This is a genomic window from Parabacteroides sp. AF17-3 (genome assembly GCF_003635445.1).
Classification (GTDB): Bacteria; Bacteroidota; Bacteroidia; order Bacteroidales; family Tannerellaceae; genus Parabacteroides; species Parabacteroides goldsteinii.
The window spans coordinates 4,844-62,514 of record NZ_QTMM01000001.1 but is presented as its reverse complement, the minus strand read 5'-3'; the positions used below and the strand labels follow the sequence as shown (position 1 = coordinate 62,514).

Annotated in this window: 30 protein-coding genes (1 of these 30 cut by a window edge); 25 read left to right on the top strand and 5 right to left on the bottom strand. The window is 44.8% G+C overall.

All coding sequences use genetic code 11. The features are described from left to right. Positions 1 to 462, top strand: the 3' portion of a protein-coding gene (locus DWW91_RS00160; protein ID WP_046145894.1) for a sugar phosphate isomerase/epimerase. Its footprint begins 390 nt before the window's first position; the window shows 462 of its 852 coding nt (coding positions 391–852); its start codon lies off the left edge, out of view; the stop codon is at positions 460 to 462. A gap of 74 nt (positions 463 to 536) precedes the next feature. On the opposite strand, the gene DWW91_RS00155 is transcribed toward DWW91_RS00160, so the two are convergent. Next, entirely contained in the window at positions 537 to 761 is a 225-nt protein-coding gene (locus DWW91_RS00155; RefSeq protein WP_048314108.1) for a helix-turn-helix domain-containing protein, read from the bottom strand. A gap of 150 nt (positions 762 to 911) precedes the next feature. Here DWW91_RS00155 and DWW91_RS00150 point away from each other — a divergent pair, with 150 nt between their 5' ends. The 6 genes from DWW91_RS00150 to DWW91_RS00125 all read left to right on the top strand — a co-directional run bounded on the left by DWW91_RS00150 (position 912) and on the right by DWW91_RS00125 (position 10,353). Continuing rightward, on the top strand, positions 912 to 1,496 hold the full coding sequence (locus DWW91_RS00150; protein ID WP_048314106.1) for an RNA polymerase sigma-70 factor: 585 nt from the start codon (positions 912 to 914) through the stop codon (positions 1,494 to 1,496). A 74-nt stretch (positions 1,497 to 1,570) separates the two neighbouring features. Continuing rightward, a complete protein-coding gene (locus DWW91_RS00145; protein ID WP_048314104.1) occupies positions 1,571 to 2,557 on the top strand; it encodes a FecR family protein in 987 nt (328 codons plus the stop codon). 204 nt (positions 2,558 to 2,761) lie between these two features. Next, entirely contained in the window at positions 2,762 to 6,268 is a 3,507-nt protein-coding gene (locus DWW91_RS00140) for a TonB-dependent receptor (RefSeq protein ID WP_199722528.1), read from the top strand. 17 nt (positions 6,269 to 6,285) lie between these two features. Next, entirely contained in the window at positions 6,286 to 8,073 is a 1,788-nt protein-coding gene (locus DWW91_RS00135; protein ID WP_048314102.1) for a RagB/SusD family nutrient uptake outer membrane protein, read from the top strand. 83 nt (positions 8,074 to 8,156) lie between these two features. Further along, positions 8,157 to 9,203, top strand: coding sequence for a family 43 glycosylhydrolase (locus tag DWW91_RS00130; RefSeq protein WP_122326601.1), 1,047 nt, complete (start codon positions 8,157 to 8,159; stop codon positions 9,201 to 9,203). A 43-nt stretch (positions 9,204 to 9,246) separates the two neighbouring features. Further along, a complete protein-coding gene (locus DWW91_RS00125) occupies positions 9,247 to 10,353 on the top strand; it encodes a metallophosphoesterase (protein WP_048314097.1) in 1,107 nt (368 codons plus the stop codon). A gap of 123 nt (positions 10,354 to 10,476) precedes the next feature. On the opposite strand, the gene DWW91_RS00120 is transcribed toward DWW91_RS00125, so the two are convergent. Then, positions 10,477 to 10,926 (bottom strand): helix-turn-helix domain-containing protein, encoded by a 450-nt coding sequence (locus DWW91_RS00120; protein ID WP_122326600.1) that lies wholly within the window; start codon positions 10,924 to 10,926, stop codon positions 10,477 to 10,479. A 600-nt stretch (positions 10,927 to 11,526) separates the two neighbouring features. Here DWW91_RS00120 and DWW91_RS00115 point away from each other — a divergent pair. From DWW91_RS00115 to DWW91_RS00075, 9 genes are all read left to right on the top strand, one after another. Beyond that, positions 11,527 to 12,393 (top strand): hypothetical protein, encoded by an 867-nt coding sequence (locus tag DWW91_RS00115; RefSeq protein WP_046145903.1) that lies wholly within the window; start codon positions 11,527 to 11,529, stop codon positions 12,391 to 12,393. A gap of 176 nt (positions 12,394 to 12,569) precedes the next feature. Next, positions 12,570 to 13,130, top strand: a complete 561-nt coding sequence (locus DWW91_RS00110) for an RNA polymerase sigma factor (protein ID WP_122326599.1) — start codon at positions 12,570 to 12,572, stop codon at positions 13,128 to 13,130. Positions 13,131 to 13,270: 140 nt separating this feature from the next. Further along, the gene (locus DWW91_RS00105; RefSeq protein WP_009860382.1) at positions 13,271 to 14,257 is read left to right on the top strand and encodes a FecR family protein; all 987 of its coding nucleotides are present in this window, start codon (positions 13,271 to 13,273) and stop codon (positions 14,255 to 14,257) included. Between the two features lie 254 nt (positions 14,258 to 14,511). Further along, a complete protein-coding gene (locus DWW91_RS00100; protein ID WP_233584366.1) occupies positions 14,512 to 17,823 on the top strand; it encodes a TonB-dependent receptor in 3,312 nt (1,103 codons plus the stop codon). A gap of 11 nt (positions 17,824 to 17,834) precedes the next feature. Beyond that, on the top strand, positions 17,835 to 19,469 hold the full coding sequence (locus DWW91_RS00095; RefSeq protein ID WP_010801116.1) for a RagB/SusD family nutrient uptake outer membrane protein: 1,635 nt from the start codon (positions 17,835 to 17,837) through the stop codon (positions 19,467 to 19,469). Between the two features lie 11 nt (positions 19,470 to 19,480). Beyond that, positions 19,481 to 21,058, top strand: a complete 1,578-nt coding sequence (locus DWW91_RS00090; RefSeq protein WP_122326819.1) for a glycoside hydrolase — start codon at positions 19,481 to 19,483, stop codon at positions 21,056 to 21,058. 309 nt (positions 21,059 to 21,367) lie between these two features. Then, a complete protein-coding gene (locus tag DWW91_RS00085; protein WP_122326597.1) occupies positions 21,368 to 23,326 on the top strand; it encodes a glycoside hydrolase family 97 protein in 1,959 nt (652 codons plus the stop codon). Positions 23,327 to 23,763: 437 nt separating this feature from the next. Next, positions 23,764 to 26,523, top strand: a complete 2,760-nt coding sequence (locus DWW91_RS00080) for a GH92 family glycosyl hydrolase (protein WP_370449544.1) — start codon at positions 23,764 to 23,766, stop codon at positions 26,521 to 26,523. Positions 26,524 to 26,615: 92 nt separating this feature from the next. Continuing rightward, positions 26,616 to 29,447, top strand: coding sequence for an NPCBM/NEW2 domain-containing protein (locus DWW91_RS00075; RefSeq protein ID WP_122326595.1), 2,832 nt, complete (start codon positions 26,616 to 26,618; stop codon positions 29,445 to 29,447). Between the two features lie 137 nt (positions 29,448 to 29,584). On the opposite strand, the gene DWW91_RS00070 is transcribed toward DWW91_RS00075, so the two are convergent. The 3 genes from DWW91_RS00070 to DWW91_RS00060 form a co-directional block, all read right to left on the bottom strand. Beyond that, complete coding sequence (locus DWW91_RS00070) at positions 29,585 to 31,339, bottom strand: hypothetical protein (RefSeq protein WP_046145910.1); 1,755 nt, start codon at positions 31,337 to 31,339, stop codon at positions 29,585 to 29,587. A 37-nt stretch (positions 31,340 to 31,376) separates the two neighbouring features. Further along, positions 31,377 to 33,548, bottom strand: coding sequence for a right-handed parallel beta-helix repeat-containing protein (locus tag DWW91_RS00065; protein ID WP_122326594.1), 2,172 nt, complete (start codon positions 33,546 to 33,548; stop codon positions 31,377 to 31,379). 281 nt (positions 33,549 to 33,829) lie between these two features. Then, the gene (locus DWW91_RS00060; RefSeq protein WP_122326593.1) at positions 33,830 to 37,900 is read right to left on the bottom strand and encodes a two-component regulator propeller domain-containing protein; all 4,071 of its coding nucleotides are present in this window, start codon (positions 37,898 to 37,900) and stop codon (positions 33,830 to 33,832) included. A gap of 268 nt (positions 37,901 to 38,168) precedes the next feature. Between DWW91_RS00060 and DWW91_RS00055 the strand changes: the two genes are divergently transcribed. The 9 genes from DWW91_RS00055 to DWW91_RS00015 all read left to right on the top strand — a co-directional run bounded on the left by DWW91_RS00055 (position 38,169) and on the right by DWW91_RS00015 (position 57,080). Next, a complete protein-coding gene (locus tag DWW91_RS00055; RefSeq protein ID WP_122326592.1) occupies positions 38,169 to 39,887 on the top strand; it encodes a glycoside hydrolase family 3 protein in 1,719 nt (572 codons plus the stop codon). A 2-nt stretch (positions 39,888 to 39,889) separates the two neighbouring features. Further along, positions 39,890 to 41,164, top strand: a complete 1,275-nt coding sequence (locus tag DWW91_RS00050) for a GDSL-type esterase/lipase family protein (protein ID WP_122326591.1) — start codon at positions 39,890 to 39,892, stop codon at positions 41,162 to 41,164. Positions 41,165 to 41,383: 219 nt separating this feature from the next. Then, positions 41,384 to 44,521: a TonB-dependent receptor gene (locus DWW91_RS00045; RefSeq protein ID WP_010801105.1), complete on the top strand. Its 3,138-nt coding sequence runs from the start codon at positions 41,384 to 41,386 to the stop codon at positions 44,519 to 44,521. A gap of 15 nt (positions 44,522 to 44,536) precedes the next feature. After that, positions 44,537 to 46,033 carry a RagB/SusD family nutrient uptake outer membrane protein gene (locus tag DWW91_RS00040; protein ID WP_010801104.1) on the top strand — a complete coding sequence of 499 codons (1,497 nt, stop codon included), beginning with the start codon at positions 44,537 to 44,539 and terminating at the stop codon, positions 46,031 to 46,033. Positions 46,034 to 46,115: 82 nt separating this feature from the next. Then, entirely contained in the window at positions 46,116 to 47,897 is a 1,782-nt protein-coding gene (locus tag DWW91_RS00035; protein ID WP_046145914.1) for a hypothetical protein, read from the top strand. Positions 47,898 to 47,918: 21 nt separating this feature from the next. Further along, positions 47,919 to 49,088 (top strand): glycoside hydrolase family 105 protein, encoded by a 1,170-nt coding sequence (locus tag DWW91_RS00030; protein ID WP_010801102.1) that lies wholly within the window; start codon positions 47,919 to 47,921, stop codon positions 49,086 to 49,088. Between the two features lie 65 nt (positions 49,089 to 49,153). Next, positions 49,154 to 50,380 (top strand): DUF4861 domain-containing protein, encoded by a 1,227-nt coding sequence (locus tag DWW91_RS00025; RefSeq protein WP_122326818.1) that lies wholly within the window; start codon positions 49,154 to 49,156, stop codon positions 50,378 to 50,380. A 292-nt stretch (positions 50,381 to 50,672) separates the two neighbouring features. Continuing rightward, positions 50,673 to 53,663 carry a glycoside hydrolase domain-containing protein gene (locus DWW91_RS00020; RefSeq protein WP_122326590.1) on the top strand — a complete coding sequence of 997 codons (2,991 nt, stop codon included), beginning with the start codon at positions 50,673 to 50,675 and terminating at the stop codon, positions 53,661 to 53,663. 246 nt (positions 53,664 to 53,909) lie between these two features. Next, a complete protein-coding gene (locus tag DWW91_RS00015) occupies positions 53,910 to 57,080 on the top strand; it encodes a DUF5107 domain-containing protein (RefSeq protein WP_122326589.1) in 3,171 nt (1,056 codons plus the stop codon). Positions 57,081 to 57,671 lie beyond the last annotated feature (591 nt).

The following is a 57,671-nucleotide window of genomic DNA, read 5'->3' as shown; positions in this document are numbered from 1 at the left end:
TTTATCACCTGCGAGCCTGCCTTAAACGACTGGGACCTCGTAGAAAAACTGGCTGAGCAGTACGGCATAAAAATCTCTGTGCACAACCACCCGCAACCATCCGACTATTGGAATCCGGATAATCTGTTGCAAGCGATCGCCGGCCGTAGCAAGCTGATCGGTTCCTGTGCGGACGTCGGCCATTGGCGTCGTGAGGGTCTGAACCAGCTGGATTGCCTGAAAAAACTCGAAGGACGCCTCATTTCTCTCCATTTCAAAGACATTGCAGCAAAACAGGAAGGAGAAAAAGAGCAACACGACGTAATCTGGGGAACCGGTATCCTCGACGTGAAAGGAATGTTGCATGAGTTGAAACGGCAGCATTTTAAAGGTGTTTTCTCTATTGAATACGAATACAACTGGGAAAATTCCGTGCCGGATATAAAAGAGTGCATTCGGTATTTCAATGAACTGACCGAATGATTCGTTTGATCACGGACAATTAGCAGAAAGGGTGTTTCGATGAATCGATCACCCTTTTTCTATGATCCGGTTCATTAGAAAGGTTTATCCGGAAAAAAGTAACTGAAGCTACATTCGAATACTTTTGCAATTTCATTTAGGTGATTTATATTATATTTTGCTCTTTTGTGGGGACTTTCACAATCGCGGATAAAACCTTGGCTAAGATTTATATTATCAGCAAATACCCTTTGTGACATCCCTTTTTCAATTCGTAGCTGTTTTACTCTCTGTATTACGAAGTCTTCTATTTCCGTCATTTTCTTTTTTTAGATAAAGAAAGATTTCTTTTAGATAATAGCTAAGCGTATATGTATTCTTATTATATTTGTATCTATGAATAATAATGTTGGAATCATAAGTATAAATTAAATATAAATACTTATTTTGCGAACGAAGAATCACATGTTATGCAATTACCTGTAGATATACAAAAAGTAAAAGAGGGGGATCGTGCCGCTTTCAAGTCTTTTTTCGAGTGTTTCTATCCCAAGATGATGGCTTTGGCTTGTCGCTTTGTAAATGAGCAGGTCGCAAAAGATCTGGTGCAGGATGTCTTTACGTCTTATTGGGAGCAAAAGAAAATGATCGATGCCGATAATATACGGTCATTCTTATTTAAGTGGTTGCAGAACAGATGCCTGAATTACCTGAAACATCAGATGGTCGTGGAAGAGTATGAAGCCAGGATACGAATCGCTGAAGCCCGTATCGCTTTTCTCAATGATAAAACAGATACGAACGATGTCTTGAAACAAGTGATCGACCATGATCTTCGTGAGCTGATAGAAACATCGGTCATGAAATTACCACCCAAAACAGCGGAAGCATTCCGCCTTTGTTATTACCATGACCTGCCCCATAAAGAAATAGCCGAAGTAATGTGTATTTCGCACCGTACTGTAGAAACACATATCAGGAATGCCATTCTCTTTCTGCGGAAAGACCTGCGTGATCTTTTGATCTTATATATAGCCTTTTATCATTTGAATTAGTTTTTTTCTGCTTTTTACTACGTAGTTCCGTTTCTCCCGGTTGTCTTCTTTATACAAACAAATAATAAAGGAGAATGAGCGAAGAACTATTAATACGATTTCTGACCCGTCGCTGTACCTCGGATGAGATCCGGAAAGTGGATGAATGGGTGGCAGAGGATAAAGCGAATGCGGATTGGCTTTTCGAGATGGAACGTATCTGGAGTCTGAAAGATGAACTGCGTTTTTCGGATAAGAAGGAAATAGAAGATGCGTACAGTCGCTTTATATCCGGTCTTCAGGATACCGGGACAGGAAAAAAAGTCCGTCGTTCGGTTGTTCTCCCCTCATGGATCAAATATGCTGCAGCTATCGTATTGATCGGGCTATTGGGTACGAATCTGTTTTTCCTGCTTGATAAGGACACCGGTTTGACAAATATTGTAGAGGTTCCCAGAGGACAACGTGTTGCTTTAACTCTTTCCGACGGGACAAAAGTTTGGCTTAATTCTAATAGTAAGTTTGTTTATCCGGCGCAGTTTTCCTCGGAAGAGCGCGATGTCAGACTGGAAGGAGAGGGATTCTTCGAAGTTGCCCACAATCCCAAATCACCTTTTACTGTTCATGTTGACTTGCTTCGCATTAAGGTATTGGGTACCAAGTTCAACGTAAAGGCTTATAAAGAAGAGACCTCCTTTGTGACTTTAGCAGAAGGAAAAGTTGAAGTTATTACCGACGATGACGAGCAAAAGGTCACCATGAAGCCCAATCAGCAGGTTTCTTATTCGAAGGAATACGGGTTAGCGGTCGATAAAGATATCAATACGGATGTGGTCAAATCATGGATATTGGGTGAAGCTGCTTATCAGAATAAGCGCCTGGATGAAATAACGGATGATCTGGAGCGGAAGTTTGATGTACATATCGATATCCGGGACCGGGAACTTTCCTCGGAAATATTCACCTGTCGTTTTAAAGAAAGTGCGACTATCGACCAGGTGTTGACATTATTGAAAGAGACACGTAAACTGGATTATAAGATCCGGGGGACACAAATAGAGATTTACAAACCGTTAAAATGATCTGCCTATGAAGTAAACCTGAATGTAAAAAAATGAAGAACCGAAGATGCCGCAAACATCCCCGGTTCGGATTTAGCGAGTAACGCATTAGAGAAGACCTAAATTTATTACTAACTAATCATTTACAAATGTATGGATTTTAATGTGAAAAGCATGCCATGTCGTATGCATAAATCGTCATGGCTTCGAAAAAGTCTGAATATTATGAGATGTATTGTATTATTCATATTACTGGGAACCTTGCAGACATTCGCCAGCCTGAGCTACTCACAATCGGTGAAATTGTCGTTGAATATGGAAAACACCACCGTGCAGGATGTCCTTTCTATGATTGAGCAGAAATGTGATTTTTATTTTACTTATAACCTGAGGCAAATCAATGCCACCCGGAAAGTATCGGTCCATTTTAAGAATAAAACGGTGACTGAAGTACTGGATGAATTGTTTGCTAAAGAGAATATTTATTATGTTATCAATGATAAACATATTGCTTTATATAAAGTAAATGGTGTTCAGGTGGTACAGCAAACCCGGAAAATTACCGGTATGGTAACCGATAAGGACGGGGAACCGATTCCGGGTGCCAATATCGTGGAAAAAGGGAGTACGACCAATGGAACCATTACGGATATGAACGGTAGATATTCTCTATCTGTTCCTGCCAATTCCCTGTTGATCGTATCTTATATCGGGTACAATAAAGAAGAGATCGCGATAAAAAACCATTCTGTACTCGATATAATCCTGACAGAAGATACCCAATCGCTGGAAGAGGTGGTAGTTGTAGGATACGGTACACAAAAGAAGGTAAATCTGACAGGTTCCGTATCATCGGTGAATTATTCGAAATCAGCGGCGTCCCGCCCTTTAGTTGATGCAACCCAGGCTTTGGGAGGTGTGGCGCCGGGTTTGCAGGTAATGCAGGGGTCAGGTAATCCTTATGGCGAGAGCTATTCTATGAATATTCGTGGTGTAGGTACCCTGAATGATTCAAATCCGTTGATATTGGTCGATGGCATGGAGCAATCCCTTAGTAATGTAAATCCGATTGATATTGAATCGATATCTGTTTTGAAAGATGCAGCTTCCTGTGCTATTTATGGTAACCGCGGAGCTAATGGTGTAATTTTGATCACGACAAAAACTGCGGGAAAGAAAGATAAAGTGAGTATAGATGTTTCTTCCAAATTGTCTTTGAACTCTCCGATGAGGGTTCCGAAGCTCGTGAACAACTATGCTGATTACATGGAATTGATCAATGAGTCTTATACGAATTTGGGACGTTCGTCTGCTTTCACCGATGAAACGATCAATTTATGGCGCGAGAAGGCAAAAGATCCGAACGGTATTGCCGAGTCCGGGTATCCTAATTATGTGGCTTATCCGAATACCGATTGGTACGATGCTATCTATGACAGTAATTGGATGCAGGAATATACGGTACAAGTATCGGGTTCGAGCGACAAGTCCGGATATAATTTTTCTTTTGGATATACCGATAACCCGGGTATATTGAAGAATTCGGGTTTCAAACGTTTCTTTGTCCGTAGTAATATCTATGCAGACATAGCCAAATGGCTACGTGTCGGTAGCCGTATATGGGGGTATAATACCGATCGTGACCGTGTGTCTACTGGTTCTTTAACCGGCATTGATATGACAAAAGTTGTTCCGGGCACTTATCCGTATTATGATGGAAAGTATGGGGCTCCGGAATCGAATGAAGAAGATCCCCAATCACATAATCCGTTGTGGGATATGAATCATGAACATGGTGATATGAAATATACGCAGATATTTACCAACTTCTATACTTCAATAAAATTCCTGAAACATTTCAGCTATGATTTTGGATTCTGGTACAAACATTACATTTATGATGGCAAATATGCATCGAATGCTTTTCCTAAATGGAGTTTTAGCCTGAATGAAATTACAGCAAATGCCATTGACCTAAAAACGGCAACGACCGGACAAACATATAACCGCGATAATTATTGGAAGTTTAATCATATTTTTAATTATAATCAGAGTTTTGGCAAACATGATGTTTCTGTTCTGGCCGGGTTTGAGGAAGAACGTACCTGGACACGGACTTCGAATGTGACAATGCAAGGACTGATAGATCCTAACATTGATGATATTGATGTAGGGACTGAATTTAAATCCTCTTATGGGGCCAATAACGAATATACTTCCCGCTCCTGGTTCGGGAGAGCCACTTACGCTTATGATCAGCGCTATTTGTTTGAAGTAGATATTCGCAGGGATGGCTCTTCGAAATTTGCTCCTGAAAATCGTTGGGGTACTTTCCCGGCTGCATCAGCCGGTTGGAGGATTTCGGAAGAGGCGTTTATGGCAAATACCAGAGAGTGGCTCGACAATCTCAAATTACGTGCATCCTGGGGTAAACTGGGAAATAACAGCATTGGTAATTACGAATGGCAACAAACATACGGATTGGTAAATTATCCGTTTAACAGTAATACTAATTTAGGTCTTGCGCCTACTGCCCAAGCCAATGTCACCCTGCAATGGGAGAAATCTACAACAACGGACGTCGGCTTTGATTTTGGTATATTGAATAATAGATTGTCAGGAACAGTAGATTATTATAACAGAGAGACATCAGGTATTCTTTATAGGCCATCCATTATGATGATATACGGTAATATAACGGCGGCCCGTCAGAATATTGCCGAAGTGACGAATAAGGGACTGGAAGTTCAGTTGACCTGGAGTGACCAGATCCATGATTTCCATTATAGTATCAGTGGGAATTTCTCGTATAATAAGAATGAAGTCAGTAAATATAAAGGTAAACTTGTCCGTGGCTGGGAAACAGATGAAAATGGAAAGACGTATGTGACTAATCTGGGGGATGTTTCTACAGGTGGGACAAATCGTGTATTGGAAGGCCATATGATCAATGAATATTATATGCTGCAACCTTATCAAGGAAACCAGACTTATTTCAATCAGGATGGTTCTGTCAATCCGGTAGGCGGCCCTAAAACGGGTATGATTCGTACGGAAGATGATATGAAATGGTTGAATGCCATGATAGATGAAGGCTATAAATTTTATCCGAACCAGGCAGTAGGTAAATCGGGTATCTGGTATGGTGACTATATTTATGCTGATCTTAATAATGACGGTATTTATGGTAATACGTATGACAATGATTTTGTCGGTAGTTCTTCCATGCCTAAATGGAATTTCGGTGCACAATTAACCGCAAGTTGGAAGGGATTCGATTTGTCGATGAACTGGTATGGTGTTGCAGGAAATAAACTCTATTTCTACCGTACCGGTCATAATGCCAGTACGACTATTAAGGGGTATGCTATAGGTCGTGACGTTGCTGACGATCATTATTTTTATGATCCGGATAACCTGACTGATCCTCGTACGAACCTGCATTCGGAGAATCCTCGTTTGAGTAACAATTCCGGAAGTAGCCAGAGTGAATCGACGAATACGAAGTGGTTGTATAAAGGTGATTTTTTGAAACTCAAGAACCTGACTTTTGGATACACCATTCCTAAGCATCTTGTTCAAAAAGCTTATATACAGAATGCCCGTGTTTTTTTCTCGGGTGAGAATCTGCTGACTATTACCGGTTATCCGGGCATTGATCCGGAAATGCGTTCTTCGATTGGTTATTTGACTTACCGCCAGTTTGCATTTGGTCTGAATGTTACATTTTAATTGAAGGGAAAAGAATTATGAAAAAGATGAAACATATTTTATTAGGATTGATTTCTACATTTACATTGATGGGGTGTGGTGCTGATTTTCTGGATACGGCTCCCCGTAATGCAGTTAGCAGTTCGAATATCTGGACGAGCTCGATTCTGGCTGAACAAGCCGTGGCCGGTGTCTACAATACTTTTGTCGGCTGGTATTGTGCCGGTTATGCCAATAATGCCGAACGTATATGGGATGCCTATTCTTCCGTTATGGATATTGACTTGAACTGGATATCACAGAATGCTATTGTGAGAGGAACTGCTACACCTTCCAGTGGCCAATTCAGTAGTATTTATACTCGTTGCTATACAATGATCAATCGTGCAAACGATGTCATATCTAATATTAACGATGTACCTGATATGAGTGATTCCGACAAGGCACGTTATATTGCCGAGTGTAAATTCTTGCGTGCCTGGGCATATAATCGCTTGAATATCCTTTTCAAAGGCGTTCCCCTCATTACGGAACCGATTGTCAATGAAGAACAGGCAAAGACTCCTCGTGCCAGCGAAGCGGAGATCTGGGATCAGGTGGTGAAAGATCTGACAGATGTGATCTCGGAAACGGATTTACCGGATAAATATAAGGCTTCGGATGCAAACTACGGCCATGTGACTAAAGGAGCTGCTTATGCTTTCCGCGGACAGGTCTATTTGTGGTTGGAGAAATGGCAGGACGCAGCCCGCGACTTTGAGGCTGTCGGTAATTGCGGTTATTCGCTTTTTACAACGGGAGGTGCTATTGCTTTTAAAAACATGCTTAAAACAACAAATGAACAATGCGACGAGATGGTATTTTCTATTCAGTGTGAACAATACTCTGTTGCAAATCCATTGAACGTTAATTATGGTAATCGTTGTACGGGAGGTTCGATGTGGAATAATTATTTACCCAATCCTCATTTCGTCGAGTCTTATGAAGTAAAGGATGGCAGTACATTTAATTGGGATAATTATTGTCCCGGATATAATTCGATGACTCCGGTACAACGTTCCGTATTCTTTCTTCGTGACGGTATGACCGATTCTGAAATTGCTCAAATGACTACTTATGGTGCCGATATGGGTAAATATCTGCCTGATGGTAATGAAGCCCGTATTCGTAAAGCCTATGAAGATCGTGATCCACGGCTTATGATGACTGTCATTACCCCGTATGCGACCTATTTAGGTTCATCCGGAGGAACGGAACATACTTATACGTTACGCTGGCCGTATCGTGGATTCGATGGTCGTGAGCCTTTCGATATTCGTACGGATGCAAATAATTATTTCTATTATTTGTGGAGGAAATTTGTTCCCGAAGGAAATGAATGGCCGTATCGTGATACGTATGATCTGGATGTTCATCTGATCCGTTATGCGCAGGTATTGCTTGGGTATGCTGAGGCTTTAAATGAGATGGGTGAAACCGATAAGGCGGTAGAACAAATAAATAAGATCCGTTCACGTTGTGGAGCTCAATTACTGAATAGTAATACGCCTACAACGGTGAAAGGTAAAGATGATATGCGCGAACGAATCCGTAATGAGTATTATTGGGAACTCGGAGGTGAAAATGTGATGTATTGGAATGAACTTCGCTGGAAAACATGGAAAGACAAGAAGTTCCGTAATAATAAGAACGGTTTGTCACAAATATGGGGAACCACTACCTATACCTGGTATTGGTTGGGCGATCAATGCTGGACCTGGCCTATACCTGCTTCTGAACGCGAAAAGAATTCGAACTTGGTACAAAATGCCGGTTGGAATGATTAATTATTAAAATGATTATGGTTCAGGGGGAAATATAAGAGAGATACGTTTCCTGTATTTCCCCTCTTTTATAGATAGAGTTCGATATGAAAAGAATATTCTTATATTTTAATATTATCTTTTTAGTTCTGCTATCCTGCGGATGCGATAGTGGTAACGATAAAAAAGAGAGTGAAAAAGAGGATGAAGACCTTCCGGCTTCTGTTACCTATGAAAATCCCGTTATAAATGAGAATTGTCCCGATCCATCGATTATCAGGGCAAGCGATGATTATTTTTATGTGTATACTACACAGAATAATTTGCTGGGTAATATTCGTTATATTCCCATACATAAGTCGAAAGATTTAGTTCATTGGGATTATGTAGGTACTGTTTTTGATAATGATAATCATCCGACATGGGTCCCGAATGCAAAACTATGGGCGCCGGATATAAATTATATCGGCGGGAAATATGTTCTCTATTACTCTATGGGTGTTTGGGCGGGAACTTATGATTCAGCGATCGGAGTTGCAACAGCAGATCAACCCGAAGGGCCATTTACTGATCATGGTAAAGTGTTAGATTATACTTCGCAAGGCGTAAATAATTCGATAGATCAGTTCTACATCGAAGACAATGGACATAAATATTTAGTCTGGGGTAGTTTTTATGGCATCTATGCCGTTGAACTGACCGATGACGGGTTGGCTGTAAAGGATGGAAGCCGAAAAGTGCAACTGGCCGGTAATCAAATGGAAGGTTCCTATATTGCACAACATGGTGGATATTTTTATCTGATAGGTTCTGCCGGAACTTGTTGCGAAGGAAAATCCAGTACCTATCATTTGATCTTCGGTAGGTCGGAGAATGTGCTGGGTCCTTATGTAACACAGGACGGTGAGTCTATGCTTAACGGAGCTGGAGATTTATTGTTACAGGGTAATAATATATGGAGTGGAACAGGACATAATGCTGAATTTGTCCAGGACGACGAAGGCAATGACTGGATGATCTACCATGCTTATCAAAAGTTTGATGACACTGCTGGTCGATTGTTAATGCTCGACAGGGTTTATTGGAATGATTGGGGGCCGTATATGAAAGGCAATACCGCTTCTATTTCTGCGGAAGCTCCTGTCTTTGAATAGAAATATGTGAGAAATACTATTGTTTAAATTTTAAGAAAAGTGTATGAAAACTAAATTACTGATTGTAATAGGCTTGGTTATAGGAGAGATATTTTCTCTTTCTGCCCAGGATCGGGCAGACCAGCAACATCTGGAAAACCCCAATTCATTTTCAATGATCTTGCTGGGAGATCCACAGGGATATACAAAATATGATATCAATCAGCCTTTATTCGATTTGTGTACGGCATGGATAGCCGATAACATCGATAACTTGAAGATAAAAGCGGTGCTTTGCACCGGTGATGTGGTGGAACAGAATGAGAATATCGTACGTAACCGTAAGATGCTCAATCAGACAAGTCGGGAAATGTGGGAAGCCGGGTCCAATGCCTTCAAACGATTGGACAATAAAATTACATATATTATTTCTCCGGGTAACCATGAATACGGCTTTCAGCATTCAGAGAACGGTATGACCCGTTTCCCTGAATATTTCCCTTTTGAGAGAAATTCTGCCTGGAGGGATATTTGTGTCAGTGCTCTTCCCAACAGAAATAATATACCGTCGCTGGAAAATGCGGCATTCGAATTCAACGATCCTAATTGGGGGAAATTATTAGTCATCACAAGTGAATTTGCTCCCCGCGATGAAGTGTTGGAGTGGGCTAAGAAACTGGCTTCTAGTGATAGGTATAAAGACAGCCGGGTGATATTTATGACACACGGTTATATGGATCCTGGTACTGCTCCGGAAAGAGGGAAAGTACGTGATCATGAAAATTATGCTATCACACCTAAAAATGCAGGGAAGCAGATATGGGAAAAGCTGATCCGTCCTTCTTCGAATATATTACTCCTGATCTGTGGACATACGGGTAATGGAAACGGCAAATATGAAGATAATGTCGGTTACCGGGTAGATAAGAACGCTGCGGGTGAGGATGTGCATCAGATGATGTTTAATGTGCAGTACGTTGGGGGTGGCCCCGAAGGTAATGGAGGTGATGGCTGGTTGCGAATCCTGGAGTTTATGCCTGACGGCAAAACAATAAAAGTGAAAACTTATTCTCCTTTGTTCGGAATATCTGCTTTGACCAGGCATCTGGCCCATCGCACGGAATCTTATGACCAATTCAGCCTGGAAATACCGAAGCCGAGTGATAAGTAAAATATTCGAAAAGGAGGTTGGTACTGATTAATACAGATAAGATAAATCAGGTAGATGACTACAGATATATGTATTGATAATAAATTAATTATCTGCGGTCATCTGCCTGATCTGAGTTATATATTATTTCCCTTTTTCCTTCAACAATTGTTCCAGCAAGGCGGACTTTTCTTTTTCAACAGCCAGCATGCGTTCAAAAAGGTCGGTGGCCTGTTTGTTCAATTCCATGATTTTATCCAGAGGATGGATAGTATTTTGATTGTATTGATCATTTTCTATTATTCCTGTATTATAGCTTCCGCTTTCAAAATTATTATTTTCAATAACAACTGACAGCGGATTTTCATCCAGTTCTTCAATAATCTTGGGAGAAACATGGAGGATATTCGCGATTTGGATCAACATATTTTGTTCGATCACCCGTTGGCTTTCGATGCGTGAAACCTTTTGCTGCGTGGTACCGAGCATTTCCGCCAATGAGCTTTGTTTGACACCCATTATATTACGTAATCTGCGGACGTTCGCACCTTGGTGAACGTTCTTTCCGGTTTTTTCTTCTGTTTCTCTTTCCATATCGAACTTATTTTATTTGAGACAAATATAAGGACAAAACGATAAAGTCCTTACTTATCATATGGGAAATAACAATCTGTCCTGCTTTTTTCTTTTCCTCCATGTTATGTAAAATATTCAGATGTTTATGTATTTTACCTAGCCATGAATATTGGGGCATGGGATATTCTGGCTTTCTTTGTAAAAAGAAGATAACAGGTTTTGGATTCATATATGTAGAAGATGCGAAAGGAGATAGGATTAGTAAACATTAAAAGGGGGTTAGGGCTTTTTTATAAGCTCCCAACTATTCATATTTGAAATAATATACAATATATTCAAATATGTAAATAGCTGTCTGGTTCGCGAGGATAGGGCAGTTTTAATCTTTAGCATTGATTTTCTTACCGTAATCTGTTGTTTTTTTAATCATATCTGTTACCTTTGTTCCTGTGGGGAATGTTTTAGAAGCCATGGCGTTGACTTCCTTCCGTTATAATTATGGAAAAAAGGTATTTTAAAGTTTTATTTCAGTTTGCATAAATTATCCCCGGTTCTAATTTCGGCTGAGATAGTAATATCACATTCTTTATATTTTGACTTAACTAAACTATTTATGTTATGATGAGTATGTTAACTAGATTACGCGATTATGCAAAACTTCTTTTTACCCGAGAACAGAAGCTTTGTCTTGTAAATAACGCATTTACAGCTCCTGACGCAACGTTGCAGGAAGAAGTTCTTATTGTCTCTCCAACACCCGAAGAACAACCTTCCGTGCCTGAGCAACAACACGTAGAAGCACAGCCACAACCTGTACCCCCCAAAAAATATGTGACCGAAAAAGATGTTGTATATGAATCATTTAAAAAGCTCACTCCGGAATATCTGTTTATTATAACGGAAATGCGCAACTTGCTTAACTCTGAGAATAAAAAATTCGTATTCCATGCGTTGGCAACCCATATAAGTATTAAAAAGGTGGCAAAACATCTGAAAATTACACAACGCAAAGTAAAGATCATATTTCAGGAAGCCTTGGTGGATATCGGTAGTCAAACCGGATTTATTAGGAACTATCTGGATGAGAGAGAAAAGAAAGATAAGGAAATCAGGGAACTGAAATCGAAGGTAATATTATTAAATGCCAGAATAAAGGAATTACAAAATGAGCAAGTCTTACGCATGAAATTTGCTGGGGAAAAGATTTCACTAAAGGACCAGCAACTCTTACTGAAGAAGCCATTGAACGTCTCTCTTGATCTAGATACAAGGACCAACACAGCCTTAAATAGTAACCATATAGAAACGCTGGAGGACTTAATGAAGTATATTTTAAAAAACGAGGAGATGGAAAGATTGAAAACACTACATAACTTGGGAGAAGTCTCGTATAAGAGGTTGGAAAGGGAATTGTTCAAAAAAGGAATAATGGATGTCAACGGGCATTGCGAACTTTTACGATATGTGACGGTTTCCAAGAAATAACTGTGATCCGGTTGTTTATAACTTTGTGGTTCATGTATTGGCAAATACTATTTGTAATAATAATAATAGGTTTATATTTGTATCGGAATTAGGATATGTTGCTAGGTGAAAAATAATTATCTTTTGCCGAATTGTTAACCTGACAGCTATTTAATGAGGAGAATTACAGTATAAACATGGATAGTGAACTTTTATATCGTCTGAAGGAGGGAGACAGGGATGCTTTTAATACTGTCTATTGGCGATACAGTCCGAAGGCATACAACACCGTTCTGTATTTGCTGAATGACGCAGATTTGGCTGAAGATGTCGTTCAGGAACTCTTCCTGACTATTTGGGAAAAGCGTGGAAATATATTACCTGAGCTTAACTTTGAAGCCTATATCTCGACCATCGCCCGTAATTTAGCTTATAAATATGTGGAAGAAGCCCTTCATAGAAACCTTCCGGTGGAAGAAATCAGGGATGCGAAACTGATCTCCAACTCGGAAGAAGATGCGATTGAAGCCGACTCCTTACGAGAATATATTTTCAATGTCATCTCTTCCTTTCCGGAAATGCGGCGAAAAGTATTTATCATGAGCCGTTTTGAAAACTTGTCGCATGCAGAAATTGCGAAAAAACTATCCTTGTCCGAACGTACGGTAGAAGCACATATCTATCAGGCTCTGAAAGAACTTCGTAAAGTGCTTGGAAATAAAGCGGTCGCTTTTATTCTTATCTATCTTTCCTTATAAAACGGACTTCCCTCTTTTCTGAATATTCCTTGTCTTTAAGTAGAGCTTGTTTGTGAACTAAAGTTAAAAATGAGCTTGTTTTATCTTTTGACTAAGTAGTAGGTATATTTATCCCACTATAATATATAAACGGATTAATAATGAGAATAGAATTACTTCACCGTCTGATAGCAGGTACGACTACCGAAGAAGAAAACCGGCAGTTGATGGAATGGTTCCGGCAGTGCGCATCCAAAGAGGAGTTTTTCATGCTTTTTGAGACAGCATGGAAAGAGAGTCCGGATGAGATGCCCAGGGATGTACAGGAACGTATGTACCGCAGGCTGAGCCGGGAGTTGGATGAGAAGAAAACTAAAACTATTTTATTACGTTCACGTTTTTCATGGAAGGTTTGGCCACAGATTGCGGTAGCTTGTATTATCATTGTTTTAGGCCTGGTTAATTATCGTATGAACGATAAACAAAAGCAACTGTCGACACAGAATTTCACGGTATTGGCAGAAAAAGGGCAACGGGCATTCATTACTTTGCCTGATAGTACGAAAGTGTGGCTGAACTCCGATACAAAAATTAGTTATCCGGCAGATTATGGCTTGAAAGAACGTAACGTAACATTAGTAGGAGAGGCCTATTTTGAAGTGGCCAAAAATCCGGATAAACGCTTTATTGTAGAAGCAAAAGGTATGCAGGTCGAAGCTTTGGGGACTTCATTCAATGTTAATGCGTATCAGAATGATAATAAAATTATTGCATCGTTATTTTCCGGTTCTGTCAGGGTAAGCTATGATCGTCATGTGGCAATCCTCAAGCCGCATGAGTCGGTTAAGGTCGATTTATTGAACCGAAGTTTTTCCCGGTACAAAGATGAGAGTATGCAGAATATAGCTCTTTGGAGAAAAAATGAGATCACATTTGACGGTGAGTCTTTGGAGGAGATAACCCATATTATGAGTCGCCTGTATAATACAACAATATGTATAGAAGACGAATCTTTGAAAAAAGTATGTTACATAGGAACCATTCGAAATAACAACCTTGAAAACTTTATCGACATTATTAACCTGACAACTCCGGTTGTATATGAAAATAAAGGAGATACCGTATTTTTGAGAAAGAGGGTTCCTTAGCAGGAGTTAACCGTACGGAAAAATAAAACGAATATGTCTAATCTAATACAACGCCTATGAGAAAGGAATAAAAAATTAACAAAAAGAGGTAACTCTTTCGAGCTACCTCCTCATTACTGTTTTTGCAGATATCCCTTATGTTGATACAGCCGATGTAGGAGACCGGCCGTTGTTAACGGGACTCTTCTGCTTACAAAGTTACAAACATTTATTTTATCTACATCTTATTTCTAATTAAAAGAAAAATGAGTAACATGAAGCATTTATTTAAACAGATGGTTTTTCTGACAATCTTGTTAACCTTTCCGTTGCTGGAGATTCACGCTCAGATAACCATACATATCAAAGACAAACCCGCTTCGGAAGTGGTGAAGCAAATTGAAAAGGTGAGCAAATACCGCTTTTTCTATAAGAAAGGACTTCCTGGTATGACTACTCCGATTACCGTTGAAGTGAACGATCAGGGTATTGAAGCCGTGATGGGACAGATTGTGGGGCAGATTCCTGTTTCTTATACTATAAAAGGGGATACTCAGGTAGTTCTTGCCGAGTCTGAGCCTCAAAATACGAGTACAGGTAAAAATAAGTCAGTGAAAGGTTCCGTAACAGATGCGAATGGCGAACCTGTTATAGGAGCAAATATTGTTCAGATAGGAACCGTAAATGGAGTAATTTCTGATCTGGATGGTAATTTTGATATAGAAGTGCCGGAAGGTTCGACTCTTGAGATTTCTTATATAGGTTATCGTCCTAAAGAAGTAAAAGTGGGGAACAATACAGTATTGACTGTCATTTTGGAGGAAGATACTCAGGCGTTGGATGAGGTAGTCGTTGTCGGATACGGCAGCCAGAAAAAAGTAAACCTGACAGGATCGGTGGCTACCGTAAATTCAGAATCTTTGGCTAATCGTGCAATATCCAATGTCTCTCAGGGATTACAGGGCCTGGTTCCGGGTATGACTATTACAAATAGTGGAGGACAACCGGGTATGGATGCCGGCAAAATACTTATTCGTGGTGTCGGCTCTTTCAATGTATCGACACCGATGGTATTGATTGATGGTATCGAAGGAGATATGAATATAGTGGATACACAGGATATCGAAAGTATATCTGTCTTGAAGGATGCTGCTTCAGCTGCTATATATGGCTCTAAAGCTGCTAACGGGGTAATTCTTATTACCACGAAGCGGGGAAAACAGGGGGCTCCCAAGATCAATTACAACGCTCTTTTCGGGTGGTCTTCCCCTTCGGAATTGATGCCGCGTACCAGTTCGGCAGAATTAGCTCAGTTGACTAATGAAGCAGAATATTGGGGTGCTATATCCGAAGGTGCTACCCCGGAACAGGCTACAAAGCGTATGCCTTATTCTCAGACCGATATCGACTTGTATGCAAATGGAACCGATCCGTACGGACATCCAAATACAGATTGGAATAAACTTTTCTTTGTGGGTTCCGGATTTACCAACCGGCATAATGTAAGTGTCGGTGGAGGTACCGAATGGGTAAATTACCGTACTTCGCTGGGATATTCTAAACAGGAAGGTATAGTGAAAAATGCAGCAAGCAGGCAGTTCAACCTGCGTGTAAACTTGGATATGAAAATTACAGAGCGGTTAAAATCCAAAATAAATCTGGATTATGTCAATTCTTTGATTCAGGAGCCTACAAATCCGATATCCTGGGATTCGGGAACAAGCGAACAGACTTACCGCCAAGTAAATAGAATATCTCCGATGGTTCCCTATAAGAATGAAGATGGTACATATGGAACAATCAGTGATGGTAACCCGATTGCTTTCCAGGATTCGGGGGCAAAAGGTGAAAGACAGAATGACTATATTACAGCTTTTGCGGAATTTTCTTATGATATTCTGGATGGATTGGTAGCCAGAGTGAACGGTTCATATTATGTACAAAATCAGGATTATAATTTATATAGAAAAGAAATTCAATATAATGAAGCCAAATATGACGGACCTACCCAGTATACACAATCTTATTATACGAATAACCGTACACAAGCAGATGCTATGTTGACTTACGATAAGACATTTATAGAAAAGCATACGGTTAATCTATTGGCTGGTTTCCATTCGGAATTGTATAAATACAAGGAAACGAAAGCCTACAGGAAAGACTTTCCTTCTTCGGATGTAACCGACCTGAACGGAGGTTCGGTTGTCGGAATGACTAATAGCGGATATACCCGTGAACTTGCCATGAATTCATTCTTTGCAAGAGCTAAATATAATTTTGATAATAAATATTTGTTCGAAGGTAATATCAGAGGGGATGGTTCTTCCCGTTTTGCTAAAGGATATAGATGGGGATGGTTCCCTTCTTTCTCCGGAGCCTGGCGTTTATCTAATGAGGATTTTATGGCTGGTACACGTACTTTTGTTGATGATATGAAAGTCAGAGCTTCCTGGGGTGTATTAGGAAATCAGGAAATTCCGAATGATTATTATCCGTATATTAATACATATTCTACATCTCCTAAATATCCTTTTGGTAATGTAATCAATACTGGAGCAGCACAGACAAATAATAAAATAAATGACTTGTCATGGGAGACAACCTATACCTGGGGAGTTGGTTTGGATATGACTGTACTGAATTCGTTGTCGATGACTCTTGATTGGTATAATCGTAAAACGACGGGTATTTTGATGCAGGTTAATGTTCCTACTACCTTTGGTTACGGAGGATATTATGACAATATCGGTGAGATGAGCAATAAAGGTATTGAGGCCTCTCTGAATTATAATAAGCAGATTAGTCAGGTGGCTTTTAATGCCGGTGTGAATTTTGCCTATAATAAAAACAAAGTATTGTCACTGGGAGACCTCGACGACCAGAAAGGTAGCCGCACCATAACAATGGTTGGTCGCCCGTATCAGGCATTCTACGGTTACCAGTCTGACGGAATTTTCCAGAGTCAGGAAGAGATAGATAAGGCTCCTAAATATACGATGATTGACAATGCACGTCTGATACCAGGAGACATTAAGCTGGTTGATAGGAATAAGGATAATGTCATCGATGAAAAGGATAAGATTATTCTGAACTCAGAAAATCCTAAGTTTACATTTGGTATTAATCTGGGGGCTAAATGGAAGTTATTTGATGCCTCTTTATTCTTCCAAGGGGCGGCAGGCGTTGCCCGTTATTTTACGGATGAAATGTACGGTGAATTTAACGGTGATTCAGGTCATCCTTCTAAGTTGTGGTTGGATAGGTGGACTCCTGAAAATCCGACGAATAAAATGCCGCGTGCATCCAAATTCAGAACTTATAATATGCCGGAAGTGACAACTTCTGATTTCTGGCTGGTCAATACGAATTATCTGAGATTGAAGGATGTACAGGTAGGCTTTACATTCCCTAAGACATGGTGTACTAATATGAAGATAACTTCTGTCCGTATTTATTACAGCGGACAAAATCTGCTGACAATAAAAAAATGTCCGGAAGGAATCGATCCTGAGGCTCCGAGCGGTTGGGGAGCATATTATCCGCATATAACAACTAATTCGGTTGGAATTTCTATCACTTTATAAAGATTAATCGTATGAAAAAGATATTATTTTTATTCATTATAGGTATTCTGGTTACTTCTTGTTCTCTGGATCGTGCACCTAAAGATTCTTTATCGACTGCTACTTTCCCGAAAACAGAAAAAGATATTGAAATGTTAGTGGTCGGTTGTTATGATGGCTATGTGGATCAGACTTTTACTGTTTATAATGATGTGTTTAGTGATAATGGCTATTGTGCCATCAATACGAATTGGTCTGCTTATGCCAACGGAAAAGCGACGCATTCAAATCCAGGAATCGGATGGTTTGATTATACTTTGATCACTCGTTGTAATAATTTCTTGGCTCTTACCGAAAACACCGAAGTTCCGTTTAAAGATCCGAACAGGCTGAAACAACTGAGGAATGAGGTTCGCTTTCTTCGTGCCTGGAGATATTATATGATGGCGACAGCCTATGGAGATATTCCTTTGGTAACAGAAGTTATATCTACATTGGAAGAATCCAAAATACCGGCATCGCCCGAAACTGATATAGTTAAATTTATATTGGATGAATTGAATGAGCTTTCGGCAGATGGAAACTTGGATGTTACACCTAAAGAGTCTGGTCGTATCACAAGAGGGGCGGCATTGGCACTTAAAATGAGAATGTGTTTGTATTACAAGCAGTATGAAGAAGCGATTGCAGCAGCCGATGAAATAGAGAAACTGGGGGTTTATAATTTGTTTACTGCCGGAACGACTCCTTATGCTGATTTGTTTAAAGAAGCGAATGAAGATAATTGCGAGATTATCCTGGCTGCTAAAAAGGTGGAGAATGATTATAAGAATCAGACAATTATTGAATTTTGTAATGCGAACGACGGGGGATGGTCGGCATTTGTTCCTATACAAAGCTTGGTCGACGCTTATGAAACATCTTCCGGTCTGACGATCGAAGAAGCTGAAAAAAACGGAGAATATGACCCGGTTCATCCTTATAAGAATAGAGATCCCCGTTTTTATGCAACAGTTTTGTACTCCGGAGCAGATTGGGTGAATCCTAACGGCGTTTACAGAATATATAATACACTCGATAGGACTATAGACGGGAAACCGAACAAGGATAATGCAAATGATTCACGTAATGCTTCACAATCGGGATATACATGCTGTAAATATATGTCGCCTCTTACGCAATATTCGGATATCAACAATACAGGACTCGATTTTATTGTTTTTCGTTATGCCGAGGTGCTTTTATCAAAGGCAGAAGCATTGATCGAGCTCAACAGAGATCTTGATGAAGCCTGCAATTTGATGGATGAGGTGCGGAAACGTGCCGGGATGCCGATGGTAGATAGAAATAAATATTCGACACAGGCAACCTTGCGTGAGTTGTTAAGGCGTGAGAGACGCGTTGAGTTTGCATTCGAAGGATTAAGACGTAGTGATATCATACGATGGGGTATTGCAAAAGAAGTACTTAACGGACCTATTTATGCAACCAACTATGGTACAGTCATTATGGATACGAATATTCCTCAGGAAGAACGGGCTGTTATCAAAACTGGAGAGGAGAATAAAGTCGTATTGGAAATACGTTCCTTCAAAAATACTTATCTTCCTATACCACAATCGGAACTAGACCGAAATCCGAATCTGGTTCAAACAAATTTTGAATAAAAGGAATGATTATGGTATATGGATTATTAAAAAGATATCTAGGTTTGTTGTTTCTTTCTGCCTGTATTATTCCGAATCTTTTTGCCGGAGTTACGCAAAAGAAAGAGAAACCGGTGATGTTTCAGGTAAGGAAAGATATAAAATATCAGGTGATCGATAATTTCGGGGCATCGGATGCCTGGAGGATCGCTTTTGTCGGTCGGTATTGGCCGGTGGAAGAACGCGAAAGGATTGCTGACTTACTTTTTAGTACGAAGATGGATACCAACGGAAATCCGATTGGTATAGGTCTGAGTAACTGGAGAGTGAATATTGGTGCCGGGAGTTTTGAAAATCGGGAAAATAAAGAAGTCACGAGCACCTGGAATCGTACAGAGTGTTTTTTATCACCGGATGGCTCGTATGATTTTAGTAAGCAGGCCGGACAGCAGTGGTTTATGAAGGCGGCAAAAGAAAGAGGGGTCGATGACTTTCTGTTTTTTACCAATTCGGCTCCTTATTTTATGACGCGAAGTGGTTCGACATTGGCGTCGGATAAGAAGAGGATTAATTTGCAGCATGACAAATTCGATGATTTTGCCCATTTTCTGGCGTTAACAACCAGGCATTTCATTGATGAAGGTTTTAATGTCAGGTATATAAGTCCTATAAATGAACCTCAGATTGATTGGGGAGAAAATAAGTGGCAGGAAGGTAGTTTTGCAACCAATCAAGATGCTTATATGCTTGTCGAAGAATTGGATAAAGCATTAACCAGACATGGCGTTTCATCGAAAATTGTGTTTGGAGAGGCGGCTGATATGAAGTATTTGTTCGACTGCGACACCAGTCTGGCAATGCCGGATAATATCATAGAAGAGTTTTTTACTCGTAAAGGACAGTACAATATTATGGGGATGCCCAATGTGTATAATTGTGTTTCTGCCCATGATTATTGGAGTGCTTACCCGGCGAAAACATTGGTTGGATTGAGACAGAAAATACGTGGGGCTCTGTCGGCGGCTGATAATGGTACTAAGTTCTGGGCTTCGGAATATTGTATTTTGGAGAAAAATGATGAAATATCCGGTGAACCTTCCCCTGCCAAAAGTCTGAATCTTGGATTATATGTTGCACGGATTATCCATACTGATTTGGCGGTAGCCAATGCATCGGCATGGCAGTGGTGGACTGCTGTTTCTTTGGGTGAAGATGTTCCTATCCAGTTGAAGCCTAAAGAGCATTCAACAGCCGAAAGTTTGAAATATGACGGAATTGTAAGTCCTACGAAGATGCTGTGGGCGACAGGTAATTTTAGTCTGTTTATTCGTCCGGGGATGTGGAGGATTTCGTTGGATAGAAAACCGGAAATTTCTGAACTGGAGGCGGCAACTTCGTTAATGAGTTCTGCTTATACGGATGGGGAAAAGGTAGTGTTGGTCTTTATCAATTATGAGGATAAGCAGAAAGAAGTGAAGATTAGATGTGGTAATTCAACCAAAGGGAAAATGTATGTTACTGATATGGATAAAAATCTGGAATATACGGGAGAACATAAATTATCGGAATTGATAATTGCCCCGAAGGCTGTGGTTACAGTTGTAATCTAGTTGAAAAGTTCAGTCCTGCCGAAGTCTTTCGCAGGACTGATTTTTTGAAGACGTGCGGAACCTCTCTTTATAGTGGTTAATTTGTCATGGCAAAGTAAGGATAATTTTTTTAGTAAAACACAAGAAAACAGAATATTCTATCATTTCCGTTGCTTATTTAATCGCATCCGCTATCTTTATGAGGTGCGGATAGTTTTCTTTCCTTAATCTCGGATTTTGCAAAATAATACCCGTATTTTATAAAAGTACCTATTGGATTTGTTTCTTATTTTTACCATTTCAATGTTTTGAAGTCTAATATAACTTAAGATGAATAATCGTATAACGAAGTTTTTAGCCATAACTCTGTTCTTGTTGAATATAAGTCTGGTGGCGAAAGGAGAGGCGGTAGACGCTGTTACCGGTGCTACCCCGGTAAAGTTGAAAATAGAGGCGAACGCCGATAAACAATTGGTGCTGGATGTCTCTTATGAGGAAAATTCAGTTATCCGGAAAGCACCTTTAGGTTTGAATGTTGATCACCGTTTGTTAGGAAAAGATGCTCAACAGTTGAGCAAGGAGAAAAAGGAGAACAATACCCTGGTCTATGAGTTCCAACAAGTCGATGGTAGCCGTTTCTTTTTGGATGCCTGGATATTTCCTGACGGGATTGCCCTGCGTTACCGCGTTCCGGCAGATGGACCTGTATGTATTTATGGGGAAGAGACCTCATTTATCTTTCCATCGCAAACTAAAGCCTGGTATGCCAGTGGCCCTTTCCAATATGGCTGGCTACAAGAATATCAGGAACGGGAGACCGATCATATAGAAGGTGAATTGCTGGCTCCGCCTGCGACCTTTCGTCTGCCGAATGGGATTTATGCGGCGATAACGGAAGCAAATCTGTTTAATTATCATGGAGCTGTCTTGCTGGGGACGGCTCCGAACTGTGTCCGGTTCGGATATGTGGAGAATAAGGGACATGTGGAAACAGGGATAGTTACCGGCCTTCCGCCTACGAAATACTGGCATGAAGAAGTGCGTGATATACCGTGGATCGTGTCTCCGAAAGAGGGGAGCCGGGAAATTGTTACTCCCTGGCGTGTCCTTATGCTGGCAAAAGATTTGAACGGTCTGGTGAATAACCGGATTATAGCCCAGGTATCCGACCAACCTGATAAAACGCTTTTCCCTGACGGTGCGAAAACGGATTGGATTAAGCCTGGTAGGGCTACATTCACGTGGTTGGTGGAAGGTAACGACCGTTTGAGCATAGCCAACCATAAGAAATATGTGGATGGATGTGCCGAATTAGGTATAGAGTCGGTCGTAGTGGATGATGGCTGGGAATTGTGGCAGCAGACAGAGAAAGAGGCTAACGGCCGGACAAAATGGGAGATGCTGAAAGAGTTGGTCGATTATGCCCGTGAGAAGAATGTAGATATCTGGGTATGGAGAGCCTCATCTCCCAGATTTGGCAACAAGTCGGATATAGGTTTGGTCGATCCGGCTGAACGTGCAGGCTTTATGAAGAAATGCGCCGAAGTGGGTGTAAAAGGATTAAAGATAGACTTTTTTCATACCGAGAATGCTTTTACGGTAAACCTGATGGAAAACATATTGAAGGATGCCGTCAAAGAAAAGCTGATGGTGATCTTCCACGGTGTAAATAAACCTACCGGAGATTCGTATACCTACCCGAATCTACTGGCAAAAGAGGCTGTAAGAGGCTTGGAATGTGTCGGTGGCGAAAATAGCTGGGCTCCCGGACCACCTTGGCCGTATCATAATACCGTATTGCCTTTTACCCGTTGGCTAGTCGGTCCGGCCGATTATACGCCGATGAATTTCCGTGCTTTTTGTCATCCTTCGGTGACTTTCGCGCATCAGTTGTCGTCTATCTATATGTTTACTTCGCCGATGTTGATCTTTGCAGCGGATATGGAAGACATGTTGTCGTCACCGGGTCGCTCGTTTATAGAAAGTGTCCCTGTAACCTGGGATGAAACGGTTGTATTGCCCGAAAGCGAGATCGGGAAACTGGCTGCTTTGGCACGTAGAAAAGGAGATGTGTGGTATCTGACGGTGCTCAACGGGGAAGAACCGAAAATGCTCGATATAAAACTGGATTTCCTGCCTAAAGGAAAATATAAGATGGAAATAGCATCGGATACTCCCGGAAACCGGAAGTTGATTGAGGTTAAGGATAGTAAAGTTCGTTCCGGCCAGCGGCTTAAAGAAGAATTGATGTCGGGCGGTGGCTTCGTGGCTCGTATTAGCAGGTATTAAATACAGGTCTCAACAGGTACGGATTTCGTCATAAAATAAGAAAAATCCTCGATGAAATGGGGGTTTTTTGGTCAAACTATAGTCCTATTGGTTGTATGACTATAGTGCTTTGGTAAGTAGCACTATAGTGTCAAGTTGGTTGGCACAGTAGTGTTGCTTTTTTCAAATTAAAAAAACAGTTTTATATATATTATTATTTATATATTTAAGAGGGTGTCCATGCGGTTGTCCCAGTGATGTTATCGGAGTTGTTTTGAAGGATGAGTTAATGGGCTTATTCATAAGAGGTAGGGGAATAAGCTTATTGTTTAGTTTGTTGTCCCACAGGGTGTCCCAAGCCTTACAGGACAATAATTTTCTTCGAAAATAAACGTGTATTTTGTTGATTTTAAGGCGATAACGACTTATATTTGTATTGGATTATAAAGTGCTTCCATATGAAGAAAATAATAAATTTATTCTCCTTTTTGTTGATGTTGCTGGGGAGTTATCCGGCTATTAGTTGGGCTACGCCTTATAATATTGCCCCGCAAGCCCGTGTATCGGCTTCCTCTTCGATTGATGCCGGTCACGATGCGGCAAAGGTGACCGATGGCCTGATACGGGTACCGGGAAAAGGGGAATGGGTATCTAAAAGTACGGAGACTTTCTGGGGACAGATCGATTATCCCTGGATACAGTTGGACTGGGAACGCCCCGTGAATATCAATAAAATTATTCTGTATGACCGTCCGGCCATGGAGGCACATGTAGCCGGAGGCGTATTGCATTTCAGTGATGGTAGTACGATCAATGTCTGGGGAATGGCTAATGACGGGACTCCCAAAGAGATTGAGTTTGAGTCGCGGAAGGTCGAGTGGGTACGGTTCGAGGTGACTGATGCCGCCGGTACGCAGGTAGGGCTTTCGGAGATCGAGGTGTTTCCTTCTCCCGATGATTATACGGATCATGTATCCTGGGTAAATCCTTATATCGAGACTGCCCGCGGACGGTATTTTTTCTTTATCACAGGGAACCAACCTTATGGGATGATAGGGGCGGCGCCTCTGACAAGAAACAAGAATCAGTATGGAGGCGGGTATAATTATAATTCGACGGAAGTGCTGGGGTTCCCGCAGATCCATTGCTGGATGCTGTCCGGGTTGACGGTGATGCCGGTGACGGGCGAGGTGGACCCGACGGGAGGAGAACAGTCCTGGAAATCTTCTTTCCTGCATCAGGGAGAGATTGTACAACCGGGTTATCACAGGTTGTTTCTGGATACTTATAAAATGTGGGTGGAGCAGACAGCTACCGATCGCGTCAGCTTCTACCGGTTTACGTATACGGAGGAAAATCCGGCTGATATTTTGCTGAACCTGGGTGGTTATGTCGGCACTTCGACAATGGTAAATGCCCATGTTTATAAAAAGGGAAATGAAGGTGTGGAAGGCTATTTCGATACGACCGGACGCTTGTGGGGCGGTCCCGATGTGGTCAGGATTTATTTTGCCGTTACATTCGATACTCCTTTCAAGTCGTTGGACGGCTGGGTCGGATCGGAGCAGTTCAAAGATATCAGCGAGTTGCAGGGAGCCGGAGAAAGTATTCCGAGAAACCAGGGAATGAGTTATCATGATGCTCCCACTTCAGGTGTGAAAGCGAATTATCAGGTACAACCGGGCGAACAGGTACTGATGAAGGTGGCTATCTCTTATGTCAGTACGGACAATGCCTGGGAGAACCTGGAGCAGGATTGCAGCCACTGGGATTTTAACCGGGTACGGCAGGAGTCACAGCAGGAATGGAATGAATGGTTGGGACGGATCGATGTGAAAGGAGGAAGCCATGACCAACAAATGAAGTTCTATACCGATTTGTGGCATTCTTTACTGGGAAGGCATAAGCTGGATGATTATAACGGTGAATATCCGGATTATACGGATGGTACCCGGGTAGGGGCACAGACGAAAAATATTCGTTTCCATGTAAGGCAACTGGCTAAGGACCGGGAAGGGAAGGTGAAACATCATATGTATAACTCCGATGCGTTTTGGTTGACACAATGGAACCTGAATACGCTCTGGGGATTGGCTTATCCTTCGGTATTGGATGATTTTGCGGCTTCTTTGCTGGAATACGATGTGAATGGAAATCTGCTTCCCCGCGGACCTTGTGCCGGTGGTTATTCGTATATCATGACGGGATGTCCGGCAACTTCACTTATCACGAGTGCTTTCCAAAAAGGACTGACCAGGAAGTGGGATCAGCAAAAAGCGTTCAAGGCGATGAAACGGAATCATTCCAAAGGAGGAATGCTGGCCTTGGGAATGGATAAGGAGTTGGATTTTTATGTTCGTAACGGATATTGTCCCGGTAATGCCGGGCTGACCATCCAGTGGGCGTTTGAAGATTGGGCTTTGGCTGAAATGGCAGCTAAAATGGGAAAGAAAAGCGATTATTACTATTTCCATAAACGGGCTACAGGCTGGCCTGCTTCTTTTAATAAAGAACTGGGACTGATCCTGCCGAAGAAGGCAAACGGTGAATGGGGACATACCGATCCGTTGAGCGGTAACGGATATGTAGAGGCCAACGCTTGGCAGGCGACGTTCGGACTTTCGCACGATATCCCTGTGTTGGCAAGGTTGATGGGAGGAAATGACAGTCTTTGCAGTAAGTTGGATTTTGCTTTTAAGCAGTCGGAGTCAACAGATTTTGTCTATGGATACGGCAGTGGTTATGTCAGTTATGCGAATCAGCCCGGCTGTTCGAATGCACATGTCTTTTCGCATGCCGGGAAACCCTGGCTGACTCAATACTGGGTGCGCCGGGTGAAGGAACAGGCTTATGGGGCGGTTACTCCCGACAGGGGATATGGCGGGCATGATGAGGACCAGGGGCAGATGGGCGGCGTGAGCTCATTGATGGCGATCGGGTTGTTTGCCTTGGACGGCGGTTCTTCCCGTGATCCGCAATACGATATAACAAGTCCGGTGTTCGACGAGGTGACTATTTCGCTGGATACTGATTATTACAAGGGGAAAACCTTTAAAATAAAGACTTACAATAACTCGACAGCCAATTGTTATATCCAGCGTGCACGACTTAACGGAAAAGAATACAACTCTTTCCGGATACCTCATGCAGTCTTTTCGGACGGAGGCTTGTTGGAGTTATGGATGGGGGATACCCCGAATAAGGCCTGGGGAAAATAGGCGATGATTTGATGTTGTATATTACTAATGCGGTCTCCGGAGATGTTTTAAGTATCTTTGGGGACTTATATATATTCTAATTTCTGACTAACATGAAAAAGACGATCTCTTTATTTCTCCTTATGGGAGGATTTTTCTTTTCAAGCTGGGATATCAGTGCCCAGAATAAAATATCCCTGCCGGATATGGATTTATCCCTGGCCTACCAGCAGTATGGTTCGCCGATGAAGAACGCAGCTGTTACCGGTGAGAAACTGACGGTAGGCGGTGAGCATTTCGGACAAGGGGTAGGCGTACAGGCAAACAGCAAGATCAAGCTGAGCCTGCGGAAGAATACCGGGTTGTTTACCTGCAAGGTGGGTGTGAACGACCGTTCGCTGGATTATAAAAAAGAAGATTTCAGTAAGATACCGATGACGGACGGAACGATGCTGTTTTATCGGACCGACGGTACCGGAGGAAAGAAGCAGTTTGTCGGAGTAGGTGCCGGTGATGGCTCCTTTGATAAGGGAAGCGTTGTCTTTCGCCTGGTGGGTGACGGAAAGGAGTTGTATAACAGTGGCATGGTCCGCGGAGGTGAGAAAGCTCGTGAGGTGTCGCTCGATGTTTCAGGGATCGACGTACTGGAACTGGTCGTTGAAGATGGAGGCGACGGTGTAAGCGGTGATCATGCCGATTGGATCGAACCTGTTTTTTCTTATAACGAGATCAAGCCTTCGCTGGTGAATGCCGATTATAAAGGGGCTATCGAGACAATGCCTGCTGAGGTGGAAAGGGCGTTGCGCAGTAAGGTTGCTGCTCTGCCTGCCATCGATTTGCCGGTGGCGCGTCCGGAGTCGGACTGGCTGCTCGATGCCAAAGGGGTGAAGGCTGGCGTGTATCAGACGCATAATGGCAAAGATATTGTCCTTTCCAATGGATTGGTAAGCCGTATCTTCCGTATCTATCCGAACCTGGCGACCGTCGACCTGGTTAACCAGATGACAGGGGAAAGTATGCTGCGTGCCGTCAGTAACGAAGGTGTTCTGAAAATCGATGATAAAGTGTATACACTTGGCGGCCTCGACGGGCAGTTTGAGTATGGCTATACGCAATATAAATGGGTCGACAGTCTGACGATCCTTCCGAATTCGTTCCGTGTGACCGGGTTCGATATTACTGAACTGTCTCCCCGTATCGACTGGGCGAACAAACGCTGGTCGCTGGTGAAGCCGGGCGAAACGACAGGGAAGGTACTTTCTTTCTATCTGGAAGGACCGGGTTACCTGAAAGGTGTGAAGGTGAAACTGAATTATGCCCTCTATGACGGTATTCCCTGTATCAGTAAATGGATGGAGATCGAGAATAAGAGCGGTATGGGAATCACGCTGGATGAATTTACCCTGGAGCAACTGGCGATGGCAGAACCGGAATCACCGGTGGAAGCCAAAAGACCGGAGCAGTTCCTGAAACCGAATATCCATGTCGAGAGCGACTGGGCGTTTCTCGGCTTTACCGAACGGGAGGCCGACCGCACGGAATTCTGGAATACTGATCCACGCTATACTTCACAATGTAATTATCCGTTGCTTACTCCTTGCCTGCTGGAGGTAAAACTGCCCATGGGGCCGGACGAAGATATCCCCGACGGTGCTAAGTTCAGTAGCTTCCGTACCTGGCTGATGCCTTTCGACAGCGATGACCGTGACCGGAAAGGGCTTTTCCTGAAGCGGATGTACCGTAAGATCGCCCCGTGGACGACTGAAAATCCGATCTTCCTGCATTGTGTATCTTCCGATCCGAAAGTGGTGAAGACGGCTATCGACCAGTGTGCTGAAACCGGTTATGAGATGGTAATCCTCAGCTTCGGTTCGGGACTGAATATGGAGGATGAGAGTGAAGCGAATATCGCCAAATTCAAGGAGTTCACCGAATATGCCAACTCCAAGGGTATTGAACTGGGCGGTTATTCCCTGTTGTCCAGCCGCTGGATCAGCGATGAGGTCGACGTGATCAATCCCGAAACAGGAAAGCGCGGCGGTATGATCTTCGGTAGCTCTCCTTGCCTGTCCAGTGAATGGGGATACGATTATTTCCGCAAGATACGTTCTTTCTACGAGAAGACAGGAATGACAGTTTTTGAGAACGACGGCTCGTATCCGGGTAATGTCTGTGCTTCGACCAGCCATGCCCATCATAAGGGTTTGAAAGACTCCCAGTGGAAACAACGCCAGCAGATTGTGAATCTGTACCAATGGATGTGTGAGAATGGCATTTATACCAATATACCCGATTTCGGTTATATGTTGAACGGTGGTACGAAAGTCGGTATCGGTTACCGTGAAGTAAACTGGTCGCTTCCCCGCGAACGGCAGTTGGTGTTGGGACGCCAGGTGATGTACGATGGCTTGTGGGAGCGCCTGCCGGGTATGTGCTGGACATTCGTTCCGCTTACCCAATATCATGGCGGTGGGGCTGCCGCTACGCTCGAACCTTTGAAAGATCATATCCCTGACTATAAGGCGCACATGATCCAGAATTACGGTGCGGGGGTACAGGCTTGTTACCGCGGTCCGCGTCTGTATGATACACCGGAAACGAAAGCAGCCGTAGTAGAGGTGATCGACTGGTACAAGAAATACCGGACTATCCTGAACAGCGAACTGATCCATCTGCGCCGTGCCGACGGACGCGACTGGGACGGTTTCATGCATGTCGATCCGGAAGGGAAGGAGAAAGGTTTTGCCCTATTGTTTAACCCGACCGACAAGGCGATCACTCGTACGATCCGGCTTCCGCTTTATTACACCGGTATCTCCGATGTAGCGAAGATTAGGGAGAAAGAGAACGCTCCGGTTACCTATAAGCTGAACAGAGACTATACGGTAGACATCAAGGTGACTATTCCTGCCCGCGGAAATACCTGGCTGGTGGTGGAAAAATAACTTACGTTGTTTGGTTCCTGCGGTGCTTCATTGAAAAAAGGGGTTGTCTAAAAAGTATTTCGGATACCTATCTGAGATTGATTTCAAATATTCAATTCTCAAGGACGAAAGAATGACTTTTTGGACAGTCCCTTTTTTTATAAGTTCCTGTATTTGTCGACGGTTTTCTTTATTCCATTTTCATCGTGATAAGCAGGAGGCAAGCTGAAGTTGAAACCATACGGCAGGTAAAGTGTCGCACAGTCCGCTTTCGTTTCTTTCAGCTTCCGGTAATCTTTCCATAGCTTGTCATATCTTTTTATCGCTTTTCTGATCAATGGCTTGTTGAAATGGCCTGTCATCTCTCCTTCATAACCTTTTAGCAAAATGATCCATCCTTGTTCGTAAATGGAATACAGCAGCAGACCGTATCGGGAAGATGTCCGGATATAATCGGCAACCGGTTTGTCTCCGCTCCCAATCGCTCCTGCAATTGCGTTGATCTGTTCCCATATCTTTACACTTTCGGCTTTCTCGGCAAGGACGGCATCCACCAGCTTCTTTTCGACAATCTGCCTGAAATCCTTCTCCAGTTCCTTTTCTCCCCCGATGAACTGGTCGCGTGTCCACCAGACATTGATGGGCTGTACCAGGGAAGCACGTCCCCTGACGATCGCGTCTGCCGATAGCAGGCATATCCGGTGGAAACGTTCTATATCTTCTCCTTGGAAGCCTTTTGACGCGGCATACCGAGCGAAAATCTCTTTCTCGTCCAGTTCCGGATGATTCGCCCACTCCGCCAGAACGAATGTATTGACATCACACCATAGCTCGTTGCTGATATAAGGTCCGACCCATCCGCCGCCGCGCGACCAGGTCCAGATACCGGCATAGTTGGGCGTTTCCTTCAACTGACGGAGGCTATGGACGACTGTATCTTTCTTCAGTTCCTCGAATCCGTTGATCAGTCCGTCGGCTATATAGTTGGGATAAGCCCCTTTCCCCTCGTACTCCCGCTGGCACTGTATCTCTACCACCTGCTTGTGCTGCCCGATTCCCAGCGTCGGATTGAATTTATAAGTACGGTGATAATCGCCCTGCACATACTTGATGCAGAAATAAAGGTTCGGGTGGATGGGGACGTAATCGGTTACGTTTAGGTAATATTCGGGATTGGTATGGAAGTAGCCGAAGTCCCAGGTACGATAGAACAGCTTCTTATTATATTTTACACAAACCTCGTCGCGCAGCAGGTTGATCAGGTCGCGGTGTATCTTTTCTCCTCCGTCGCTTTTGTACGAGAAGTTATGGTCCCACGATTTCTCGTCGCGGGGTATAGGATTGTTGCCGGTATGGTAAGGGATATTGTGCAGATAAGTTTCGCCAACACGGATCACCAGCCCGTCGAGGGTTGGGAACCGGTCGAATATCTCTCGTAACATGATACGGTGTATCTCCTGTGTCTTCGGACGCCTGAAGTCTACCCGTCCGGCGGCATCACAGATTTCGTCTTTGTATATCTCCACCAGTTTTTGGGGAAGGACGATGATGTCGGTGAAATAGTAGGCTTTCAGATGGTGCTTATGTATCTCTTCGATTTTCCGGTCGATGCGCGTTGCCAGCGAGTCGACCCACTTTCTTTCTGGAGAGCCTGCCGGGAAGATCGCCGGATTCAGCGACTCGTAGGTGACGGCACAATGTACCGACTGGAACTCGTTAATGACTTGCGCGTTGAAATGGTAGTCCACCAGCGTGGACGGGGCGTTGAATTGGGTTTTCGTAAAAGCCTCGCCCGGGTTATGATGGACCATATCCATGATGACTGTGGGTGAAGTCTCTTTCTGCCTGTTTTGGGAGAACAATCCCTGTACTCCCGCCAGAAACAGGAGGGTACATGCTAATATCTTCTTCATAAATACTTGAATATATATCTATTAATAACTTATTTCTTTAGAAGTGCCGGTTGGTGGTCTGTTGGTCTTTCAGCGAATCGAATCCGGCTTCCTGCTTCCCAATCGAATCCAGTAATTGCTTTCTGTCGGGTAACACCGTCCGGTAGTGATCGGTATACAAGCCACATTTCTTCAGTTCGTACCGTTCGTCTGGCTGCACTTCGGGTATTCGTTTCAAGTCCTTGTGTAAGATCACTCCATCGAAGTCCGGTGCCGGAAGTTGTAAGCAGTTGTTTTTTCCTATCCTTGAATATCTGAAATCATCTTCTTGGCCTTCTTTCCGGACGCCCTCCTTGCAGTCGATGAAAATGTTATCGCTTATTTCGTTTTCCTGGGGGAGTTCCAGATGAGGACATTCCAGGAAAGTGCTGATTCCGGGAAAGCGGTTGTCCCAGGTTCCTTCCGGTATCCTGAAGAGACGGAACAGGTCGGCAAAGTCCGGGTTACCGGCATTATAATTGCGTTGTTTGCCTCGTGCGTCGATGCTGACGGCGGCTGTAGTACAACCGGCATAGAGGTTGTGGCTGATGTAATTATAATGTCCGCCGCCGATGATCGTGCCGACCAAAGCGCGATATACGACATTGTTGTAGATCGAATCGCCCGCATGTCCGTCATCCCCGTAGATGGCATTTGCCCGGGGGACATGGTGGATGAAATTATTCCGTACCACATTCCCTCTTGAAGTCCAGTCCCAGCGGGCATAGAACGCTCCGACATCACCAGTCTTCCGGGCAATATCGAACACCTCGTTGTATTCGAGGACGTTCAGGTTTCCTCCATAAATGAAAGCGGCATGGGGAGCATTGTGGACGAGGTTATGGGATACCTTTATCCCGACTGCATTCCCTTCGTGAACCCCTATTCCGGTTTCGTAGAAGCCGACCTTTACCGCAGGGGCATAACTCTGCTGTATCTCTCCGAAGCGGGTGAAATAATTATTGTCGATGCTATGACCGCAGGTTTGCAGGGATGGGCGGTCACCGCCCGACACCTCGATACAGGTCCGCCCGATATGGCTGAAATCGGAGCTTTGTACCCGGTGTTCCTTTCCTCCGGTTATGGAGACTGCGTTTCCCAGAATATTCCGGAAACTGCATCCGGCAATGAGATTCTTCTCCCCTTCCGCGATGCGGATGCCATCTCCCAGATGGTTTTTCAGTACGATGCCTTCCAGTTTCAGGTTCTTCATTCCGGTGATATCGAACAAGGTCGCCGGATGTGAAACCAGGCTCAGTTGCCTTTCATCGAAAGATTCGGGGGGCAGAAAATAGATTTTATGGGTAGTGAAGTCGACACACCATTCTCCGGGGCGATCGATCTCTTCGATCAGGTTCTCCACATAATAGTTCTCTTTTCCCGAGCCGGAAGGACGGTCGTATTTCGAGCCGATGCCTCCGAATATACCGACATCTTTCCCATTTTCCGTTTCGATGCCTACCGCCTGTGTCACGATACAGCGGACGGTGTCGATTTCCTGTATCTTTACGGTCCATGCCTGCCATGGGATCCTCCAGTAGCCGGTGAACCATACACCCGATGGAAGTGCTTCCGTCCAGGCGCCGTGGCGGGGATCGTCGTATTCAAAGATACCCCCTCTCTTTGCGTTCCCGAAGTTGTCGAGAACCTTTTTCATATACAGATATCCTTCGTTGGGATAACGGGAAAGCGGTAACAGTTCTTCCTGATAGATCAGTTGCGGGAAATTCTCCCGGGCTTTGAACCGTTCGGGGAAAGTTTCCACCCGGATGCCGAGTGCTTCCAGGTCGATCTCCCGGATACGGTCTGCCGCTTCTTTCCTTACCCGTTTTCTGATCCGGTCGTCGGTCACCGGTTTCAGGTATCCTGCCAGCGGTTTGTCGAGACGAAGGACGGCTTTATGTAAGTTGAGGGCTTTAATGGTCAGTTCTTTGACCGGACAGGTGTTGCCAGACAGCCGGATGCCTTCGGACAGGAAATGATCGCCGTCGAGTAAAATCAGTTCGGCACTTTCTTCTTTCCCGGCAGATAAAGCAGACAGAGCTTCCTCAATCGTAGAGAACGGAGCCTGTACGGAGCCGTCGGGCACCGCTGTCCGGGGTAAAGGCGATATGTAAACCTTTCTTCCTTTTGCCGGAAGGGTTGCCAGGGAAAGGTAGGCGAACAGTATTGTCAGATAAAATATCTTCATGCTGATAAATGGAATGAATTAAGTTGTTGTTTGTTTGATACGAGGCAAAAGTACGTGACAAAAGGGGGAGGATAGTAGGACTGGTCGTTCAAAATGTATGACAATGGTTACATAAAGCCGGTTTTATAAGAGTTTTGTTACTTTGATGTAACTTTTTTGATACGGTATCCCTTTCGTCAGAAGATACCGTGATGCTATCCTTTGGACTTAGTTATTTGCATGCAGAGGCTTACTGTTCCCGAAGAAACCTGCCGGCCCTCGTAAGGCTGGCAGGTATGGGTTTATCTGTAGTTCCGGGCATATTCGGAAGGAGAGATATTATAGTTTGCTTTAAAGCATTTTCCAAAGTAGGAAACTTCGTTGAAACCGCATTTGTAAGAGACTTCGGTGACTGTATCGTCGGTGGTGGACAATAGCTCCGCAGCCTTTTTTAGACGGATATCCAGGATCAGCTTGCTCGGCGAAGAGCCGGTGACAGCCTTGATTTTACGGTAAAGCTGTACGCGACTCATGCCGATATCGTCGCTGAACTTGTCGATAGACAACTCTGTATTGTCTAGGTTGCTGTGGATATAATCGAGAACCTTTGCCATGAACTTGTCTTCCGTAGAAACCGTTTCCGTCGGGAAATTTCCGGTTACGATCTTTTGGGCATACAGTTCTCTCAGCTTTTGGCGGTTGGCAAGGAGATTGGCTATCCTGACCTTGAGCAGTTCGGGGTTGAATGGCTTCATGATGTAATCGTCGGCAAGCGAATCGTAGCCCTCCTTGATCTGTGACAGGGTAACCCGGGCTGTCAGCAGTATGATCGGGATATGCGAGGTGACGATATTGCTTTTCACCTTCTGGCAGAACTCGATGCCGTTCATCCGAGGTGTCATGATGTCGCTGATGATCAGGTCCGGCATCTCTTTGGTCACAACTTCGCAACCTTCCATGCAGTCTTCGGTGGCAGTAATATTGTAGTCGTTGCACAGCATGTCGCAAAGGTAGTTCCTCACGTCCGCATTGTCCTCGATGACCACCAGGTGGTAACGTTTCCGAGGGGCAGGAATTTTGTTTTCTTCCACCGGCGAGTCGTCGAGAACAACCTGCGGTTTGTCGTAGGCATGCTCTACCTTGATCGCCTTGTTCTTCGATAATAGTTCATCTTCCTTTAGGAATTCCCTGCCCAGAGGGATGACAAACGAGAAGCGGGTCCCTTTATTTTCTTCACTGGTCACCCAGATGTGGCCGTGGTGGAGTTCTATGATGCTCTTTGTCAGGCTTAACCCGATACCGGTCCCGTAGGCACTGGTATAGTCGTTCTCCCCCGCCTGGAAGAATGCTTCGAATACTTTCGGAAGCATTTCCTGCGGGATGCCTTTGCCGGAATCTTCGACGGTGACGAGTAATAACTTCGGATTATTGCCGACGGGTTGGTAATCTTTCAGCTCCTCTGTGTGTACTATTTCCTCTTCTCCGATTTCTTTGGCGCTGATGATGACGTATCCTCCTTTGGGTGTGTGCTTGAAGGCGTTCGACAAGAGATTGAAGAATACTTTTTCCAGTAGGATATAATCGAACCATATCTTTGCTTCCCGCCCCGTGTTGTTATATTCCAGCAGGATATTCTTCTTATCAGCCAGCGGGCGGAAAGATAAGAGCATCTCGTTGACGAAATCGTCCAGTTTGTACTGTCCTGCCTTTAGATGCATCTTTCCCGCTTCCAGTTTCCGGAAATCCATCAGGCGGTTAACCAGCCAAAGCAGGCGCTGGGCGTTCTTGTTGATCAGTTCGAGCGGGCGTTTCAGTTCGGGGGACAGGTTTGTCTTGCTCAGCAGTTCGTCCAGCGGGGCGATGATTAGCGTGAGCGGTGTCCGTAGTTCATGCGAGAAGTTGGTGAACATCTGCACGCCTATCCGGTGGCTTGTCTCAATGTTGGTCTTTTCGATCTGCTTGATCCTCAGGTCCATCTTCAGCCTTTCTTCTCTTGTCTTATAACGGATAAAGAGGATGATGATCGCAATGAAGACGGCTAGGTAGAAGAGATAAGCATACCAGGTCTTCCAAAAAGGAGGGAAAACTTTGATATGCAGGGAAGCTCCTACGTTGTTCCAGATACCGTCGTTGTTGCGGGCCTTGACCCTGAAGATGTAATCGCCGGGGGGGATATTGGTGTAGTTCACGCTCCGTTCGTTACCGATGTAGGTCCAGTTCTTGTCGAAGCCCTCCAGAATATAGGCAAACGAGTTGCTTTCGGGGTAGACATAGTTGAGGGCGGAATAACGGATGGTGAACGAAGTCTGGTCGTATTTCAGTTCTATTCGGTCGTTTTGCGGTTCTATCCAGGTGCGGGTTGCTTTTTCTCCGAAGTTATCCGCCCAGATAAGCACTTTCGAGATGATGACGCGGGGGATCCGTGTGTTCACCCTCAGCTGTGTGGGGTCGAAAGAGAGGAACAAGTTGTTTCCTCCCACATAGAATAGGTTATCGCCCGAACGCAGGCAGGAGTGCAGGTTTGTTTCCAGCAGCGAGTAGCCGTTGTTATATCCCCAGTTGTCGAACGATTCCTTTTTCGGGTTGAAACGGGAGATGCCTTTCAGGGTGGTGATCCAGAGATATCCTTTCTCGTCTTCCATGATACTGCTGATCGCATCGTTGTCGAGTCCCGCTTTCCGGTCGAATGTGCGGAAAGTCTCTTTGATACGGTCGTACAGAGCTAGTCCGCCGCCGAAAGTACCTATCCACAGATTCCCTTTCTTGTCTTTGTAAATGCAGGTGACGTGGTTGCTGTTGAGGCAGTCGGGCGATTCTTTATCGTTCCTGAAATGGTCCAGTTTCTGCGTCTGCACGTTGTAACGGTACAGTCCTTCGGCGCGGGTGCCCATCCATATATATTCGGATTCGGCATATATATCCTGTACGTTTATCAGGGAGACATCCTTGTTCCGCCCTTTGACGGGGAAGCTGGCCGCCAGGGTGTTCTTTTCCATATCGTATAAAAGGATCGGGTTGTCTACACCCAGTGCGATCCAATACATGCCGTCTTCAGTCCGGGTGATACGTCTGACCTGGTTGTAGGGGAAGTCTGGTATCTCTTTTACGATCTGCCTTTTCTCCATGTCGTACAGGTATAATCCGCAGTAGTAGATGCTGATCCAAAGATATTTATCACCCTCTTTCTGGATGTATTTGATCTCCCGGTTGGTTTTCGAGTTGGGTATTTGGAAATGGCAATATTCGTATGTCCCGGCTTCCCGGTCGTAGACGATCAGTCCGCCGTCGGTGCCCATCCACAGGTCGCCTTTGTATTCGACGATGGAGTTGATGTTCCCGATATTTTTCTGTAGGTACTTTGCCGGGTAATACGGGATGAAGAAGTTGCTGTAAGGCGTGTACAAGTTGACACCGCCGCCATAAGTGCCGATCCAGATGTTCTCGGACAGGTCCTTATACAGGGAGATAATGGTGTTTTCGCTTAGACCGCCTACATCTTCGCTGCGGAAGCAGTTGATCAGTTTGTTTTTACTTTGGTCGTACACCAATAGTCCATTGCGGGTTGCCAGCATCAGATTGTCCTCCTCAGTTTCTACGATGTAGTTAACCTGTTCGTTGTTGAATGTGATACCGTCCGTCCACGACAAGTCAGCCTGTATAAGTCTTCCCGTTTCTTCTTCGAAGTACTTGAGGCCGGAGCTCCACATGCCGACCCATAATTTGTTGTTCGAATCTTCGAAGAGGAAGAACAGCTTTTCATCGTTGTCGAAGTGGAACTTCTTTGTTTTCATCGACTCCGGTTCGAGAATACAGAGTGTGTTGTTCACCAGGTAACAGATGTTCCCGTTCTTCCGTTGCATCAGCCAGAAGATGGAACCTTCATCCGATATCCGTTCGAAATCATCTGTTTCGGAGTTGTAGAGATCGAGTCCGCTGATCGTTCCGACCCACAATCTTTTCCGTTTGTCACATAAGATATGTTTGATACAGTTGTCGGAGAGACTGTTTCCGCCCCCTTCTTCTTTATAATACTGGTAGAAACGTTTGGTATTGGTGTCGTACCGGGTCAGCCCTTTATGCGAACCGATCCAGAGCACGCCGTTCTCTACTTCCGTGATGGTGGTCACGTCGCTGCTGGTAAGTGAGTTTTCCGAGCCGTCGGCACGGTAGACTTCAAATTCGGTTCCGTCGAAACGGTTCAGGCCGTCACGGGTACAGAACCAGATGTAGCCTTTGCTGTCTTCCAACGTCCTGATGACCGTGTTCTGCGATAGGCCGTCTTTTACGGTATAATTCTTGAACAAGGCGGTCTTTTCTTGTGCATATAGTTGGATGAAGGGTAACAGGATAAGTAGAGTAATGATGGTTTTCATTCTTATTTCTGATTAAAGTAACACGCCAAATATATAGGTATTTATTTAGAGTAACGGATTTCTGAATGTTAATATACAGTGTCGGAAGGTACTTTTTTTACTTTTTTCAGTTCCCCTGTAACGTAGTTCCCAATGATGTAACATCTGTCATATAGAAGTAACGATGTTCTTAACTTATGAATCCAGTGTGTAAGGCCGTTCCGTTGTAAAGGAGATACATTTGCCTCGTAGAATAATCAACAGAATCTAATATCGAAAATAGTTTATCATGAAAATCCGAATCATTTGTTTATTCAGTCTGGTATATGTAGCTTCCGCCTTTTCGCAACCGAAAGATACTGCCTGGAAACAGTTGAGCCTGCGGGAAAAGATCGGGCAGACCATGCTGATGCTTCCAGACAGGAAACTGGAACTGGAGCTGGGGAACGGTTCGCTGGAAGCTTATTTCAAACGGTATCCGGTGAGCGGTTACTTTATGGGTTGGAAGTTGTTTACCGGAATACCCGATGCCGACCGGGTGGAGTATGTCAGAAAATCGGTCGAAGAATACCAGCAGGCTTCCTATATGCCGCTGATCTTCCAGCAAGATTACGAGATGGGTGTCGGTATGCAGGGAATGACCCCTTTTCCGAAGGAGATGGCACTCGGAGCTACTGATTCGGAAGAGATGGCATATAACTATGGTAAGAGCGTTGGATTGGAATGCCGTTCATTGGGGATCTCCTGGGTACTTCATCCTGTAGCCGACCTGAACCTGAACCCCTTGAACCCTATCGCCAATACAAGAAGTATCTCGGACGACCCCGACAAGGCGATCCGTCTGCTTTCCCGTCAGATAAAAGGCTTACAGGATAACGGTGTGGCGGCAACGATCAAGCATTTTCCCGGCGACGGTGTGGACTACCGCGACCAGCATCTGATGACTACCTGTAATTCCTTATCCCGCGAGAAGTGGGACGAGTATCATGGAAAGGTTTTTAAAGCATTGATAGATAGCGGTGTCGCCTGTATCATGCCGGGGCATATCACTTTACCCTGTTACCAGAAGGAAAAGATGAATGGTCATTATCTACCAGCGACCTTGTCCGAAGAGTTATTGACCGGCCTGCTGAAGAAAGAAATGAATTTCCAGGGAGTCATTGTCTCCGATGCCATGACGATGGCCGGTTTCCGGGGATGGTATGAAGACCGGCTGGAAGGTGAAATACAGAGTTTCCTGGCAGGAGTGGATATCTTGTTATGGCCCTCTTATCAATACATGGATACGCTGGAGGCACGCATTACCCGGGGAGAGATCCCGATGGAAAGGCTGGATGATGCCGTCGGCCGTGTGTGGGCGATGAAGGAGCGTTTCGGATTATTGTCGCCTGACCGGAAATTGTTGTGTGCCTTAACGGCTGACGAACAGAAAGATATAAAAAAGGCTTCCCGGGAGATTACGGAATCTTCCATAACGTTGGTCAGGGATATCGATAAAAAGTTACCTTTATCACCGGAAAAGGATAAGAAAATATTGCTGGTTGCCGTAACTCCTGTTGCGAAAAAAGGGAATGATCGGGATTATACGCGTTTACTGAATCTGAAGGAAGAGTTTGTCAGAAAGGGATTCGATGTCGATTTTCAGCGGAACATATTATATGAGAATCAGGGATGGGAAGACCAGTCGACCGAAAAGTACGATCGGGTTATTTTCCTTGTGGCACGTAATACGCATACTCCTTTCGGCCCGTTGCAGTTATGGGATGATGAAGCACAATCGGTTTGGGCGGCCAATGCGATGGATAAAAAGAAGATCATTGTCATTTCATTGGGAAGCCCCTATGTAGGGACTGAGTATTTTGAACGCGTAACGACCTATATCAATACGTATTCGAACGATGCTTCCACACATCAGGCGTTGCTGAAAGTGCTGACGGGTGAACTACCGTTCCGGGGAGTTTCACCGGTCAGTCTGAATCCCCCGTTGTTTAACTTTAATGATAGATAAAGATGAGAAACCGCATATTACCATTGATCTGTATATTTTTTTTGGGAGGGTTGCTCTTTTGCAATCCGGCAAAAGGTATTAATCCGGACGGTTTGCAGTCCCGCGGAGGACTTCCTGCTTTCTTTGCAAAGATCAGGGAGAAGCAGGAAGTGACGGTTGTCTTTCTGGGTGGAAGTATTACGAACCATCGGGGTTACAGGATGCAGATCACGGAGTGGATGGAACGGAACTATCCGGAGATAAAGATCCATGCCGTGAATGCCGGTATCGGGGGAACCGGTTCCGACCTGGGTGTTTTCCGGACCGATGAAGATGTGCTCCGCCACGATCCCGACCTGGTGTTCGTTGAGTTTGCAGTGAACGATTCGAAAACCGATTCGTTGCTGATCTGCAATTCGATGGAAGGGATTGTCCGTAAGATCAAACAGCAGGATCCGGCAACGGATATCTGCTTTCTGTATACCCTCAATATCGGGATGCTGGATGATCTGAAAGCAGGGAAGACTTACCGTTCGGTCCGTTTTATGGAAAACGTCGCCGGGCACTACGGCATCCCATCCGTCAACTTCGCTTATGATGTGATGGACTTACTGAATAAAGATCAATTAGTTTTTAAGGGAGAGAAAGATAAAAGTTATCCGGGGAAGGTTGTTTTTACGAACGACGGTACGCACCCCACTTTCGATGGCGGTCATGTGATCTATACCCGGACACTGGCCGCGGCACTGACGGAATTAGGAAAACAACAAGCCGGTTCTGCTGCTTTCCGTATGCCTGCCCCTTTGTATCCGACTCATTATGAACAGGCAAAGATGTATTCTGTAGATGAATTTGTCCGAACGGGAGGTTGGCAGCCTGTAACGAAAGATGATAAGGTGTACCAATATTTTCAGGGAGACTCGGGTAAGCTGCCTGTTTTATTGAGTTCCGCCGATCCGGAAGATTCCATCGTGGTACGGTTTAAAGGTATCCGTGCCGGGCTTTTTGATGTGATCGGACCTTCTTCCGGAGGTATTTCCGTACAGACGGACGGGGAAGGATCGCAGTATATACGCCGATTCGATGTGTATTGCGGTAATACAAACCGTACTTCCTACCACCTGTTCGATACGCTTGACAATGGGATGCATACCATTATAATCAAGCCTGACAGCCGGTGGTTCGATAAAAAGGAAATTTATTCTTCACGACCGTCCGGTGTGAAAGAATTATCCTATTTCGATGAGTTCAATACTTATATAGGAAAGATCCTTGTCGTTGGAGAGGTGGTCAGATGACCGCGTATGTATTACTGGGATATGAAAGGAGATCGACGAATAGTATAATTGATTAAAAAACGAGTGCCTATGAAGATATGCTGAGTACAGAGAAGGAACCGGATACGTTGTTTTCCGGGATGGTTCAAATGTGTTATGTATTTGAGATAACCTGAATTTATTACTAACTAATCATTAATTTATTGTATGGATTTTATCATAAAAAACACGCATTGTAATATGAGAAAACTGTCGTGGCGGTTTAAAAGCCGTAAAATAATGAGTTGTGTCCTTCTTCTTCTTTTGTTGGGGACACTACAGGCAATGGCACAACAAAAGATTACGGGAGTTGTGAAAGATGTATCGGGCGAAACGATCGCCGGAGCAAATGTGATGGTCAAAGGTACTACTACGGGAACAATGACTGATCTGGACGGACAATTCACATTGGATGCTTCGCCGAATGCCGTTTTGCAGGTATCGTTTATCGGCTATGTATCTGAAGATGTCAAGTTGGAAGGGAAAACCTCTGTTATCGTTATTCTGTCGGAAGATACACAGGCTTTGGACGAGGTGGTCGTAGTCGGTTATGGATCGGTGAAGCGGCAGAACCTGACCAGCTCCGTATCCAAGATCACGGACGAAGCTGTGAAAGACAGGGCAATCACAACGCTGGGAGAAGCTTTTCAGGGACAGTTGGCGGGTGTCCGTTCTTCTGCTTCCGGCGGTGGTGTTCCGGGGGAAGAACTGGTGATCCGTATCCGTGGTATGAATACGATCAACGGGGATAGCAGTCCATTATATGTTATTGACGGCGTTCCCCGTGACAACATGAGTGATCTTAACCCGACGGATATTGCTTCTATTCAGATATTGAAAGATGCTTCCGCTACTTCTATCTATGGTTCAAGGGGAGCGAACGGGGTGGTCCTGATCGAAACAAAGCAGGGACAAGGTAAACCGACGATCACATTCGATGCCTATTATGGCGTTTCTACTCCGGAGAAGAAACTGGATGTGATGTCCGGTGAAGAATGGGTAGCGTGGAATATGTTCCGCAGAAACCTGAATCACCTGCGTGCAGGCGGCTCCATGAGCGACCCGATGTCGGCAAGAAGTGCAGGGAATCAGATCCCTTCCTCCTGGGCGTCTACTACGGAATTTACCGACTGGCAGGATGCGGTCATGCATACGGCTCCGATCCAGAGCTACCAGGCTTCTGCTTCTGCCAAAGGCGATATCGGGAGTATCTATTTCTCTGCCGGTTATATGAACCAGGAAGGTATTGTAAAGTATTCTTACTATGAAAGACTGAATGCCCGCCTGAATGCGATGATGAATATCACGAAGAAATTACGGACTGGGGTGAATGTTTCCATTTCGCATTCTGACCGTGACGGTGCAGATTCAAATGGAGGTAGCAACGGTAAAGGAAAGGAATCGTCTTTGCACCATGCTCTTATGCTTACTCCGTTAATGAAACTGACGGAAGGTACCCGCGACTGGGGATTCCCCGAGAATATAGGGACAACTTATCCGAATCCGGTAGAACAGTTGAAGTACACGACCGATAATACTAAATTCATGCGTGTGGCCGCATCTGTTTGGGGAGAATATGATATTCTTGACGGGTTGACCTTCAAAACCCAGTACAGTTATAATTATGACGGTAAAACGTATGAGTTCTTCCAGCCGGGTAACGTGACTTATTCCAATGGGAATGTGACCAGGGGGAACAGTAACTCTTCAAATACCCGTAACTGGGTTTTCCAGAATACATTGTCTTACGATAAATCGTTCAAGGATCATAACCTGAGTGTTTTGCTGGGACAAAGTGCGGAAGAGAAAAATTATTATATAATATCTGCTGCTGCCAGCGGATGGCCGTATGAGTCGATCGAAACATTAAATGTGGCGACGACGCCTACTACAGCGACAACGCAGCGTACTGCTTATACTACCGCTTCCTTCTTCGGGCGTGCTAGCTATGATTATAAGGAAAAGTATCTGTTGACAGTCAGTGCCCGTTATGACGGTTCCTCCCGTTTCGGCTCAAACAAGAAATGGGGGGTGTTCCCTTCTTTCTCTGCCGGCTGGAAAATCAATGAAGAGTCTTTTATGGAGAGCCTCGACTGGATTTCCTTATTGAAACTGAGAGCTGCCTGGGGTATGTCGGGTAACGACCGTATCGGCGATTATACCTATATGGCACTCTTGGGAAGCTACAATACTTCCTGGGGAGATAAGGTCTCTTCGGGTGTTGCCCCGAGCAGGATCGCTAATGAAGACCTGCAATGGGAATCGACGAAGACACTGGACTTCGGCCTTGATTTCTCCGCCCTGAAAAACCGTATACAGTTTAATTTCGACTATTATATCAATACCACGGACAACCTGTTGTTCAGTGTTCCCATCCCTTATACGACTGGTTTCTCCTCTTATACGGCGAATGTCGGTTCTATCAGGAACAAAGGTTGGGAGTTGGATATTACTTCTCATAATATTGTTGGGAAATTTGACTGGTCGACTTCTCTCAACTTCTCCCGCAACCGCAACGAAGTATTGGATATGGGTGAGATTGACCAGTTCACTTCTACTTCCTGGGATGCCCAGTTCATTACGAAAGTAGGAGGACCTGTATCCCAGTTCTATTGCTACAGGACAGATGGTATCCTGTTGCCTTCCGATTTCGATGCCAATGGCAAAGCGTTGGTTCCGATCCTTGCCGGTCAGGAAGTGGGTAACGTGAAGTATGTAGACCAGGATAAGGACGGTCAGATCACTTCTGCCGACTATGTTCCTTATGGCAATAACCTGCCGGACGTGGTATTCGGTTTGACGAACCGTTTCTCCTGGAATAATTTCGACCTGAGCATCTTGTTACAGGGACAGATCGGCGGTGATGTCCTCTTCCTGGGATCCCGCCAGTATGACAATGGCGGTGCCAATGTGAACGGTTTGAGAAGATGGCTTCGTTCTTATAAGCCGGACTATCTGGCATTATACGGCAGCAATGAAAATCCGATGCCTGTCGATTACCTGTCGCAACATGGTATCGATCTGTCATGGGATGGGGAAACTCCTAATCCGGTGGGTAAGAATGACAATAATGACGACCGCCGTATTTATGATGCCACTTATCTGAGGATAAAGAATATAACATTCGGTTATACAATTCCTAAGCAGGTGTTGAAAAATACTATCCTGAGTAATCTGAGATGTTATGTTTCCCTGGATAATTTGAAAACGTTCGACAGTTATCCGGGGTATACGCCGGAAACGAACAGTTTCGGAAATGCTACTACGATGATGGGACTGGATTACAGTACTTATCCGTTGAGCAAAAGGGTTATTTTTGGTGTGAGTGTCGTATTTTAATTAAAAATAAAGGATATGAAACAGTATAAGAAAAGTCTATATAAGTATTTTATTCTGCTGGCGATGGGTGGTTGTACACTATTGACGGGATGTAATGATTTTCTGACCACGATCCCGGAATCATCCTATAGTGCGGCAGGTTCCTACCAGTCACAGTCGGATTTCGACTATGCAATAGCAGCGGTTTATGCAGCTCAGCAGGAGCTTTACAAAACGAATGACTGCTGGTATCGTTTAATGATCGCCCGGAGTGACGATACCCGGAATGGGGCCGGCTATACTTTTGGAGTAGACCAGTTTACCGATTCGGACGATATCAGCTACTTGTCTTCCGCCTGGCAGAAGTTGTGGACGATCATTTCCCGTAGCAATATGATCCTAGATAAGATAGATGCCGTCGATTTTCCGGATGCTAACCTGAAAAATGCCATCAAAGGGGAAGCCTATACGTTACGTGCCTGGTCCTATTATACGTTGGGATGGATGTTCGGTGGTATGCCCTTGATCGATAAGGAGATGTCGGTGTCAGAAATTAAGACGATCGCCCGCTCTACACAGGAGCAGACATTTGAGTTTGCAGCAGACGATTATAAGAATGCGATTGGCTTGTTACCGGATTCATGGAGCGGCTCTAACCTGGGCCGGATCACGAAGTATGCGGCAGAAGGTGGCTTAGCACGTTTGTATATGTTCCAGTCCAGGTTCTCGGATGCTAAACCTTATCTTGCCGATATTATCAATTCCGGTTTGTATGCAATGGAAGAAGAGTATGTGAACTGCTTTACCGATTCGCACGATAATGGAAAAGAACGGGTTTGGGAAGTACAGTTCACCGGAAACCTGACTGGGGAAGGACAGACTTTTACCACCGGCCTGTTACCGGAAGGATATAAAGAAGGGGTATTGATGCCTTTTGCCGGTTATTCAACGGCCATGTATGTCTCGAAAGATATGGTGGCAGCCTATGAGGAGGGCGATCTGCGTAAAGATGTCTCTATCGTGACGAATTTGGTGATCAACGGAGTGGTTGAATCGAAATATCACTATATCCTGAAATATATCCATTATGATGCGTATACGCCGCAGACACAATCGGACTGGGCGAATAATCTGCCGGTTATCCGCTATACGGATGTGAAAATGATGTATGCCGAATGTTTGAATGAAGAAGGATATGCTGCCAACGGAGAGGCATTCAGGATTTTGAATGAAGTACGCGGCAGGGCAGGACTTCCCGCTTTGACGTCGGCTACGGTACCTGACCAGGATGCTTTTCGGAAAGCAATCATGCAGGAACGCCGCGTAGAGTTTGCATTCGAAGGTCTACGTTGGAATGATCTGGTTCGCTGGGGAATTGCACAGGAGGTCATAAACAAACATTTCCTCGATGAAGACGAAGGTGGGGGACGTTATTCTATGGATGGTGAATACCGGGAGATCTTTGCAATACCTTTTGATGAATTGTCACGGTATAACAATAAAAATATCATGTGGCAGAATCCGGGTTATTGATTCTCTGACTGAATAAAAGGAACCGTTCTCCATATAGAGAGCGGTTGCCTTTCTTTTTTACTAATACTTAAATTGGCGACTTATGAACCGAATATATGTTTCCTTATGTTTCCTGTTGGCAGGACTGATTGGCTGGTCTTGCAGTAACGGCGGTCAATATAATGACGGTTATATCAAATATGAACCGGTAACCGTCTCTGATTTCGACAGACAGATATTATTGAAGAATATTGCTGAGATGGATAAAAGGTATGATCTGGAAGGCAGGATGATTACGAAGGTAATCAAAGACTGGAACTACCATACTGATGCTATGAACGGAACTTTTCATGAGGTACGCGCTTCCTTTTATTATGCTGTCTCTTTGCTAGACTGCGGAATGAAGGAGTACGAACAGCGTGCTTTCGATGTAATAGACAAAACGATCTCTTTGCAGGATACCGATCCGAATTCTCCGTCCTGTGGTGTATGGCCTTACTATGAAGAAGAGCCGTTGGCAACAAAGAAATCGCCGATCGATTATAACTGGGCTGATTTCAACGCTGTCTCTTTGCTGGATATTTATATGGGGCATAAAGACAAGCTACCTGCCGCCCTGTTGAAAAAGGTAGAGAATGCCTTGGTACTGGCTGCTAAATCCGTACAGAAAAGAAACTGTGGTCCCGGCTATACGAATATAGCGATCATGGGAACCTATGTGACCTATGTCACTTCTCATCTTTTTGATATGCCTGAAATGCAGGAGTATGCCAATGAACGGTTGAAGAAGTTCTATGAGTATACGCAGGAGAAAGGTGGCTTTTCCGAATATAACAGTCCGACTTATTCGATCGTGGCTATCGACGAACTGAACCGTATGCAACGCCATATCGTCGAGCCGGAAGCTAAACGGATGATTGATGAATTATATGTGAAATGCTGGGAAATGATAGCACGCCATTACCATAAAAAGTCGGCTCAGTGGGCAGGCCCGCATAGCCGTTCATACCGGACACTGGTGTCGACATCCTATTATGGCATATTGAAAGAGGCTTCCGAAGGTAAAGTAAACCTGGGATATGACCCGGAAAGAGTAGATGTGAAGACTAAACATCATATACCGGAAAACTTACTGTCTTATTTTCTGACTCCTGACTATCCGCGTACGGAGACAGATATCTTTGAAAAGGAAGAACCGCAGATTGTCGGGACGGCTTATCTGACGGATAACTATGTCCTATCTTCTGTTTCGAGATCGAGCATGTGGAACCAACGCCGTCCGTTGACTGCTTACTGGGGCGAATTGAATATGGCTCACTATTTACAGGTCCGCCTGCTTCATGATATGTATGATTTCAGTACGGCTTCTGTCTTTACCCGGCAGAAGGAGAATAAGGTGTTGGCTGTCATTAACTTTGGAACAAATGGCGGTGATAAACATATCAGTATCGACAGGATACGGGACGGGAAGTTCAAAGCGAAAGACCTTCGTCTGCGTTTTGAGTTCGGTAGTTGTAAAGATTTGGATGTCAGTCTGCCGGTCAGGGAGAATGTGGCTTTTACAGCAGAAGCATCCGGGTGTAAGACTGCTATTCGCTTGCTGGAAGCTCGTTTTGATCATCTGAAAGGATACTGGGAAAAAGGGGGTGACGGAGAGAACAGTTGGGTGGATTATGTGATCTATTCCGGTAATGAGAAAGATTTTGATCTGACTCAGGTAGCACAGGCTATTTATGCATTTGCATTGTCATTTGGAAATCAGTCGGATGAACTGTCGGTCGACGGAGCCGATGCTGTTATTTCAGATAATGTGTTGAACGCTTCCTGGGGGGATTTGTCTGTTCAGGCTCCGGTGAAACCCGGTAAGAATCCGGCTAATTTGTAAAATATGATAAACAGGAAATATATGAGACAAATTCTATGTTTGCTTCTGGTTCTGCTGATAGGAGGGAAAGACGGCGCTCATTCTCTCCCATTGGAAGTAAAGCCGCTGGCGGACCAGGTAAACGGCCAGGTCAGGGAAGTACCGGATGAGAGCCTTGACCCGGCGAGTTTTCCTGAAGGTTTTACTCCGAGAGAGATCGGGGCGAAGCTTGGCAGGCATTTTATACCGGGAGAACATTTTCTGCACGGAGGAAAGTGGATACATTATGCGGAAGTTTGTACCTGGTTGGGGGCTTTGAAGTATGCGCAGATCGCCGGCGATAACGAATTGACAGGAATGCTGGAGAAACGTTTTGAGCCTTTGTTTAATGAGGAGAAAGCTTACTTGCCGGTCAAGAACCATGTCGATCTGAACATGTTCGGCTGTCTGCCCCTGGAGTTTTACCGGGTAACTAAAGAGCAGAAATATTATGATCTGGGGATGCCTTATGCCGATACGCAGTGGGAGTTGCCGACAGATGCCACACCGGAAGAAAAGAGGAATGCAGAGAAAGGTTTCTCCTGGCAGACACGTCTTTGGATCGATGATATGTTCATGATCACGATCGTGCAGAGCCAGGCATACCGGGTAACCGGAGAGAAGAAATATATTGACCGTGCTGCCCGTGAAATGGTCTATTACCTGGATGAGTTACAACGATCGAATGGCTTGTTTTATCATGCTCCCGACGTCCCCTTCTTTTGGGCAAGAGGGAACGGTTGGATGGCTGCGGGCATGGCGGAGCTGTTAAAGGCATTGCCTGAGAATAATCGGGACCGGGATCGGATACTGGAAGGTTATCGTAAAATGATGGATAGTTTGAAAGCTTACCAGGGAAAGGACGGCATGTGGAATCAGTTGATAGATCAATCGGATTGCTGGCCTGAGACATCCGGTTCGGCGATGTTTGCTTATGCGATTATCACCGGTGTAAAACAGGGATGGCTGGATAAGAAAGAATATGCTCCGGTTGCACGCAGGGCCTGGTTGGCACTGGTTCCTTATATTAATGAAGAGGGAGATGTTCGTGAGGTTTGTGTAGGAACGAATAAGAAAAATGACAAACAGTATTATTATGATCGTCCGCGTATTGCGGGGGATTATCACGGGCAGGCCCCTTATCTTTGGTGTGCTACGGCACTTATGGAATAAATCGGTCTGGGTGTACCGGACAGGCTGGAAGGTACATCCGGGTTTTCTTAAAAAGAGCTATGTATATGAAATCGGGATTCAGTAAGTTCGGTCATTGGTTGTGTTTTATTGTTTTTGTTCAGTTACCGGCCGGGCTTTTTGCTGCCGGGATTGTGCGGCAGATAGAAATTGTAAATGACTGGGAAATCCATAAACAGGATGAACCGGTTGTGGTCGGTTTGAAAGATATTGACATTGATTTTGATGTCCGGTCGGTAAGGGTGTGGGATGGTGAGCGGGAAATCGCTTCCCAACTGGATGATCTGGATGGGAACGGGCTAGCGGATGAACTGGCTTTTGTAGCAGATATACCGCCTCGCTCCCGAAAGGAGTTCAGAATCGAATTCTTCTCTGTTGATAAGTCAAATGATTATACGTCCCGTGTTTATGCAGAAATGTTGATCAGTGACCCTAAAGGAAAACATATACCGGTCCGGTCGCTGACGGTCCCTGCTTCCAGTTATGTCTATGATCATCTGCATCATCATGGTCCTGCTTTCGAATCGGAGTTGGTTGCTTATCGTATTTATTTCGATAAGAAACAGACGGTAGATATTTACGGAAAGTTCACAAAACGGCTGGAGATTGAGAAAAGCCGGTTTTATCCGACAGATGAGCAGCTTGCCCAAGGCTATGGGGATGATGTCCTGCTTGTCGGGAATAGTTGCGGACTAGGTACGTTGAAAGGTTGGGATGGAGTGCAGGCTACTCATATAGAGAATGCGGAAGCCTTTAGTGAAACGATATGTGCCTATGGTCCGATCCGGACGGTGGTAGATGTTCGTTCTCATCGCTGGAAATACCAGGGTTCCGATTTGCAGATGACGATCCGTTATATTTTGTATGCAGGACATCGCGATTGTGAAGTGCAGGTTTATTTTAGTGAACCGTTGAAAAAGGAGGTGTTTAGTACAGGACTTCTGAAAATGAAGGATTCCCGGTCTTATTCCGATCATAAGGGAACGCTGGCTTGTTGGGGAACAGACTGGCCTGTAGGCGATACGGTTAAATACGCTAAGGAAACGGTAGGGTTAGCCGTTTCTCTTCCTGACGATTTGATCCGGCAGGAAACTGAAGATCGATACAATGACTTGTATATTATACAGGCGGAAAGGAGGTGTTCATTTAGTTATCATATTGTTTTCACTTCTATGAAGGAGTCTTTTGGTTATAAAGATGCGGGTGCCTGGTTTGAATATGTCAGACAATGGGCTGAAGGTTTAAAGAAAAAATGCCATGTGAAGATCTGGTAAAATAGCATCGACAATAAATATGAAGGGGATTAGGACTGCATACCAGTCCTGATTCCTTTCACATGTGTATATGGGCACCGTCGGAATAGTAGTGTAAAAGGAGTTGAAACAGTTATTCTGCCAATAAAAAGTAAATGATAATAAGTTTTACATAAGTTACTTAAGAAGATATTATTATCTTTGATGAATAGAATTATCGAAGGAAAAGTTTATCCGGTAAGTGGAGGATAAACGCTGTTGTAAGAAACTTATGATACTGGTCAGTCGGATTTGAATTTTAAATACTAAGTATATGAAACGATTACTATTTACATTGTTGGGTTTGTTAACCTTCGGAGGCTTGCAAGCTCAGAACATACCTGCCGACAAATTGTATGGATTGGGAAACTGGGATGCCGACTCGCTGGGTAATCACCGGGTAGTTGTCTCTGTAGAGAAACCGGTGGATGCGGTACTGGCTACTATCGAATGGCGCCGCCGTGACCAGAATCCGGAAGATAAGAATCTGATTGTAGTGGATGCGACGACCGGAAAACGGATTACCAATGTATGCCGTTTCGCTGTGAACCGGGAGAGAGGGGAAGTGGCTTTCCAGCCGCAGACTGTTCCGGGAGAGTATTACATCTATTACCTGAAAAATGTGATGAGCGGTAGCCGTTATTATCCGACTGTCAATTATCCTCCTTTCGAGAATACCGCTTCGGCCGGCTGGGTAAAGAAAAATAAATTGTCGGGCAAGAAAGCTCCTTCGCTTCCGGCTGCCCGGATCGTGCAGTTCCAGGCGATCGACCAGTTGAATAGCTTTTATCCGATGGAGGTGATCGCGACGGCCGACGAGACTGCCCGCCTGTTGAAAAAACATCCTTCCGAGAACTATATTTTGTTTACCGAGGACCGGAAATATCCGATTCGCATGACGACCGATATCCCTTATAAGTGGATTGCCGATGACCGGCACGATACCTTTACGGGAGAGGCCGATAAAGGCGAATATTATGTATTCCAGCTGGGCGTATGGGCGGCCCGTACGGATGTGGAGAATCTGCATGTGGACTTTTCGGCTCTGTCTAATGCAGTGACCGGCGAGCAGATACCCGCCTCTTCGTTTACCTGTTTCAATGCGGAAGGGACGGATGTGACGGGAACAGTATTTAAGAAGAACTGCTCCGTCGAACAGGGTAAGGTACAGGCTTTATGGATTGGTACACAACTGCCGGAGCATCTTTCTTCGGGAACCTATCAGGGGACGGTGACGGTCTCTGCTGCCAATGCGGAAAGTAAAACGGTGCAGGTCTCCTTGCGTGTATCTGAAAATGTAATAGCGAATCACGGTGATAACGAGCCCTGGCGCCATTCCCGTCTGCGGTGGCTCAATTCGCAGATAGGTTTTGATGACGAGGTGATCGCTCCTTATACGCCGTTGGTGATGAAAGATAAGACAATCGGTTGCCTGGGGCGTGAGGTTACGCTTTCGTCCTTGGGATTGCCTGCCGGCATTACCAGTTATTTTAAGGAAACGATGACGGGAATCGGAACCGACGGGCGGTCTGTCCTATCGGCTCCGATGGAACTGGCAGCGGATGGCGGTGCCTGGGAGAATCTGAACTTTGAGATCACGAAGCACAAACAGGGAGCTATCGCCTGGAAGGCTTTGAACCAGAACAGCCGTTTCCTGATGGACCTGGAAGGGGAGATGGAATCGGATGGGAATATCGAATATAAAGTGACGCTCATTGCCCGCGAAGATGCTTCCGTGGAAGATATAGGACTGCGTACGCATCTGGCACCCGGCATAGGACGTTATATGATGGGGCTGGGAGAGAAAGGCGGTTATTGTCCGAAAGACCTCCGCTGGAAATGGAACGTGGAGAAAAACCAGGATGGCCCCTGGGTAGGCGATGTCAATGCCGGCCTCCAGATCCGTTTCTACGACAATACATATGAACGTCCGTTGAATACGAATTTCTATCACCAGAAGCCGCTGCATATGCCCGTTTCCTGGTGCAATAACGGAAACGGCGGCATCGATATCAACAAGGCTGCCGACGGTACACGGATCAATGCCTATTCCGGGCAGCGGGAGGTAAAGAAGGGGGACAGACTGTATTATTATTTTAATATCGCCATCACCCCGTTCCGTCCGATCGATACGGATAAGCAATGGCGCGAACGTTATTATCATAGTTATGATTTTATAGAGAAGGTTGAAAAGGTGGGTGCTAATGTGATTAATATACATCATGCAAACGGCATCAATCCTTTTATCAACTATCCGTTCCTGCGGACGAAGGAGATGAAGGCTTATATCGACGGAGCGCATGCGCGGGATATGAAGGTGAAGATTTATAATACGGTTCGCGAACTGTCCAACAGTTGTGTGGAGATGTTCGCTTTGCGCAGCCTGGGGAATGAGATTTTCTCGGAAGGTCCCGGCGGCGGTTTCTCCTGGTTGCAGGAACATTTGGACCAGAACTACATCGGCGCCTGGTTTGTGCCCCACCTGAAAGATGCGGCAATCGTAAACAGCGGCGTTTCCCGCTGGCATAATTATTATCTGGAAGGCCTCGACTGGCTGGTAAAGAACGTGGGTATCGATGGCTTGTATATCGATGACCTGGCATTTGACCGCATGACGATGAAGCGTATCCGAAAGATCATGAACCGCACGAATCCGGGCGCGATGATCGACCTGCATTCGGCAAACCAGTATAATGAGCGCGACGGCTTTGCCAACAGTGCGAACCTTTATCTCGAACATTTCCCGTATCTCGACCGCCTGTGGTTCGGCGAGTATTTCAATTATGATTTTCCTCCTGAGTTCTGGTTGATAGAAGTCTCCGGTATTCCTTACGGTTTGATGGGGGAAATGCTGGAAGGCGGCGGTAACCCGTGGCGGGGCATGTTGTATGGCATGACCGGCCGCAGCCCGCGTGTAGATAATGGCCCGTTGTGGAAGTTATGGGATTCGTTCGGTATGCAGCACAGCGAAATGATCGGCTACTGGGTGAAAGATAATCCGGTGAAGACAAACAGCGAAAAGACATTGGCGACTATCTACCGCCATACAGGAGAAAAAACATTGATCTCGCTGGCAACCTGGGAAGATACGGATGCTAAAGTGACTCTTTCCGTGGATTGGACGGCGCTTGGCCTGGATCCGTCGAAAGTAACGTTGTATGCCCCGGAAATAGAGAATTTCCAGCCGGAAACAACCTGGAAACCGGGAGATGAGATCACTGTCCCTAAAGGAAAAGGGTTACTGATTAGTGTGCAACAAAAATAGCTGAGGTGATTTACGGTTGAAGTGCCGGAAACAATGTTTCTCCCACTTCAACCGTGAGTAAACCTGCCGGAAACATTGTAAATTCCATTTCAACCCTGAGTAAATATGCCAGAAACATTGTAAATTTGATTTCGCCCCTGGGTGAACCTGCCAGAAACATTGTGAATTCCATTTCGACCCTGCGTCAAGTGGTCAGAAACATTGTTTCCGGCATTTCAACAGTATTATTAGCCTAAATATCATTATATGAAAAGTAATATAATCCTTCTTTTAGTTGCAATAATTATGTTGCAACCATTATCAGCACAGCAGCAGGCGGTTGTAACGGAAACGTTGCAAACAGTAAAAACCTATCCGTTCTCCGACCCCGATCCGGTGGCCGATCCTTCCGACTTGTTTTATCCCTATTTCCGTTTCGACGGATTCTCTGCCAAAGGAATAGACAAGGAGTGGAAAGTCGTTACGCTTGAAAACGACTATATCCGCCTGACCCTTTTCCCGGAGATCGGAGGGAAGATATGGGGAGCTGTGGATAAGACCTCCGGAAAGGAGTTTATCTATAATAACCATGTGGTGAAGTTCCGTGATATTGCCATGCGCGGACCCTGGACTTCGGGCGGTATCGAATTTAATTTCGGTATAATAGGCCATGCGCCGACCTCCAGCACACCTGTCGATTACCTGACGCAACAGAAGAACGATGGCAGTGTAAGCTGCTACGTCTCTTCCTACGACCTGGTGACCCGTACGTTTTGGACTGTGGAAGTGAATCTGCCGAAAGACAAGGCTTATTTTACTACCACGACAACCTGGCATAACGGATCTTCCATCGATCAGCCTTATTACCAGTGGATGAATGCCGGTTATCGGGCGGCCGGAAATGCACAGTTCTGTTATCCGGGAACCAATTATATCGGTCATGGCGGCGAACTCCATTCGTTCCCGCTCGACGAACAGGGACGCGATATTTCCTGGTATGAAAAGAATGATTTCGGAAACTCGAAGTCTTATCATGTACTGGGCAAATACAATGACTTCTATGGCGCTTACTGGCACGATGATGATTTCGGATCTATCCATCATGCGGATTATGATGAGAAACTGGGGATGAAGATTTTCCTTTGGGGCCTGTCCCGTGAAGGTGGTATCTGGGAAGATCTGTTAACCGATACCGACGGGCAGTACATCGAATTGCAATCCGGCCGTATGTATAACCAGCCTGCTTCCAACAGTGGTTTTACTCCTTATAAGCATACCGCTTTCGGCCCTCAGGCGACAGACCGTTGGACGGAATACTGGTTCCCGGTAAAGGGGATCAAAGGCGTGTCGAAAGCCGGCCGTGTCGGGGCATTGAATGTATTGCGTGAAGATGGTTATCTGAAATTATATTTCTCCCCGTTACAGCAACTTTCCACGACCTTAAAGTTGTATGACGGCGATGGAAAGGAAGTGCATTCTTTCCCATTGGCCTGTGGCGTATTGGAGACCTGGAAAGATTCCATTCCGTTGAATGGGGTTGTAGCCCGGGGAAACCTGAAAGTGGTTGTTGGCGAAGACCTGCTGGTTTATTCGGAGGTACCTTCGGATAACATCACCAGTCGCCCGAAACAATTGCCTGCCGATTTCGACTGGAACTCGGTATATGGTCTTTATACGCAGGGTGAACAATGGATGAATCAGAAGGTCTATGACAAAGCGGAGAGGTATCTGGCTGCCTCTCTGAAAGCAGACCCTTATTTCCTTCCGGCACTGACAAGCCTGGCTTCTTTGTATTACCGTCAGGGACGTTATGAAGAGGCATTGGCGCATTGCCGGACGGCACTTGGCATCAATACGTATCAGGGTGAAACCAATTATTTGTATGGCTTGTGTAATATGGCTTTAGGAAATAACACGGATGCCAAAGACGGTTTCTCGGTAGCGTCTTATTCCCCCTCCGTGCGCAGTGCTGCTTATGAGAAGCTGGCAGAGATGTATCTGATCGACCGTAACTGGACAAAGGCGGAACAATATGCGTTGAAGAGCAAAGAGTTTAATAAACGCAACCTGAGTGCGGATCAGGTATTAATGGTAGTCTATCGTAAGACAGCCCGGTTGCCGGAAGCAAAAGCGCTTATCGAACCGCTGCTGGAGGAGCTTCCGTTGTACCATGCAGCACGTTTTGAACAACTCTATCAGGGCGACGGCTCCGGGCATCCGATAGATGATTTTCAGTCATTGATACGCAACGAACTTCCTTTTGAAACTTATATGGAGTTGGCTGAATGGTATGAGTCGGTCGGTTGCACAGAAGAAGCTTTGTCTCTCTTGTCCTGTGCCGGCAACTATCCGGTTGCCCTCTACAAACAGGCTTACCTGTTGCACCGGACAGGCAATGACGATGAAAGCCTTCGCGTGCTGCAACGTGCTAATGAAGCTTCTCCGGAGATGGTCTTCCCTTTCCGCCCCGGCTCTTTGAAAGCGTTGGAATGGGCCGCAACCGTGCGTCCCGACTGGAAGATCAGTTATTATAAAGGCTTGATCTACTGGGCAAATCAAAACAGGGAGAAAGCATTGTCTTTGTTCAATGATTGCGGGGAGACCGGTTATGCCCCCTTCTATCTGGGCCGTGCTTCTTTGAAGAGTGGTGAAGAGCGGTTGGTAGACTTGCTGAAAGCGGAGCAGGTCGGAATGTCATGGCGTACAGGGTTTGCATTGATAAATCAGTATACTGCGAACAACCAATGGCAGCAGGCTGTTGAGACCGGAAAGAAGTACATAAAGAAATATCCGTCTAATTATTATATCGGCCTGAAATATGCAAAGGCTTTATGTGAAACAGGCCAGTACCAGCCTTGCATTTCCTTACTGAACAAGATGCAGGTCCTTCCGAATGAAGGCTCGTATGCCGGACGTGCCGTTTATCGTGCCGCTAACCTCTACCAGGCAATGGAACAGCTGAGCCGGAAAAACTACAGGCAGGTCATGCGAAATGTGGAAGCCTCAAAGGAATGGCCCGAAAACCTGGGAGTAGGCAAACCTTATGACGATATGATCGATAGCCGTCTGGAAGATTATCTGGAAGCAAAAGCCTTGACGGGGCAGGGGGATAACCAAAAAGCAGCGACACTCTTGTCGTCTGTGGCCGGTTATAAAACGTCACGTTCCCGGTTTGGTTCCGGCAATCTCCTGACTGCACTGGCCTTGCGTGAGCTGGGAAAAGAAGTGGAAGCGGACCGTATGGTTGCCTCCTGGGAAACGGATTTCCCTGAAAACCGGATTACCCAGTGGTGTGCAGCCGTTTACCGCGGCGAGATGGAAAAAGCCTCCGGAATGCTCAAGTCCCGCAATGAACAAGCGGATACGACCCCGTGGGAAACTTCTTTCCGTGATTCCAATTTCGATCTGATCGTCCGCCTGTTTTCTACGGCAGACTAATGAATATAAAAGCCATTCACCTTCTTTGCAACTACAGCTATGCCGGAATGCGAGGTGTTGGGATATTATACATACGACGTGACCGACCTGTTGACCGATGGGGATAATTGCATTGTGCCCGTTTGAATCCGGGTTGGTACATAGTCTGTGTAAGCATACCTATGTCTATTGTATGGGTATCAATATAGTAGGTATCCCATCTAACGATACCGGCAGGCTATCTTTATTTGTGTGTAAATATATGTTATTTATTGTCCTTTATAAAAGTCTTTTATTGTCTATAAAACTTAAGTGTATAGGGCGTTTTGTACAAAAAGAACCATTCTGTCATTTTTATAACATTTAAAGTCATTTTTCTAAACAATATTTATTTCCGAGTGAATACTTTTGTTGTTGTAAATATACTGGCCATATAATACAAAGAATCTATCATGTTTAACTTTAAATGTAATATGCCTATGCCCTAATTGTAATTGAAAGCACTAGTATCAAATTTATACAAAGTACAATTTTGATAATCTTAAACATATCAGGTAAGACTGATAAAATACTCTATTCTTAATAACATAACAAATGTGAAATAAGTATGAA

What these genes read in the sequence shown, in the direction of transcription:
- DWW91_RS00155 (WP_048314108.1), bottom strand. Translation starts at nt 761, where the DNA reads ATGACGGAAATAGAAGACTTCGTAATACAGAGAGTAAAACAGCTACGA.
- DWW91_RS00150 (WP_048314106.1), top strand. Translation starts at nt 912, where the DNA reads ATGCAATTACCTGTAGATATACAAAAAGTAAAAGAGGGGGATCGTGCC.
- DWW91_RS00145 (WP_048314104.1), top strand. Translation starts at nt 1,571, where the DNA reads ATGAGCGAAGAACTATTAATACGATTTCTGACCCGTCGCTGTACCTCG.
- DWW91_RS00140 (WP_199722528.1), top strand. Translation starts at nt 2,762, where the DNA reads ATGAGATGTATTGTATTATTCATATTACTGGGAACCTTGCAGACATTC.
- DWW91_RS00135 (WP_048314102.1), top strand. Translation starts at nt 6,286, where the DNA reads ATGAAAAAGATGAAACATATTTTATTAGGATTGATTTCTACATTTACA.
- DWW91_RS00130 (WP_122326601.1), top strand. Translation starts at nt 8,157, where the DNA reads ATGAAAAGAATATTCTTATATTTTAATATTATCTTTTTAGTTCTGCTA.
- DWW91_RS00125 (WP_048314097.1), top strand. Translation starts at nt 9,247, where the DNA reads ATGAAAACTAAATTACTGATTGTAATAGGCTTGGTTATAGGAGAGATA.
- DWW91_RS00120 (WP_122326600.1), bottom strand. Translation starts at nt 10,926, where the DNA reads ATGGAAAGAGAAACAGAAGAAAAAACCGGAAAGAACGTTCACCAAGGT.
- DWW91_RS00115 (WP_046145903.1), top strand. Translation starts at nt 11,527, where the DNA reads ATGATGAGTATGTTAACTAGATTACGCGATTATGCAAAACTTCTTTTT.
- DWW91_RS00110 (WP_122326599.1), top strand. Translation starts at nt 12,570, where the DNA reads ATGGATAGTGAACTTTTATATCGTCTGAAGGAGGGAGACAGGGATGCT.
- DWW91_RS00105 (WP_009860382.1), top strand. Translation starts at nt 13,271, where the DNA reads ATGAGAATAGAATTACTTCACCGTCTGATAGCAGGTACGACTACCGAA.
- DWW91_RS00100 (WP_233584366.1), top strand. Translation starts at nt 14,512, where the DNA reads ATGAAGCATTTATTTAAACAGATGGTTTTTCTGACAATCTTGTTAACC.
- DWW91_RS00095 (WP_010801116.1), top strand. Translation starts at nt 17,835, where the DNA reads ATGAAAAAGATATTATTTTTATTCATTATAGGTATTCTGGTTACTTCT.
- DWW91_RS00090 (WP_122326819.1), top strand. Translation starts at nt 19,481, where the DNA reads ATGGTATATGGATTATTAAAAAGATATCTAGGTTTGTTGTTTCTTTCT.
- DWW91_RS00085 (WP_122326597.1), top strand. Translation starts at nt 21,368, where the DNA reads ATGAATAATCGTATAACGAAGTTTTTAGCCATAACTCTGTTCTTGTTG.
- DWW91_RS00080 (WP_370449544.1), top strand. Translation starts at nt 23,764, where the DNA reads ATGAAGAAAATAATAAATTTATTCTCCTTTTTGTTGATGTTGCTGGGG.
- DWW91_RS00075 (WP_122326595.1), top strand. Translation starts at nt 26,616, where the DNA reads ATGAAAAAGACGATCTCTTTATTTCTCCTTATGGGAGGATTTTTCTTT.
- DWW91_RS00070 (WP_046145910.1), bottom strand. Translation starts at nt 31,339, where the DNA reads ATGAAGAAGATATTAGCATGTACCCTCCTGTTTCTGGCGGGAGTACAG.
- DWW91_RS00065 (WP_122326594.1), bottom strand. Translation starts at nt 33,548, where the DNA reads ATGAAGATATTTTATCTGACAATACTGTTCGCCTACCTTTCCCTGGCA.
- DWW91_RS00060 (WP_122326593.1), bottom strand. Translation starts at nt 37,900, where the DNA reads ATGAAAACCATCATTACTCTACTTATCCTGTTACCCTTCATCCAACTA.
- DWW91_RS00055 (WP_122326592.1), top strand. Translation starts at nt 38,169, where the DNA reads ATGAAAATCCGAATCATTTGTTTATTCAGTCTGGTATATGTAGCTTCC.
- DWW91_RS00050 (WP_122326591.1), top strand. Translation starts at nt 39,890, where the DNA reads ATGAGAAACCGCATATTACCATTGATCTGTATATTTTTTTTGGGAGGG.
- DWW91_RS00045 (WP_010801105.1), top strand. Translation starts at nt 41,384, where the DNA reads ATGAGAAAACTGTCGTGGCGGTTTAAAAGCCGTAAAATAATGAGTTGT.
- DWW91_RS00040 (WP_010801104.1), top strand. Translation starts at nt 44,537, where the DNA reads ATGAAACAGTATAAGAAAAGTCTATATAAGTATTTTATTCTGCTGGCG.
- DWW91_RS00035 (WP_046145914.1), top strand. Translation starts at nt 46,116, where the DNA reads ATGAACCGAATATATGTTTCCTTATGTTTCCTGTTGGCAGGACTGATT.
- DWW91_RS00030 (WP_010801102.1), top strand. Translation starts at nt 47,919, where the DNA reads ATGAGACAAATTCTATGTTTGCTTCTGGTTCTGCTGATAGGAGGGAAA.
- DWW91_RS00025 (WP_122326818.1), top strand. Translation starts at nt 49,154, where the DNA reads ATGAAATCGGGATTCAGTAAGTTCGGTCATTGGTTGTGTTTTATTGTT.
- DWW91_RS00020 (WP_122326590.1), top strand. Translation starts at nt 50,673, where the DNA reads ATGAAACGATTACTATTTACATTGTTGGGTTTGTTAACCTTCGGAGGC.
- DWW91_RS00015 (WP_122326589.1), top strand. Translation starts at nt 53,910, where the DNA reads ATGAAAAGTAATATAATCCTTCTTTTAGTTGCAATAATTATGTTGCAA.